The 57,671-nt window shown below is 31.4% G+C and carries 48 protein-coding genes, 1 tRNA gene and 2 pseudogenes (2 of these 51 only partly in view); 3 read left to right on the forward strand and 48 right to left on the reverse strand.

All coding sequences use genetic code 11. From position 1 onward, the window contains the following. Window positions 1-602 carry the 3' end of a UDP-N-acetylmuramoyl-tripeptide--D-alanyl-D-alanine ligase gene (locus WAO74_RS11960; protein ID WP_422162422.1) on the forward strand. Its footprint begins 658 nt before the window's first position, so the window shows 602 of its 1,260 coding nt (coding positions 659-1,260); its start codon lies off the left edge, out of view; its stop codon occupies window positions 600-602. 182 nt (window positions 603-784) lie between these two features. On the opposite strand, the gene WAO74_RS11965 is transcribed toward WAO74_RS11960, so the two are convergent. After that, window positions 785-1,636, reverse strand: coding sequence for an N-acetylglucosamine kinase (locus WAO74_RS11965; protein ID WP_422162423.1), 852 nt, complete (start codon window positions 1,634-1,636; stop codon window positions 785-787). A 1,120-nt stretch (window positions 1,637-2,756) separates the two neighbouring features. On the opposite strand from WAO74_RS11965, the gene WAO74_RS11970 reads away from it, so the two are divergent. Next, a complete protein-coding gene (locus WAO74_RS11970; protein WP_422162424.1) occupies window positions 2,757-3,497 on the forward strand; it encodes a tyrosine-protein phosphatase in 741 nt (246 codons plus the stop codon). A gap of 212 nt (window positions 3,498-3,709) precedes the next feature. Continuing rightward, a complete protein-coding gene (locus WAO74_RS11975) occupies window positions 3,710-4,822 on the forward strand; it encodes a nucleotidyltransferase domain-containing protein (protein ID WP_422162426.1) in 1,113 nt (370 codons plus the stop codon). Window positions 4,823-5,468: 646 nt separating this feature from the next. Here WAO74_RS11975 and WAO74_RS11980 read toward each other — a convergent pair. From WAO74_RS11980 to WAO74_RS12210, 47 genes and pseudogenes are all read right to left on the reverse strand, one after another. Continuing rightward, window positions 5,469-5,801: a GIY-YIG nuclease family protein gene (locus WAO74_RS11980; protein ID WP_422162428.1), complete on the reverse strand. Its 333-nt coding sequence runs from the start codon at window positions 5,799-5,801 to the stop codon at window positions 5,469-5,471. A gap of 856 nt (window positions 5,802-6,657) precedes the next feature. Beyond that, window positions 6,658-8,964 (reverse strand): GumC family protein, encoded by a 2,307-nt coding sequence (locus WAO74_RS11985; protein WP_422162430.1) that lies wholly within the window; start codon window positions 8,962-8,964, stop codon window positions 6,658-6,660. Between the two features lie 89 nt (window positions 8,965-9,053). After that, window positions 9,054-9,833 carry a polysaccharide biosynthesis/export family protein gene (locus WAO74_RS11990; protein ID WP_422162432.1) on the reverse strand — a complete coding sequence of 260 codons (780 nt, stop codon included), beginning with the start codon at window positions 9,831-9,833 and terminating at the stop codon, window positions 9,054-9,056. Window positions 9,834-9,875: 42 nt separating this feature from the next. Next, the gene (locus tag WAO74_RS11995) at window positions 9,876-11,765 is read right to left on the reverse strand and encodes a polysaccharide biosynthesis protein (protein ID WP_422162434.1); all 1,890 of its coding nucleotides are present in this window, start codon (window positions 11,763-11,765) and stop codon (window positions 9,876-9,878) included. Window positions 11,766-11,857: 92 nt separating this feature from the next. Further along, entirely contained in the window at window positions 11,858-12,808 is a 951-nt protein-coding gene (locus WAO74_RS12000; protein ID WP_422162436.1) for an MraY family glycosyltransferase, read from the reverse strand. A gap of 7 nt (window positions 12,809-12,815) precedes the next feature. Next, the gene (locus WAO74_RS12005) at window positions 12,816-13,700 is read right to left on the reverse strand and encodes an NAD-dependent epimerase/dehydratase family protein (protein ID WP_422162438.1); all 885 of its coding nucleotides are present in this window, start codon (window positions 13,698-13,700) and stop codon (window positions 12,816-12,818) included. Further along, window positions 13,697-14,443, reverse strand: coding sequence for a glycosyltransferase family 2 protein (locus WAO74_RS12010; protein ID WP_422162440.1), 747 nt, complete (start codon window positions 14,441-14,443; stop codon window positions 13,697-13,699). Before WAO74_RS12010 ends, WAO74_RS12005 begins: the two co-directional genes overlap by 4 nt. 6 nt (window positions 14,444-14,449) lie before the next feature. After that, entirely contained in the window at window positions 14,450-15,187 is a 738-nt protein-coding gene (locus WAO74_RS12015; protein ID WP_422162442.1) for a glycosyltransferase family 4 protein, read from the reverse strand. 370 nt (window positions 15,188-15,557) lie between these two features. Beyond that, a complete protein-coding gene (locus WAO74_RS12020) occupies window positions 15,558-17,087 on the reverse strand; it encodes a hypothetical protein (protein ID WP_422162444.1) in 1,530 nt (509 codons plus the stop codon). Window positions 17,088-17,108: 21 nt separating this feature from the next. Beyond that, window positions 17,109-18,146, reverse strand: a complete 1,038-nt coding sequence (locus WAO74_RS12025; RefSeq protein ID WP_422162446.1) for a Gfo/Idh/MocA family protein — start codon at window positions 18,144-18,146, stop codon at window positions 17,109-17,111. A 4-nt stretch (window positions 18,147-18,150) separates the two neighbouring features. After that, window positions 18,151-19,155: an NAD(P)-dependent oxidoreductase gene (locus tag WAO74_RS12030; protein WP_422162448.1), complete on the reverse strand. Its 1,005-nt coding sequence runs from the start codon at window positions 19,153-19,155 to the stop codon at window positions 18,151-18,153. After that, window positions 19,152-20,444, reverse strand: coding sequence for a glycoside hydrolase family 88 protein (locus WAO74_RS12035; RefSeq protein WP_422162450.1), 1,293 nt, complete (start codon window positions 20,442-20,444; stop codon window positions 19,152-19,154). The genes WAO74_RS12030 and WAO74_RS12035 overlap by 4 nt, the downstream gene beginning before the upstream one ends. 89 nt (window positions 20,445-20,533) lie before the next feature. Further along, on the reverse strand, window positions 20,534-21,433 hold the full coding sequence (locus WAO74_RS12040; protein WP_422162452.1) for a glycosyltransferase family 2 protein: 900 nt from the start codon (window positions 21,431-21,433) through the stop codon (window positions 20,534-20,536). A gap of 52 nt (window positions 21,434-21,485) precedes the next feature. Then, the gene (locus tag WAO74_RS12045) at window positions 21,486-22,697 is read right to left on the reverse strand and encodes an O-antigen polymerase (RefSeq protein ID WP_422162453.1); all 1,212 of its coding nucleotides are present in this window, start codon (window positions 22,695-22,697) and stop codon (window positions 21,486-21,488) included. Between the two features lie 19 nt (window positions 22,698-22,716). Beyond that, window positions 22,717-23,670: a glycosyltransferase family 2 protein gene (locus WAO74_RS12050; protein WP_422162455.1), complete on the reverse strand. Its 954-nt coding sequence runs from the start codon at window positions 23,668-23,670 to the stop codon at window positions 22,717-22,719. A 1-nt stretch (window position 23,671) separates the two neighbouring features. Next, the gene (locus WAO74_RS12055) at window positions 23,672-25,135 is read right to left on the reverse strand and encodes a lipopolysaccharide biosynthesis protein (RefSeq protein ID WP_422162456.1); all 1,464 of its coding nucleotides are present in this window, start codon (window positions 25,133-25,135) and stop codon (window positions 23,672-23,674) included. Window positions 25,136-25,137: 2 nt separating this feature from the next. After that, on the reverse strand, window positions 25,138-26,238 hold the full coding sequence (locus WAO74_RS12060; RefSeq protein WP_422162457.1) for a DegT/DnrJ/EryC1/StrS family aminotransferase: 1,101 nt from the start codon (window positions 26,236-26,238) through the stop codon (window positions 25,138-25,140). A 10-nt stretch (window positions 26,239-26,248) separates the two neighbouring features. Further along, window positions 26,249-26,914, reverse strand: coding sequence for a hypothetical protein (locus WAO74_RS12065; protein WP_422162459.1), 666 nt, complete (start codon window positions 26,912-26,914; stop codon window positions 26,249-26,251). Then, window positions 26,907-27,797: an HpcH/HpaI aldolase/citrate lyase family protein gene (locus WAO74_RS12070; protein WP_422162461.1), complete on the reverse strand. Its 891-nt coding sequence runs from the start codon at window positions 27,795-27,797 to the stop codon at window positions 26,907-26,909. The genes WAO74_RS12065 and WAO74_RS12070 overlap by 8 nt, the downstream gene beginning before the upstream one ends. Beyond that, window positions 27,790-28,251 (reverse strand): MaoC family dehydratase, encoded by a 462-nt coding sequence (locus tag WAO74_RS12075; RefSeq protein ID WP_422162462.1) that lies wholly within the window; start codon window positions 28,249-28,251, stop codon window positions 27,790-27,792. Before WAO74_RS12075 ends, WAO74_RS12070 begins: the two co-directional genes overlap by 8 nt. Next, window positions 28,248-29,060 (reverse strand): aldolase/citrate lyase family protein, encoded by an 813-nt coding sequence (locus WAO74_RS12080; protein WP_422162464.1) that lies wholly within the window; start codon window positions 29,058-29,060, stop codon window positions 28,248-28,250. Before WAO74_RS12080 ends, WAO74_RS12075 begins: the two co-directional genes overlap by 4 nt. Continuing rightward, a complete protein-coding gene (locus tag WAO74_RS12085; RefSeq protein WP_422162465.1) occupies window positions 29,057-29,479 on the reverse strand; it encodes a sugar 3,4-ketoisomerase in 423 nt (140 codons plus the stop codon). Before WAO74_RS12085 ends, WAO74_RS12080 begins: the two co-directional genes overlap by 4 nt. Then, a complete protein-coding gene (locus tag WAO74_RS12090) occupies window positions 29,466-29,876 on the reverse strand; it encodes a sugar 3,4-ketoisomerase (protein ID WP_422162466.1) in 411 nt (136 codons plus the stop codon). Before WAO74_RS12090 ends, WAO74_RS12085 begins: the two co-directional genes overlap by 14 nt. Beyond that, a complete protein-coding gene (rfbA, locus tag WAO74_RS12095; protein WP_422162468.1) occupies window positions 29,876-30,739 on the reverse strand; it encodes a glucose-1-phosphate thymidylyltransferase RfbA in 864 nt (287 codons plus the stop codon). Before rfbA ends, WAO74_RS12090 begins: the two co-directional genes overlap by 1 nt. Next, complete coding sequence (gene rfbB / locus WAO74_RS12100; RefSeq protein WP_422162470.1) at window positions 30,736-31,791, reverse strand: dTDP-glucose 4,6-dehydratase; 1,056 nt, start codon at window positions 31,789-31,791, stop codon at window positions 30,736-30,738. The genes rfbA and rfbB overlap by 4 nt, the downstream gene beginning before the upstream one ends. A gap of 104 nt (window positions 31,792-31,895) precedes the next feature. Further along, window positions 31,896-33,023 (reverse strand): GDP-mannose 4,6-dehydratase, encoded by a 1,128-nt coding sequence (gene gmd / locus WAO74_RS12105; protein ID WP_422162472.1) that lies wholly within the window; start codon window positions 33,021-33,023, stop codon window positions 31,896-31,898. Between the two features lie 107 nt (window positions 33,024-33,130). Continuing rightward, on the reverse strand, window positions 33,131-33,526 hold the full coding sequence (locus WAO74_RS12110) for a four helix bundle protein (protein WP_422162474.1): 396 nt from the start codon (window positions 33,524-33,526) through the stop codon (window positions 33,131-33,133). A gap of 226 nt (window positions 33,527-33,752) precedes the next feature. Next, entirely contained in the window at window positions 33,753-34,700 is a 948-nt protein-coding gene (locus tag WAO74_RS12115; protein WP_422162476.1) for a GDP-L-fucose synthase family protein, read from the reverse strand. Window positions 34,701-34,708: 8 nt separating this feature from the next. Continuing rightward, the gene (locus WAO74_RS12120; RefSeq protein WP_422162478.1) at window positions 34,709-36,031 is read right to left on the reverse strand and encodes a UDP-glucose dehydrogenase family protein; all 1,323 of its coding nucleotides are present in this window, start codon (window positions 36,029-36,031) and stop codon (window positions 34,709-34,711) included. A 2-nt stretch (window positions 36,032-36,033) separates the two neighbouring features. Beyond that, window positions 36,034-36,465: an adenylyltransferase/cytidyltransferase family protein gene (locus WAO74_RS12125; protein WP_422162480.1), complete on the reverse strand. Its 432-nt coding sequence runs from the start codon at window positions 36,463-36,465 to the stop codon at window positions 36,034-36,036. A 4-nt stretch (window positions 36,466-36,469) separates the two neighbouring features. Then, window positions 36,470-36,892: an adenylyltransferase/cytidyltransferase family protein gene (locus WAO74_RS12130; protein WP_422162482.1), complete on the reverse strand. Its 423-nt coding sequence runs from the start codon at window positions 36,890-36,892 to the stop codon at window positions 36,470-36,472. Between the two features lie 1,771 nt (window positions 36,893-38,663). Beyond that, window positions 38,664-38,807, reverse strand: a pseudogene (locus WAO74_RS12135) (GDP-mannose 4,6-dehydratase); the annotation flags it as partial. A gap of 75 nt (window positions 38,808-38,882) precedes the next feature. Further along, window positions 38,883-39,815: a Gfo/Idh/MocA family protein gene (locus tag WAO74_RS12140; protein WP_422162483.1), complete on the reverse strand. Its 933-nt coding sequence runs from the start codon at window positions 39,813-39,815 to the stop codon at window positions 38,883-38,885. Between the two features lie 1,064 nt (window positions 39,816-40,879). After that, complete coding sequence (locus WAO74_RS12145; protein ID WP_422162485.1) at window positions 40,880-42,163, reverse strand: nucleotide sugar dehydrogenase; 1,284 nt, start codon at window positions 42,161-42,163, stop codon at window positions 40,880-40,882. Window positions 42,164-43,843: 1,680 nt separating this feature from the next. Further along, window positions 43,844-44,227, reverse strand: coding sequence for an HU family DNA-binding protein (locus tag WAO74_RS12150; RefSeq protein ID WP_422162487.1), 384 nt, complete (start codon window positions 44,225-44,227; stop codon window positions 43,844-43,846). Between the two features lie 3,251 nt (window positions 44,228-47,478). Then, window positions 47,479-47,553 (reverse strand) — tRNA-Val (locus WAO74_RS12155). Between the two features lie 176 nt (window positions 47,554-47,729). Continuing rightward, window positions 47,730-48,902, reverse strand: a pseudogene (gmd, locus tag WAO74_RS12160) (GDP-mannose 4,6-dehydratase). Between the two features lie 89 nt (window positions 48,903-48,991). Further along, window positions 48,992-49,351, reverse strand: coding sequence for a four helix bundle protein (locus tag WAO74_RS12165; RefSeq protein WP_422162489.1), 360 nt, complete (start codon window positions 49,349-49,351; stop codon window positions 48,992-48,994). Between the two features lie 26 nt (window positions 49,352-49,377). Then, the gene (locus WAO74_RS12170; protein ID WP_422162491.1) at window positions 49,378-50,337 is read right to left on the reverse strand and encodes a GDP-L-fucose synthase family protein; all 960 of its coding nucleotides are present in this window, start codon (window positions 50,335-50,337) and stop codon (window positions 49,378-49,380) included. Window positions 50,338-50,339: 2 nt separating this feature from the next. Then, on the reverse strand, window positions 50,340-51,548 hold the full coding sequence (locus WAO74_RS12175) for a bifunctional folylpolyglutamate synthase/dihydrofolate synthase (RefSeq protein WP_422162493.1): 1,209 nt from the start codon (window positions 51,546-51,548) through the stop codon (window positions 50,340-50,342). Between the two features lie 8 nt (window positions 51,549-51,556). Further along, window positions 51,557-52,879, reverse strand: a complete 1,323-nt coding sequence (locus tag WAO74_RS12180; protein WP_422162495.1) for a UDP-glucose dehydrogenase family protein — start codon at window positions 52,877-52,879, stop codon at window positions 51,557-51,559. Window position 52,880: 1 nt separating this feature from the next. After that, a complete protein-coding gene (locus tag WAO74_RS12185; protein WP_422162497.1) occupies window positions 52,881-53,312 on the reverse strand; it encodes an adenylyltransferase/cytidyltransferase family protein in 432 nt (143 codons plus the stop codon). Window positions 53,313-53,361: 49 nt separating this feature from the next. Continuing rightward, a complete protein-coding gene (locus WAO74_RS12190) occupies window positions 53,362-54,189 on the reverse strand; it encodes an energy transducer TonB (RefSeq protein ID WP_422162499.1) in 828 nt (275 codons plus the stop codon). Between the two features lie 60 nt (window positions 54,190-54,249). Beyond that, the gene (locus tag WAO74_RS12195) at window positions 54,250-54,642 is read right to left on the reverse strand and encodes an ExbD/TolR family protein (protein WP_422162501.1); all 393 of its coding nucleotides are present in this window, start codon (window positions 54,640-54,642) and stop codon (window positions 54,250-54,252) included. 82 nt (window positions 54,643-54,724) lie between these two features. Then, on the reverse strand, window positions 54,725-55,414 hold the full coding sequence (locus WAO74_RS12200; protein ID WP_422162503.1) for a MotA/TolQ/ExbB proton channel family protein: 690 nt from the start codon (window positions 55,412-55,414) through the stop codon (window positions 54,725-54,727). A gap of 146 nt (window positions 55,415-55,560) precedes the next feature. Continuing rightward, on the reverse strand, window positions 55,561-56,970 hold the full coding sequence (gene nhaD, locus WAO74_RS12205) for a sodium:proton antiporter NhaD (RefSeq protein WP_422162505.1): 1,410 nt from the start codon (window positions 56,968-56,970) through the stop codon (window positions 55,561-55,563). 13 nt (window positions 56,971-56,983) lie between these two features. After that, a protein-coding gene (locus WAO74_RS12210) for a Glu/Leu/Phe/Val dehydrogenase dimerization domain-containing protein (RefSeq protein WP_422162507.1) crosses the window boundary here: on the reverse strand, window positions 56,984-57,671 show its 3' portion. It continues 539 nt past the right edge of the window; only the last 688 of its 1,227 coding nucleotides appear in the window; its start codon lies off the right edge, out of view; the stop codon is at window positions 56,984-56,986.

Below are 57,671 nucleotides of genomic sequence, written 5' to 3' on the forward strand. Positions count from 1 at the left end.
CAAATATAAAATCAATTTTATTTGATGTAGAAAAAGTATCCTTTTTGGATGTGAATCCTTTTGTGAGCATACTTTACAAAAACGAAGTAATTCAAAGTAATTTAATTGGGATTTATAATTACAATAATGCTGCTGCTGCCATCACTATTGGCGATTATTTTAAAGTTTCTGAGGCACAAATTAAAGAAGCCATAGAAAGCTACATTCCGCAAAACAATCGTTCTCAAATAATGAATACTGTAGAAAACAAAATTATTTTAGATGCCTATAATGCAAATCCATCGAGTATGATGGCTGCTCTAGAAAATTTTAGTGCTATTACTGAAAATAGTAAAGTTGTTATTTTAGGTGATATGTTTGAATTAGGAGACGAAAGTACTACTGAACATCAAGCCATTGTTGATTTGGCAACTTCTTTAGAATTTCAGGATTCGTTTTTTGTTGGCGAAAATTTCTATCAAACAAAAACCAATTTGAAAAAGTTTAAATCCTATGCAGATTTAGAGGGATATCTTATAAAAAATCCTATACGCAACCAGGCCATTTTAATAAAAGGCTCTAGAGGAATGCGTTTAGAAAGACTTTTAAACATAATTAATTAATCCTTTCTTGTATTTTTTTATAAAATCCTGTCAATTCGAGCGAATTTTACGGATGAAAGAAGTAAAATTAGTATCGAGACTACGAATTTTGTCTTTTAAAAAGTTCTCATACATTTTTTATTACCTCAAAATAACACGAACTGACACTTTTGAGCTACATCCACTTAAAATGTATGCGAAAGTTAATTGATATTTTTTTTGTGATATTCTAAAAGATTGTCAATAGGTCTTTGAATAACATCTGTGATGACCAATTTGTTTTTGTGAGCTACTTTTTCTAACAAATCTCTAAAATAAAAAGCAATAGAACCAATAAAATAAAGAGGTGTTTCTGGTCCTTTTTCAAAAGGTAAAATACGGTATTTAAAAAACTCTTGAAAACCCTTTTTAATAATGCGTTTAATGTATTTGTCTTCTTTAAATTCGAACATAAACTGCGCGAATGTTGCTAAATACATATTCGGATTTGCTTCTCTGTACAAGTTCTTTTTAATATAATCTGCATCTAAATTGAATTCTGCTTCAAATTTTTCTGCGATTCTTTTTGGCATTTTAGAATAATAATACTCTTTTAATAGTTTTTTACCAAAGTAATTTCCACTGGCTTCATCCATTATGGTATAACCCAAAGAAACCGCTTTCATGTGTAAATTTTCTCCATCAAAATAACAACTATTCGAACCTGTACCTAATATACAAACAATGGCAGGTTTTTTTCCAGAAGCAGCATAAACAGCCGCTAACATGTCCTCTGCAATATGAACCTGAGCATTTGTAAATATTTCTTGCAAAACATCCTCTAAAATTTTAATGGCAACTGGCGTTCCACAGCCTGCTCCGTAAAAATAAATTTCGGTAACATCGTCTTTTATTTTTATTAACTGAAACATATGAATAATTCTATCATTCAGTTCTTTCGCTGATATAACCTCAGGATTTAAACCCAATGTTCGTACTCTAAACTCTTCTTGTTTATTTTTGTTTATAGCAATCCAATCTGCTTTTGTAGAACCTCCGTCTGCAATTAATATCATAATATCAAGTTTTAATCAAATATATCATAACAAAAACAATTACACAATAGTAAAGAAAAGTTCAATCGTTTTCGCTTGTAATTATTTATATAATGTAAATTCTAAATATTAAAAAAACAACTATTTTTGGAAATAGTATGATTATTTATAAGTTGTTTCACATATCAATTTGATCATTTAGTTTTAAATTAATAAAGGACCATATTTAGCTACTTATTATCAAATATAAATGTTTAACGAATGACAACTTATAAGAATAACATAGTTCTCGACTGCGCTCGAACTGACAATTTTTAGAAATTTAAATACCAAAATGTTAATTGTCCACATATTTAAATCAAAAGAATTTATCTAATTGGAATAAAAGAGGTAAATACTTTCTTTAACATAGAAAAATGATTCTTCTTCTTTTGTCTTGATACCAAAGAAGCAAAAAATCAAGAGTTTCCCTATGAAATTGCTGCGCACCATTCGCTAGCCGTATTCCATGCGTAGTGCTGCGCACCGCAATTCCATGCGAACGCTCATTATTTCTTGGGATCACGAAGAGCTACATTAAAATTGGTTTTATATCCAAAATCCTGATGTACATCTATATTCCAAACCGACATACTTTTAATTTTCGTAGCAATTCAAATTGTATGGAATGGTAAGTGCCCAAAAAACGTAGTGGTCTGGGTGCGTGAATGGAAGACAATGTAGAATTCAAGTAAATTAAAATAAGTCTAGATTTTTTTGGTCGAAGCCTGTACTGAACTAGATTCAGTATTCATCAATGGAAAAAAGTAAAGAAGAAATTAGTTTCATCTTTTGTATTGACAGTTTCAGATTGTGAGTTCGGAGCGAAGCAAAAAGTAGTAGTACAAAAGAAAATGTACTTTCAATAAATTGATGTAAAACTTTGTTAGGTATTCTAAACCAAAAGATTGCTTTTTACTAAATTGGTTCTCGATACAATTCCGATGAAAAATCGAAATCACTCGAACTGACATTAAAATTTACTTTAAAAATAAGATTTTATAACAGATTTACAATACTATGATCATAGCATCTAAACGAATTGAACGTTCTCCTTTTTTATCAATAGGAAAATCGTAAATTTGTTAAAAATCAATAAAAAATGTTTTTTTTTAAAAGTAAAGAGATTTCTTTAAACGAATTTTTCCCTGAAGGATTTGTGGATATCCATTCTCATTTATTACCTGGCATTGATGATGGTGCTAAAGATTTAGATGATTCTATTGCCTTAATTGAAAAAATGGCTTCTTACGGAATTAAAAAATTCATAACCACGCCACATATTTTGGGAGATTTATATCCCAATACCCCAGGTATCATAAAAAGCAAACTTGAAGAAGTAAGAAACGAATTAAAAAAAAGAAATATCACAGGTATTTCAATTGATGCAGCTGCTGAATATATGATGGATGAGCAATTTTCTGCTATTTTAGATAAAGGAGACTTAATGACTTTAAAAGACAATCTGGTATTGGTTGAAATGTCTTATTTTAGTCCACCAATTAATTTGTATGATATTTTATTTCAACTTCAATTAAAGGGATATAAACCTGTTTTAGCGCATCCTGAACGCTATTTTACGTATCATAATAACCCAAAAGAGTTTCAAAAACTAAAAACAGCTGGTTGTTTGTTTCAATTAAATCTATTGTCATTCACAGAACACTATGGAAAGCCTGTTCAAAAAACAACGCAACTTTTATTAAAACAAGGATTGTATGATTTTGTAGGCTCTGATACCCATCACTTGAAACATTTGGAAATGCTTCAAAAAATAGGCACCAAAACGAATTTGAAATTGTTAGGTCATCTTATGGCAGAGAATGTGAGGGTATTTGGGTAAGGTTTAATTTCGTCACCCTGAACTTAGGCTGCCCCGAACCTATTTCAGGGTTTCAGGGTCTAATCCCAAATTTCCTCTTCATACTTCCCACTTCAAACTCCCAACTTCAAACCACAAACCAACAACCCACAACCGACAACCGACAACCGACAACTAACAATTAAATAAATATCCCTATTTTTGAAATACGAAAACAGTTACTCAATAAAACAATGACTTATAAAGAAACCCTCTTTTTTGTTGCACAAAGCCTAACCATCAATCACTCAGAGGTAAATAAGGCTATTATAGAAAACCAATTAAAAAACAATTTGGTAGATTGGGAAGCTGTTGTAAAATTAAGTACAGCACATTATGTGTTTCCTGCTTTGTATTGCAATTTAAAGCGAGCTGATTTTTTACACTACGTTCCAGAAGACTTGGTGGAATATATGATTCATATTACCAATTTAAATAGAGAACGTAACCAACAAATTATTGAACAAGCCAAAGAAATAAATACGCTATTATTAGCAAACAACATCACTCCCATTTTTTTAAAAGGAACAGGCAACTTACTAGAAGGACTTTATGAAGACATTGCAGAGCGTATGGTAGGGGATATTGATTTTATTTTTTCACAAGATGATTATAGAAAAGCCATAAAACTGTTGACTAATTTTGGTTATTCTAAAGTACATGATACTACTTATGATTTTCCTATGTTTAGACATTACCCTAGATTACAACAAAAGAATAAAATTGCTGCTGTTGAAATTCATAAAGAACTTTTATTGGAAAAATATGCGGATGAATTTAATTATAATATTATAAAAAAAGACACTCAAAACATTAATGACTCAAATGTGATGAGCTATGACAATCAATTATCACTATCCATCATTGCAAAACAAATTAATGATGATGGTTTTTTCTTCAAAAATATCGCTTTAAGAAATGCCTATGATGTTTTTCTACTTTCGAAAAAAACAGTTGCTAAAACTGCTTTTCATCAATTTAATACTTTAAAAAACCCTTTAACCTGTTTTTTAGCGAGTTGTCATGTAGTTTTTAATAAAATTGACTCTTTAGAATATCATAGAACCCATGAAACTAAAGCCTATCTCAAAATTTTTAATGAGGAATTAGAGGATGAAATTTTAAGAAAAAAACGTCATAAAAAAACCTCTAGAAGTCTTTTTATTAAAATGAGATTAGACATTATTTATAAAGCTATTTTTGATAAAGCTTACAGAAATTGGTTACTAAAAAGAACAACCGACAAGAACTGGCAAAGAGAAAAGTTCATACAGTTTGGTTTAAAAAAATCGAAGCCAATCGATTAACTTATGAAAAATCTAAAGATTTCTTCATTAAAGTGGCGATAACATTCTGTAACTAAAAAGTATCGTTTGTCATTTTTCCCCACAGTTTGTCATTTCTCCCCAAAATTTGTCATTTCGAAATGAGCGACGCAGGAGCGATTGGGAAATCTAATGGCGATTTGGTTTGCTTTAGAAGGTCCCTCGTCGTTCCTCACTCGGGATGACAAAGTGTGTGGGGTTCAACTCGACACTCCTACCCGCTTTGTCATTTCGAAATGAGTGACGTAGGAGCGATTGAGAAATCTAATAGCGATTTGGTTTGCTTAAGAGATCCCTCGTCGTGCCTCGCTTCCCGAATCAAGTTCGGGACAGGCTGCAATGACAGCGTAATGTGGGTTCGGTTTGTCATTTCGAAATGAGCGACGCAGGAGCGATTGAGAAATCTAATGTTAGTTTGGTTTGCTTTAGAGACCCCTCGTCGTTCCTCCTTCGGGATGACAACGTAATGGGGATGACTAGTGAATGGGGATGGCAAAGTGTGTGGGGGTTCAGTTTGTCATTCCGACGTTAGGAGGAATCTCTGTTGAAGGTGGGATCCCTCGTCGTGCCTCGCTCGGGATGACAAAGTGGGTCGGGATGACAAGTGAATGGGGAAAGAATAATATATTCAAACGTTTAGAAGAAAATGATGATCTAGAAACTCAAAGGGCTCATTTTTTGAGCGTATCAAATTTATTTTCTTTTCTCTACGCCATCCTTTTAATTCTTTCTCTCTCGCAATTGCGTTTTGTATCCAAGTAAATTTCTCATAATAAACCAAATGCTGTAATTTGTATTTGCCTACAAATGTTGCTGCACTGTTGGCAACACTTTCTTTATGTTGTTGTAATCTAATTGTCATGTTATTCGTCACTCCAATATAAAATGTGGTTCTATTTTTATTTGTAAGTATGTAAACGTAATATGTGTATATGCCTAAATTTTCGTTAAAGGGTATCATTTTAATTATTGGAATTTTTTAATTTGGATATGCAGTGCAATTTAGGGAATTTCAATATTCGGCTCATAGCTTTTTTTAATCGGTTTGCCATTACCGATTATAGTTTGTCATTCCGACGACAGGAGGAATCTCTGTTGAAGGTGAGATCCCTCGTCGTACCTCCTTTCCCGAATCAAGTTCTGGACAGGCTGCATTGACAAAATTGGCCGGCGCTGTGAGATCCTTCCTCGTTCCTCGTCAGGATGACAAATTGGGTGGGAATAACAAGTTTATGGGATCCAAAATGAACGGGGTTCGATTTGGCGTTCTTACCCGCTGTTTGTCATTTCGAAATGAGCGACGCAGGAGGGATTGTGAAATCTAAAGGTAGTTTGTTGGGGGTTCTTGTTTATGCAGAGAATTTGGTAACTCTATTGCACGTGGGATCCCTCGTCGTGCCTTCTTCGGGATGACAAAGTAATGTGGGTTCGGTTTGTTGTTTCGAAATGAGCGACGCAGGAGCGATTGAGAAATCTAAAGGGAGTTTGCTGGGGGTAAGATCCCTCGTCGTGCCTCCTTCGGGATGATAAGGGAATGGGGGCTCGGTTTGTCATTTCGAAATGAGCGACGCAGGAGCGATTGAGAAATCTAAAGGTAGTTTGTTGGGGGTAAGATCCCTCGTCGTGCCTCACTTCCCGAATCAAGTTCGGGACAGGCTGCAATGAAAAAGTGTGTTTGGATTTTGAGATCCTTCCTCGTTCCTCGTCAGGATGACAAAATGAGTGGGGATGACAAGGGAGTGGTGATGACAGAATATGTACAACAACGCTTACTCTTTAAACAAAAAAAAAGGAAGCACATTGCTTCCTTTTGTGTATTAATTTAATATACGCTTATACCACGGTTTTTTAACTACATCTATATAGTTGTTTCCATAACCATAACCATAACCATAGCCATAACCATAGCCATAACCTCTTTTCATGTCTGTATCATTTAATACAATGGCCATATTAGGTAACTTCTTTTCTTTGTATAAATTTTGAGCTACATTCAACATTCTTTTGTCTAAATAGTTTGCACGCGTCACGTATAAAAACATATCGGCATATTTAGAAACTAAAAGGGTATCTGTTACCAAATTCACAGGGGCTGTATCTACGATCACAAAATCATAGTCTTTTTTAACGGCTTCAAACAATTCTTTAATTCTGTTATTCAAAAGCAATTCTGAGGGGTTTGGCGGAATCACACCTGAAGCGATGATGTCTAAACCCTTTATCTCAGGAATGGAAAATTTAATGTCTTTTAAGGCTAATTTAGCATCTGTGATATAATTGGTGATTCCTTTTCTTTCCGGGATTCCCAAATACTCTGTTACTTTTGGCGCCCTTAAATCCATCCCCATTAAGAGTACTTTTTTATTCGATAAAGACAAGGCTGCCGCTAAATTAATGGAGATAAAAGATTTTCCTTCTCCACTTGTAGTAGAGGTTAAAAAAATCGTTTTGCCTGCAGTATCCTCCGATTTTGGCAGCATAAAATCTAAATTGGTTCTAATTAGTCGAAAGGCCTCTGCTGTACTTGTTCTTGAATCGTTGCCAATCACAATTTTGTCATCGGTTTCAGAATGCGGTACATCGCCTAGAAAAGGGATACTTGTGAAGTCTTCAATGTCTTTTCTAGAATGCACTTTGGTGTCTAATAAATTTTTGATATAGATTATTATAAAAGGGATTAGTACTCCCAACAGCAAAGCTGCTACATAAATGATGTTCTTTTTTGGTGACACAGGTATCCCATTGCTATAGGCAAAATCTATAATTTTTGCATTCGGCACGGTTACGGCTAAGGAAATGGCTGTTTCTTCTTTTTTTGTTAATAGATAGGAATACAATTCAGAATAAATTTCTTTTTGACGTTCAATGTCAATCATTCCCCTTTCTATTAAAGGGATGGTACTTATTTTAGTATTAACCTTCCTTGCCTCTTGCTCTAATTGACTCAGTTGAATCTCTAATGATTTTTTTAAGTTTGCCAAACTGGATAACAAGTTTTTATTGAGTGTAGACAATTCTCTCTGTATTTGAATCAGTTGTGGATTCAAAACACCCGCTGTTACTAGCAATTTATTTTTCAATAAAACCAACTCATTATAGCTTCCAATAGAAGTGGTAATTGAAGCATCCTGAAAACCTAAATTAGTGGGCAATACATCATTATCAGCCACTTCTTTTGTAAGTTTTTGTTGAATCCAATTCGCGAGACTCAATTGACTTCTTAGTGCTACAATTTGCTGATTGTTCTGAGATACTTCTTCTAAGGCTAACTCCCCTTCTGTGGATAAACCTGTAATCCCAAACTTTGTTTTGTAATCTTTCACATCGTCTTGTGCCAAAGCTAAAAAGCCACCCACAGTTTCCAAACGCTCTTCAATAAATAGTTTGGTTTTTTCAGACACTAAGTTTTTATCCTGTATCGCATCTAAATTGTATTGTTTGACCAATTCATCTAAAATATCTTGAGCTTTTTCCTTTACATTAGACGTTAGACTTAACCTTAAGACGCTGGAATTTTTATCCACAGGACTAATTGAGATTGCATCGATGAGGCCATCAATCAATTTATTCCGATTTTTGATCGATACAATCACGTCCAAAGGAAATTCAGGTTCCTTTTCCCAATTGTTTTGTATTTTGAAAGTCCCTAAATTCGATTTTTGAAATGTATTCAAAGCTGCTTTTAAAATCGACTCATTTTCTATACTTTTTAGTTCTGCTTGCTCCGTATTTAACACAGAAATCATAAAAGTAGTATCTTTTGAAATGTATAATGGATTTCTATCTGTGATTTCAAAAATGAATGGCTTTGGTTCATAAACTTCAGTAATCTTAATTCTTCCTTCTTGAAAATAGGAAACGACTAAATCCAAAGAATCCACCACCTGCCCAATGATCTTTCTCGATTTTAAAATTTCAATTTCATTTTCAGGATTGTTGGCAGAACCTCCTCCAATGATCCCTAAATCTTCAAAAGCCGCTAGTTCAGCAGAAATCCCTGACTTTTGATTGTCTTTGATCATAATGGAGGCCGTGGCAGTATAACTTGGTGTTGCATAGCGCAAGTATGTAAAAGCGATACTTACAGCAACCATTACAGTGACTACAAACCACTTCCAATACATAAGATACTTTTCGACTTCTTCCCTAATATTTATAGTCTCAGTTTCCATAGTCTGATGTGAAAAGTTTTTTTCGTTACTTTCTTGCATTTTTATCTAGTTAAAAGAGAGATGGCAGTTAAAAGTGATATAATAACCCCAGAAATAGAAATAATTAAACTTGTATTTGAATTGGCCGAAGCCGATTGAATTTTCGCATAATTGGGTTCTACATACACCACATCATTTTGTTGCAGATAATATACTGGGGAAGTAAAGATTTCTTTAGACAATAAATCGACTTGATACTGTACTTTTTTACCTTCCTCCTCACGATGCACCATCACATTATTGCGTTGACCAGAAAGATTCAAATCCCCTGCCAAACCAATGGCCTCTAGAATGGTAATTCTTTCATTCGGTATGGGGTAACTTCCAGGTCTAGCCACATCGCCTAAAACCGTCACCTTATAATTGGCGATACGTACATTTATATTTGGATTTAAAATATAATCCGGTTCTAACTTTTCCTTTAAAAAATCAATCAGTTCGTCTCTCGTCAAACCGCCAATTTTCAGTTTACCCAAAACTGGAAAATCAATTTCGCCATTGGTATCTACTAAATAGGTTTGTTGCTGTGCTACCCCTATTGCAGAATTGGAAGAAGTAGAATAAGTAACCGCTGCTAAATTAAAAGGTCTCACTGCCTCTACATCCAGCGCCGTAATTGTAATCTGTAAAACATCATCTGGCTTGATGATGGTTTTATAACTATTAGAAACTTTAGATTGGTCTATTTCATCATTCTGAAAGTAAATGATATCCTTTTTAGATACACAGGATGCAAAAAACAACAGGATTGTAATAATTTGAAATTTAAATATTTTTTTCATCTTAAAATTTTTGCGAAAATAATCATTTCAGGTGGGAAGAACCTAATTATTATCTAATTTTTCGAATTCAGAGTTGTTCGAAATATACTCTGGTACTATTTCTTTAATCATGCTCACAATTTCAGAATTGGAAAGTACGCTTTTCTTTACCAATAATTGGTTAATAATCGAGTTAACTAATGCCTCATTTACGGGCTGTGTTTTCGCAATCATTATTTTTTCATGGTAGGTTTTAATGGTGTTCTCTCCTTTTGCCAACAATTCTTCATACAATTTTTCTCCTGGCCGCAAACCTGTAATTTCAATATCGATATCTTCTGGATATTTTAACCCTGATAAGGAGATCATTCTTTTTGCCATATCGTAAATCCTCACAGACTTTCCCATATCAAAAATATAAATTTCACCTCCATTGCCCATCGTGCCTGCTTCTAAAACCAATCGACAGGCTTCTGGAATGGTCATAAAGTAACGCGTAATGTCTTTGTGTGTTACTGTTAAAGGGCCTCCATACTCAATTTGTCTTTTAAATAAGGGTATTACAGAACCATTAGAACCCAAAACATTTCCAAAACGAGTGGTGGTAAATTTTGTCTTTTTCTGTTTTTTACTAATGCAGCTAATGTACATTTCAGCAACTCTTTTGGTGGCGCCCATTACATTGGTAGGATTCACAGCTTTATCCGTAGAAACCATCACAAAACGCTCTACTTTGTGTTTTATTGCCAAATCCGCTATTTTTTTGGTTCCCAAAATATTTATTTTGATGGCTTCGTAAGGACTCTCTTCCATTAGAGGAACATGCTTATAGGCTGCCGCGTGAAAAACTTTATGAGGCTTGTACTTTTCAAAAATCTGCTCCATTCTTTTTTTATCGCGAACATCAGAGACCAAAGCCGAAAAATTTCTTTTCCCTTCTTGATGCAATTCCTGTTGCAAATCATAGAGCGCTGATTCTGCTTGATCAATCAACACCAAATGCCTAAGATTGTAAGTTGCTAATTGTCTTGAAATTTCGCTACCAATAGAACCCGCTGCTCCTGTAACTAAAACAACTTTATCCTCTACTTCTTTCTTTACAATAGGGTTGTTGATTAAGATTTGCCTTCTATCTAATAAATCATCGATATTTATTTGTTTGATTTGATTGGCTTGTAAATTCCCATCGATCCAAGTCACTAAAGGTGGTACGATTTTTATTTCAATGCCTAAAGACAAAATATAATCCGTTATTTCTAACAATCGTGAAGGTCTAATTTTTTGTGTAGAAATGATGACTTCGTGTACATCGTATTTCTCGATAAAATTTTGATCAATTTTAATGAGGTCATAAATTTTAATACGATCTATCTTTTTATTTATTTTATTCGGGTCATCATCAATAAAACCCAAAACATCATAATTGTACTTTTTATCTCTATTTAAAGCTCCATAGGTAATAATTCCTGCTTCTCCTGCTCCATAAATCAAAACATTTTTAATGGTATTTAATTCTGTAGAAAGCACATCATAAAACGCTTTGAAAATATACCTACTAATAATGAGTATAAAAACAGCGACAAAATAATGGATTACGATAATGGATATCGGAATTGTATAAGAACTGAGTTTGAATAATTGATTAATAATAACTAGAGTAGCAATTAATAATGTATAAATGGTGATTCCTAAAAAAACATTGAACGCATCTTTGGTTCCTGTATGTCTTACAATGCCTTTGTAAGAACCCACCATTAAAAAGCTAACTAAAGCAATGGTAATGATGAATGGAATTTGTACAAAAAATTGTTCCGTATTAAAATTGAAAGTGATGTTAAAACGAATGATATAGGCTAATAAAAATGAAAAACAGACCAAAAAAACATCAATCATTAACACCAACCATCTCGAGGCATATTTATTTAAGGTTTTTAAAAAAAAACTTCTTAGCATCTTATTTCCAATTTAGGGCTAATTTACAATAAAATATTCATATTCACCTTCTCTATTATTGATTGGTAATATACAAAAGGAAAAGAAAAAAATTACTTTTTAAGTTTTCTAAATAATAAAACATAGAGTCCTGTAAAAAAAATGCTCAAACTTAAAAAAATAATCATTTGGGTTTTAATAGGTAGATGGTACGATTTAAAAACAATAACATTTATAACTATTTGTAAAACAGCATAACTTAAAGAAACTTTTAAATGTCCTATTTTTTTTACATGTACTAATTTTTGATAAATATGAAGTCTGTGAGGCGCTAATACACTTTCTTTGGTAAATAACAATCTATAGAGAAGCGTATAAGCGGCATCTGCGCCATAAACAATTACGGTTGCTGCAATTAATGGTGATTCTAATGTGTAGGTAAAATACAATCCTATAAAAAATATGAGCATTCCAATAGCGATGCTTCCTATATCACCCGCAAACAACAATGCTTTTTTTCTAAAATTATAAAACCCAAAAACGATTAAAGAAATTAAGGCATAGACGATTAAATCTGAATCAATTAAATGCTCATTTGCATTGATCCCATAAAGGCCTAATAAAACTGAAATGGAATACAAACCTGTAATGCCATTGATGCCATCCATAAAATTGAACATGTTTATAAGACCCACACCAAAAATTAACGCAAAACCAAAGATATACATTGGTATAAATGGCAAACCAATTTGATATAAAACCAAAAAAACGGCTAACAACTGAAATGGAAATCTAATTTTTGAACTTAACGTATAGATATCATCCAAAAAACTTACCAAAGAAATTAAGATCACACCCATCGTAAAATAAGGATATTCAAAATTATTTAGTACCGAAAATAGTAACATCGCAATCGAAAAAATGATGCCACCACCCCTTACAGTAATTTTAGAATGAGAGCTTCGCTCATTGGGTTTATCAATAATTTTAAACTTAATAGCCAGTTTTAAATATATGTAGGAACTGATACTCAATAGCGTTAAAATAAGTAGATGTTTTTCCATAAATAAATTAAATATCGGTTAAACCATTTATAGGTTTAAACTTAATTTGTTGTAATATTTTCTTATTTGAAAATGTTAGTGTATTGGTTAATTTTTCAAATTTACTCGAATTAAAAGGAAAAAAAGGAATACTATCACCAACTTTTGCAATCCATTTGAGTAATGATTTAGGTAATTTTTTTATTTTTTTGTTGTATTTCTTAGCTATCACAGTATCTATTTGAGCAATCGTAGGATGTGTGCAGTCTGTATAATTATAAATACCATGTATGTTTAATAATTCTGGAATTACTTTAGCTACATCCACAGCAGAAATAATAGATCTTTTCGCCTCTCCTACTCCAATTCTAAAATAATACCCTTTTTGAATTGCATTAATCATACTTTGTAAATTACCAACAGGATTTTGTCCTGTTATCAAAGGCAATCTTAAAATAACCACTTTACAATTATTAGTTTTCCCAAACTCTACAACCAATTTTTCAGCTTGTATTTTACTCAACGCATAAGGAGTATTTCCTAACAACCCTTCATTTTCATCAATCAACTGCCCTGTTTCCTTTCCATAAACAGCCACCGTACTTATAAAAATAAATGATTTTATATTGGTAGTAGCAATTGATTGCAAAACATTTTTACTGCCCTGGGTATTTACTTTAAAAAACTCTTCTTTTTCCTTTTCAGTTTTGGGGATGCTATGCGCTTTCCCTGCAACATGAATTACCGCTTCAATATTTGCAGCAGAAAAAATATCTTTTGAAATGTCGCAAACAATGTCTGAGTCTTTAGACCTGCCTAATTTTATGATTTCATAGCCAACCGACTCTAAATAATCTTTAATATAAGCACCTAAAAAACCTGAATGACCTGTTACTAATATTTTTTTTATCATTTTTTAAATTGAAATAATTTAGGAATGATGCGAAATAAAGGATATAAGAATGGAATGACTTTTACTTCGTTTTTTTTAAAAGCTCGGATACACTCCAAATTCTGCTTGTAAATATTTTTAAAACTTTTATTCGTTTCACCACCCAATCGCATTTTTACTAAGGGCTCTTTTAAATATTGTGTACTAATTTGATATTTGTCCAAAAAGCGAAGCATAATTTCAAAATCTGCTGCCAATTTAAAACTCAAATCGAATAAACCATATTGATCATAAATACTTTTCTTAATATAAAAAGTAGGGTGGGCAGGGTGCCAACCATATTTGAATGGCCTTTGCTTACCTGTAACCCATCCTCTAACAATTTTATCAGTATCTGATTGAGAAACATAATATAAATCAGCATAGACAGAATCTAATGTGGGATTTGCCTCAAATATATTCATTACTTTTTCAATAGCTTTATTATCACAAAATAGGTCATCTGAATTTATCAACCCAATAACGTCTCCTGACGCCATGGCAATCCCTTTGTTCATGGCATCATATAAACCCTTGTCTGGTTCTGATATTAATTCAGTAATAACATCACTATATTTTTTGGCTATATTCAATGTATTATCTATTGACCCACCATCAACTAAAATATATTCAATGTCTTTATATTTTTGATTAGCTACTGACTTAAAGGTGGTTTCTATAGTAGCTTCACTATTAAAAGAAACGGTTATTATGGAGATTTTCATTAAATGTTATGCTTCTTGTATTATTTTATTGATACTATCATTAAACTTTTTGGGATTATATTTTTCCTTAGCTTCCAAATGGTTAGAAATCATAATCTTTTTTAGCTCTTCATGGTTATCTAGATAAAGTAAGGTTGCATCGATTAATTCATTCACAGATTTGGTTGTAACCAATGACCCATTTGTTTGATTAATAACATCACCTAAATAGTTATGTTTCGTTGTAATTATTAAATTTCCAAAATACATAGCTTCAACAATGGTTAAAGGAAATGCTTCTGTTTTATAAAATGTTGGCAATATAAATATAGAACTTTCTTTTAATAATTCTTCCTTTTGTTTTCCTTTAACAACTCCCATATAAAAAAAACGATTTGGATAAAGCTTTTTAAGATTATCAGATTTTAATTTAAATTCTAAAAATACCTCTTCGGTTGTCATATGACTATCAGCCATTGGTGCACCAGCAACTTTAACAATAACACCTTCCTTTAGTTTTAAAAGCTCTTCAGCAAAATCCATAAAAAATAAAATACCTTTAGAATAAATCAAGTTAGATAGATATAATATTTGTTTTTTCTTATTAGAATAATCAATTTTAACATTTTCAAAATCGCTTGTATAGCAATTTTCCACCACTTGAATTTTTGTGCTTTTAAACTCTGAAAATTGACTTTTCATAGCAGGTAACAAAACAATATTAATATTAATCTGATTATAAGACCACAAAATAATTTTTCTCAAAAAACCAGAATTCTTATAAAAATCTTTAAAATCTGCACCATGAAGATGATTTACTATTTTTTTATTAAATATTTTTGATAAAATTATAAGTTGAAAATCTTTTAAAAAGCCTAATTTACTTCGAGAACAAGTAAAATATACTTTATCAAATCTTTTAAAAATAAAAACAAGGGGTAAAAATAAAATACAATAAAATGAGTTTAAAAACTTGTTGTTTTTAAAAATAGTAGTATCAAATAAAATTTTATTACCTTTAAAATTCTTATAAACCTGTCTAAAAGATATAGATTGACCAGTAAATGGGGTTGGATATGGACCAAAAAACAATACTGTGCTTTTCTTCATTCTTTAAATTTTAATTACTGAGGTTTTAGCTAATAGTTAATACCCAATCTTTAGCAGTTGACTTTTTACTTTGGTAAATACTACACCAGCCATATTGGGTTTTAATTTTAATATTATTTTGTAACAACATTGGCTCATTATTAACTTGTAAATTAATTATAGGATTCTTTAAAGAATTTTCTAAAATTGGTAAATTTAACATAACGTTTTGTTGTTTAATATTGTTAAATTTAATTACCAAACCTTCTTCTTGAGTAGAAACTTTAAAATCTACCATTATTGGTATTATAGTAATGTAATTTTTATATTTAATATTTGGTAATAACTTATGTATAATTCTATTTTTTGTCCAGTTTTTATTAGTTTCTACTTGCAATAAGCCAAAATAGTTTCTTAGAACAACATTACCATCTGTATAATTATTACCAAAAAGACCTTGCCAAGGCCCTATAGTCCCTTTAAATATAGTACCATAATCTTTTACCCAAATTGCAGAAATAATTGGCCCTGTCTCTGCAATATATTTTTTCCGTCCGTTAAAAGTAGCTACAAAATAATTAGGCGTTTGGTAAATTGTAACACCTGTATCTCTTTCTGCACTCTTTTTAGGCTGTATTGGATTTTTATTTTTGTCTTTTATTGCTAATACTAACCAGAATAAAAAATGTGATATGTAAACAGAACTATAATGATAATCCCACCAAAGATGTTTTTCTACCCCTTTGCTATCGTTTAACATAATATTGTTATTTTCTAACATTATAGGTACTTTATCTGCAAGAAAATTAGTAGCTTCGATTAATTCGTTTTTACTATTAGAAGTAGATAATAGATATAACCACATACCCCAAGCAAAAATTTGATTGGTACCTCTGCCTTGATAATTGATGTCTCCATCTGGCGCTACGTTTTGTAGTAAAAAACCTACTTCTTTAGATAAGTTGATAGTTTCTCCTCTACAATTTAAAAATTGAAGCACTGCAACTGTAGCTAAATCGTACTGAAGGTTAAAACTTGTTCCTTTTGGTAAAACATCTTCTATACCACCATCTTTATTGGTAGCTTGTTTAATTTTCACCCTACATTCTTCACTTATTTTTAGATATTTTACATTCTGGGTCCATTCATACCTTTTTACATTTACAAACCAACGCATTGGTAACCAATTGATAGTATTATGGTTGCTGTCTACTGTATTGCAAATTTTTATTTTAATTTCTTCACATAGTTTAGTATCGATATTTTTTAAGAAATCGTAAGCTATACATAGGGCAAAATTATTAAAATCGTTATGAAACCCAAAGAGTGTTTTACTAATATTCCATCTTTTTAAAATGCTACTAAGTAATGTTTTTCCTTTATCTAATAAAACGTCGTCATTTCTTAAATCACCTAATATTATAAATGAACATGCTGCATGAGTTGCACCATAATGAGCAGAAATTTCTTGTTTATCAATAGGATCTTTTAACTTTAACATTCCATCATCATCAACCTTTACCCAACTTTCACAAGTTTTCAATGTTAGATTTATTAATTCTTCAATTTTATCCATTTGCAATTTATTACTGGTTTTTTATTTAGATATTAATTGATCTATCACAGTTAAGGTATCTAACGTTTCATTGAGAGGTACTAACTGGCTTTCCTTTTTTAAATCTTTTAAACAACGGGTTACTTCATCTACTTCAAATTCAAAACCTTGGTACACATACCTACTTGCATACTCTTCAATTTTATTCCCAAAAGCATCAAACAGGGTAATTTTGTGGGTTCTATTGAATTGCGAATCCCATTCTATTGAACCTTTTTCTCCAATAAGAGCTGCTTTACTTTGAGATGAAAAATTAGAAGAAATATTTATAAAAGCATTTACATTTTTATTTTTAGTAGAGATTTGCCAATCTGAATCTACACCTAAAGTAGAAATACGTTTAGAAAAGTTAAGAGTTTCTGGCACACCTTTTAAAAAAGTAGTCATAAAAGAGATGGCATAAATTCCGTAATCTAATAAGACACCACCTCCTTCTTTAGAATTATAGATAGTACTTTCTGGATTTTTATGCTCATTCTTATAGAAATCTGCTTTTATCAATTCTAAATTTCCAATTTTTTCTTCATTAATCCATTCAAAAGCTTTTTGAAAGGTTGGCAAACATTTCATCCACATGGCTTCCATTAAAAAACAATTATTTTGTTTAGCTATTTCTATTAAGTCATTAAATTGTTTTGAGTTGGTGGTAATTGGCTTTTCACATATCACATTTTTACCAGCCAGTAAACATGTTTTAAGAATCTCATAATGTAAAATAACAGGTGTTGCAATATAAATAATATCTAAGTGAATCTCAGAATCATGAATCATTTCTTCATAACTACCATACGTCTTACATTTTCCATGACGGTTTGCAAAAGCTGTAGCTTTTAGCAACGATCTAGAAGCTACTGCATGTACAATAGCATTTTTATTACCATCTATGGTAGATGCTAATACTTCTGCCATATTTCCTAATCCGATAATCCCCCATTTTATTGGAGATGAATTTTTCTTTATTTTTATAATACCCTTAGCTATTAATATTTTTTTTGCTTTAAATTTAATTTTTTCTAACATATTTTTATGTTTGTTTCTGTATCTCTTTAATTGATACCTCACAAAGATCTACTTTTCCTGCGATGGTATTAGTATAAGCATGCAACATATAGGCTATCATTCTGTTATTTTCATCAGATAAACTGCCAGCAATATGCGGCGTCAAAAAAATATTTTTTGTTCTTAGAAGCTTAGACCAAGGTCTTACAGGCTCTTTGTGAGTAACATCTAAAAGTGCGCATGCATATGGATTTTTTTGCATAATTTTCACCAAATCTTTCTCCACAACTTGTGCTCCTCTACCTGTATTTATAAATGTAACATTTTCTTTCATAAGAGAAAGAAGTTTGGCATTAATAATTCCTTTTGTTTCATTAATATTTGGCAGATGGTTTGTAATTACATCACTTTTTGCAAAAAGATCTGCTAAGTATGTTTTTTTTACTCCTAATTCTTTAATTCGATCATCTGAAAGATAAGGATCATAAACTAAAACATCTAAGTGATAAGGTTTTAAAAGACGAACCACTCTTGAACCAATAGCTCCACAACCAATGATTCCTATTTTAGCATTATAATTTCCTTTTTTCTGATAAGAATAACCACGCGCTTTTTTAAAACTATACCTCCAGAAAGGCTTTTTATATGTTTTCTGTGCTTGAAAATAACCTTTGTTTGCCAATAAAATTTGAGCTGTTACAAATTCTGCAACTGGAATGGCATTTGCCAAAGCTGCAGAAAAAATTTTGACTCCTTGTTTAAAAAAAGGAACTGCAAAATACTTTGTGGTTCCTGCTGCGTAAAAAACCGCTTTTAATGATGGTAAGTATTTCTTTAATTCGTTTTCCGTAAAAGTTGGCATGTACCAAGTAGAAAAAATAAAAGAGGTATCTTTAAAAAGACTAGGAGTAGCAACAATATCTTTTTTAATAAAATTTTTTACAGATATAAAATCTAAATTCATAGATTGTAATGAATTCTTTAATTTAGAACCATCTTCTGCAATTGTAGTTAAAATAATTATTTTCATTCTTCTTCTTTAAGCAAGTAATACAATTCTATAGCATACGCAGAACTGTAAACAAAAGCTGTTTTGGTATAAAAGCTATGTACAACTGCACCTTCCATACAAAATGAAAAAATGCCTCCTTTACTAATTCCTTGATTTGCGGTATGTTTTAAACACCAATTTAACGCTTTTTGGGCACTCAAAACAACTTTATCATTTTTTTGAACACCATTCCAATCTAATATATTTTTGGCAATAACTGCAATTCCTTTGCAATCTTCACCCAACAAAGGCTTTGGAAAATTATAAGACCACCCACCATTTTTTAACTGTTTGTTAATAATATTATTTACAGTTACATCAATTACTTGTTTAATTTTGTCTTTTTTTAATACTTTATATGCAGGAATTAAACCCTCTAAAGCCCAAGCTTGTCCGCGCGCAAACATACCTCCAATCTGTTGGTTTTGTTTATTTATACTTGTAGAAAAGCCTTTTTTAGTTGCATCAAAGAATAACTTAATAAACTGATTTACAAATTTTTCTAAAAATATCTTATATTTTATTTTATGGGTAATGGTATATAAATTAGCAAATAAGGTTGCTGTAAAACCTGTATCTACAATAATATGCTCTTTTACCCATATTTGATGTTTCGTATCAAAACCAGTCCAAACCAAACCATCTGGTCTTGCCGTTTCAATAATCCAATCTGCGCATCTTTTGGCTGCATCTAAATATTTTTTTTCATTGGTAACTTTATAGACTTCAATTAATGCATTATTTGCAATATATGCAGAATCATTGGGTGCTAAAGTAGGTATTGCTCCTTCTGGTTTATAGTCATTTCGAACAATCCACCCTCCACATTCTAGTTGTTGATGTAGAAGCAAATCACAAATTTGCAATGCTTTTTCTTTATTTCCTTGTTTACAATACATTCTAACAAGAGCAGCATTTGTCCAAATCCAACTAGGTAATGCCCACTCTTGGATATTGTCAGCAATATAGGCAGTATAAAATAGGCCTTCATTTTTATAGCCTTCAGGTATTTTAGAAGCATCTATAAAAGATTCCCACTTTTTTATAGCTTCAGTAACTTCTACACCAAGTTTTAAATTTGATTCTTTTTTTTTAGTATATGAATCTTTTAGGTGTAAGTTCGAATTGATTGCGACTATATTTTCAACAGGAAAAAGTTTTTTTTTATCAATATTAGTAGGTTTTTCTATAATTATATCATTAATGTAAGAACCATTAATTTCAATTTCCTGGCTTGCTGAGAAATCACCAAGATTTATATTCACCATTCGAAAATTTGGTTTCGATTTTTTTTGAAGCAAAATCTTCGCCAACCTATGAATATTACAGTAAATTTTGTAAAAATATTCTACATTCATTATTTTATAAAATTAAGTATTGTAAATATAATTTTCCTGTAAGTATTTCTAAAAGACATAGAACCGTACTCTTTAGCTTTTGAGTAATACTTGCTTGAAATTACAAATTCTTTTGTTTTTAGAGCATGTTCTGCAATAGAAATATAATGGCTATGATATATATATTTTTGCTTACTATGATCTAGTTCATTAATAATTGAATTAAATTTATGTAAAAACTGTTCTTTAATATCAATCATTTTATAAACGTTTGGAAGATTAAGGTTTTCATTATTCTTAATGACAAGAACTTCTGGTATAGCTTTTAAATCATATCTTTCAAATAATCTTACTAAAAATTCATAGTCTTGATGTCTCAAAAATTTTTCGTCAAAGCCCTTAAGTTCTTCAATAACACTTTTCCTTACAAAAATATTAGAGCCTGTTGAGAACATAAACTTACCTGCCAAAGTTTGAGTTATAAAATTACCTTGCTTAACATTCTTATGAATATGATATTTTTTTTCATTTCTTCTAAACTCACAACCTGTATAAACTCCTGCTATTTCTTTAGAAGAATTTTCCATTTTTTTAAAACACTTCTCTATTCTGTGTTTAAAATATTCATCATCACTATCTAAAAAGGAAATATACTTTCCTGTTGCTAATGCAATTCCCGTATTTCTAGCGGCTGCACCATTTTTATTTTCAGAATGTTTTATATATATTATTTTTTTGTTTTGATTATTATATTTACTTATAATTTTTTCTGTTAAGCTTCTGGCTTCTGTATTCGGATTATTATCATCTACCACAATCAACTCTATTTCTTGTAGAGTTTGATTGAGCACACTTGATATGGCTTTTTTTAAAAATATTGGATTGCCAAATGTGGGAATAATAACCGATACTTTTATCATAAACTACTATTTCTTTAATATTCAGTTTAACAATTAATTTTCATTTTTTATCTTAAATTGATTTTACTACTGACTTATAACCAAATCTTAAAATAAGCATCGTAAAAGGATAAGATTGCATATAAAAATGATTACTAAAAAACATTTCTGCAACAGCTAAGGCAAAAATTATATATGTTGCAATATCAAAAGGCGAATCAGATATTAAAAATCTGGAATACACTTTTTTAACAAAAAAACCTATTATTATTGGAGATAATACTGATAACCAATAACCAAAATCTTTATAGCCAACTGTGACAAAAGTAAACGTATTAAATGATGAATAAGGTTCTAATTCATAAGATTTTTCCAGATTAAGTTCTTTATCAAGGTTAAGATAGCCTAAAAAAGGTTTCAACACCCACAAACCATATGTACGAGTGTTCTGAGATTCCGTAACATATTGCAAATTTGCCCAAGCAGTTGTAATATACATATAAGGAAGAAAAAGGGCAGAATCGTAATTCCACTCTACACCTTGACTATAATAATAAGAAAGACCTTCTTCAGCATCATATTTCCCTCGATCTTTGTTTGCAAAGGAAAAAGAAAACACTAAAAAAACAATCCCGAGTATTGCAAATATTTTTATCCAAACACCTTGTTTCTTTGATTGCATATGAAATTTCTCAAACGAAATAAAGAAGGTAATTAAATAAAGTAGCACTTGCATCTTAGATAAATTAATTGAAGTAACAAGTAATATATAAGCCGCAACTAAAATTAACATTTTTTTCTCTTTTGTTTTAATAGAGCAAACAATTGCAGGAATAGCAAAAAGCCATAAAATTGAATTTAAAGCAGGAATTACTGACCCCATCAATGCCAAAACAAATAAAACCAATGCATTAATTTTCAAAAACAAATTTGAATTTTTTTTTTCATTAAGTATATTTTTATTTATTTTGACGCTAGATGTAAACATAAATGTTACAATAAAAGCTACCATATTTATAATAGCCAATAGATATGTATCATGTGTTAAATCTAACATATAAGAGTCTGCAACATTAAAATATACTAATAAAGATAACGGAGTTGGTGAAAATAAATAATATGGATTAAGAAATTTCTTTTCTGATTTCCCTAGTAATATTAAAGATAAAAAAATTATAAAAATAGAAATCTTGTCTATAAATATAGATTCAAATACTATAGATATAGTAACAGATACAAATAATGCAACTAGTACTTTTCTTTCTTTTGAAGATTTAATTTCCATTAATATAATTTCTTTTTAATTACCATTGTAAAGGTTTCTTATGTGGTATTCTTCTTAAAAGTGAAAAAATAAATTTTCTAAACTTAATATCTCTAAGACCTATCTTAGGATCATAACTTTTAATATAGAATTTTAAAAAATTTAAAAAAGATTTAAATGATTTTTGTTTCATCATTACTTTAGTTGCTGCATTAAACTTTGGTAATTCCCTATCATATTTATCCATCTTTATGCCAATTTGCATAAAAAAACTAAAAGCATATTTCATAGTATTATTGTATTCATCGAAAGTTTTATCGTTACTGTTAGAACTAACACCAATATTTGTATGATAAATATTCCCGACAAAAGGTAAATAGTACGTTTTCTCACTAAATATATGTAATTGAGCATCCTGAGCATTCTCTGCTATCAAAGACCTACCTTGACTTACATTAACAAATTTCTTTAAAATATTTTTATTGTAACACGTTGCTCTATTATTTATCATTCCTCTTTCATAGAGCTTTAAAGGATTTAATTTACTAAGAATTGCTTTGTTTTTAAAAACATAAGAATCGTTATTTGGATAGATACAACGAGAGTCTCCATAAATACAAAATAATTCATTTTTATAATCAATATTATTTTCGCTTATAAATTCCACCACCTTTTTAAACCATCCTGGACCCACTTCATCATCTCCAGATAAGTTATAGCATATATCACCTTTTAAAGGTAACTTCAAACGTTTTTCAACATTCTTCATGATACCTATATTTTTTTCATTTCTAATAGGTTTAATCAAATCTGGGTACTTAAGAGCATATTGTTGTATTACCTTCCAATTATTATCTGTAGAACAATCATCTAAAATAATAACCTCAAACACATAGTCTTTTTGACTAATAATAGAGTCTAGAGCTCTACCTATAAATTTCTCTTGATTATATGTAATAATTCGTACCGAAATACGTGGGATATCTTTAAGCATACTACTTTTTCTTTATAAAAATTTCTTTAATTAGAATAAATGATGAAGTATTAAGTGTAAAATGGAACAGTAAATATATAAAAGCAAAAACAAATAAATTAATTGTTAAATATAAAAAAGTATTCAATACTATATATTTAGACAGTATAAAAATAGCTATCAAAACAAAAACACTTAAAAAAAAATTTAACAACAAATCTTTAATTTGAAGCCATAGCTTATATCCTATTTTAGCATGCACGAATGTGGCTAGAATTAAAAAATTTAAAAATGAATTTAAAACAATTAAGGTAAGTAAAATTGATAAACTATAATTTAAACCAATTATTAAAAGTACAAATCCTATTAAAATTGAGATTACTTGCGCTAAGAAAAGCACCTTAGAATATCCCAAAGATTTTAACACGCTTCTATTGGCATGGATTAATGCATTCACAAAACCACCTACACATAGTATTTGAAATATTTTTACCGAGGGCAACCACCTATCAGAAAATAATAAGACAATAATTGGTTCTGCAAACAAAATAAGAAAAAATAAAATTGGAAAAATAAAAAAAGAAATTAGCAATACTGTTTTTCTCATAGTTTCAATAACTCTTTGGTTATCATTTTGAAATTTAGAAAAGAAAGGAAACATTACTTGACCTACCACTAAAGAAAGTGTATTAATTGGTATTTGTCTTAATGAATTAGCCTGGGTATAATAGCCTAAGTCTTTTACTGAATATTTTTTACCTAATAATAAAGTAACAATGTTGCTATACACAAAATCTAACAAATAGGTTAGGCTCACATACCCTCCAAAATTAAATAGTTGCCAAAAAGATTTTTTATTAAAACTAAAACTTACAGAGACTCTAATAAAATACTTATATAAAATAACTAAAAATATTTGTAGGGCAATGTTTTTTATAATAAGACTCCAAACACCATAGCCCATATAAGCAAATGAAATACCAAAACCTAAACTAAGAAATGAGGAAACCATATTTATTGTAGCTAAATCCTTAAAACGTAAATCTCTATTTAAAATAGAAAATTCAACAACATATAGTGCTCTCAATAATATTGTCAAAACCTGTACCCTAAGATAAAGATCAAAACCTTCTACACCAACAAAATCGGCAATAAAAGGTGCTGTTATAAATATGATAGTAAATAAGAGTAAAGAAAAAAAGACGTTAGTTGTAAAAACTGTTGAAATATCTTGCTTTGAGATATTCTTTTTTTGAATTAATGCACTACCTAAACCTGCGTCTACTAAAGTGTCTGCTAAACTTGAAAAAACAACTATAAGACCTATGATTCCAAAATCTTCTGGAAACAAAAGTCGGGCAAGTATAATATTTGAGATAAAACTTATTGCAATTCCTCCTATTCTTTGCACAAAACTCCACAAAGCGGCAACAATAGGAGAGGATATAGTTTTAGAAGCCATTACTCCATTTTTTTTTAATTTCAATATTACTTGAAAGAGTTAACTGCTTCTACAATTATATCTAACTCATTATTATTAATTGTAGGGCCTATTGGCAAGCTTACAACTTCATCATGTATTAACGATGCAATAGGTAAATCTAAATTAGCAAACGCTTTATAGGCATTTTGTTTATAAGGTGGAACTGGATAATGAACTAAGGTTTGAATACCTTTTTCTAACAAATATTTTTGTAACCTTTCTCTTTGTTGTGTTCTAATCACAAATAAATGCCAAACATGTTGTTCTTCATCTAAAACTTTTGGTAGAATAATATTTGGATTCTTAATATTTTTTAAATAGAAATTAGCAACATACCTTCTGCCACTAATATCATTTTTAATATATTTTAATTTTACACTTAAAAAAGCCGCTTGTATTTCATCTAATCTAGAATTTAATCCTTGATATTCGTGCTCATATTTAACGTGTGACCCGTAATTACGTAAAGCTTTAATTACTTTTATTAATTCTTTATTGTTAGAAGTTACTGCACCTGCATCACCCAATGCTCCTAAATTTTTACCTGGATAAAAACTATGACCAGTCGCATCACCAATATTACCAGAACTTTTACCGTTCCACATTGCGTTATGAGATTGTGCACCATCTTCCACTAACTTTAGATTGTGTTCTTTACAAATATCAATCATTTTTTGATCTATCGAGATTTGACCATATAAATGAACCGTAAGAACTGCTTTTGTTTTAGGAGTTATAGATTTTTCAATTAATGAACTGTCTAAGTTATAAGTTTCTAAATTTGGCTCTACAAAAACAGGTACTAACCCATTGTCTGAAATTGCCAAAACGGAAGCTATGTATGTATTAGAAGGTACAATAACTTCATCACCAATCTGCATTACTCCCATTTCTAGATATGCCTTAAAAATTAATCTCAAAGCATCTAAACCATTTGCAACCCCTAAAGCATAGGAAGCACCACAAAATTTAGCATAATTATCCTCAAATTTTTCTAACTCTTCACCTAATAAATACCACCCAGAATCGATAACTCTGCTGGCAGCTTCTTTTAATTCTTGCTCATATTGAGCATTTGTTTTTTGTAAATCTAAAAACTTTATCATAAATAAGTATTTAATCTAATCTAACTTTTTTAATATATTTAGCAGGAACTCCAACATGAATCTCCATATCTGGTATATCTTTTGTAACTAAACTACTTGCACCAGCAATTGAGTAATTACCTAAAGATACTTTCTCTAAAACTCTTGCTCCTAAGGTTACATCTGAAACCTTACCAATATTTACATACGAACTAACAATAGCACCTACAGAGAAATGACAGAGCATACCTACTTTTGTATCATGACCTATTATGGAATTTGCCATCATTAAAGTACATTGCCCAATATGAGCTTTTGGTCCAACATAACAATTAGACATAATAAAAACACCAGGTTCTAAGGTTGCATTATCCGAGATAAAAGCTGTTTCATGTACTATAGTAGCGTACCTTTCTTTAGGAATATTTATTTTTAAAAAAACCTCTTCACTTTTCACATTTCTTCCAATCATATGAATGGCATACATAAAGTAATAGTCTTCTTTTAAAAGTTTTTCAATATCATTAGTACCTCCAAGTACTGGGTAATTATTTACCCTTCCACCAATTTCAAAATCATTAATAAAACCCGCTACTTCGTATTCTAAATTGTTAAATCTTTTTCTATTATCTTCTATACAGGCAGCAATAACACCTCCGTTACCTTCACCACCGATAATAACAACTTTTTTAGACATTTTTTCTCAAAATTAAATTATTAAATTCCAATATTTTTTTGGCAAATTTAACCATTGGAGGACCAATAAATTTACCATTCATGATTGCAACACCTTGGTCATTAGCTTCAGCTAATTCAGATAATTCTAACATTTTTTTACTATCTTCAACTTGTTTTTCACTTGGAGAAAAATATTGATGTACTAACGGTATTTCTTTCGGGTTTAAAACTAACATACCTTCGAAACCTAGCATCTTTGAAATCTTTAAATTCATTTCTAAATGCTCTAAATCATGTACTTTAATGTGAACAGTATCTATTGGTACCACTTTAGCGGCTCTAGCTGCCATTGCAATCATATTTCTAGGTACTGTCAGGCTTTCTTCATCATTATCATGAATACCTCCTAAATCTGTAATATAATCTTCGCAACCAAAAGCTATACCAACTACTCTTGGTGATGCATTTGCTATTTCTTGAGCATTTAAAACGGCAGCAGCAGTTTCAATTAAGGGAATTAGTTTAAAGGTTCCTATTTCAAAACCTTTTTCGTATTCTATGGTTTCTAATAATTTATCAATAAAATAAACATCTTCTCTTTTGGCAGATTTAGGATACATAAATCCATCCACACCTTTGACTGTTAATTGTATTAAATCCTTTAATAATTCTCCACTTTCTCTATCATTTATTCTTGGAAAAACATGGAATTTACTATACGATTCACTTTCAATTTTTTCCAAAATTAAATTTCTAGCAATTTGTTTATTACTATTTGGCTGCACAGAATCTTCTATATCTAATAGCAGCACATCTGCATCTGTTGTAGATGCTTTTTCTAATAATTTAGTGTTGTGTCCTGGCACAAACATTAAACTTCTTAATAAGAATTCTTTACTCATTTTCTTTTTTTATTAAAACTTTACGTTTAAAGGATAAAACATCTACATTATTCTGATTTCTTGCAATTGTTTCTACATATACAATTCCTCTATTTTTTTTTGAAGTTTCCCACTTATCTATAATTGTTGTTTTACAGTATATGGTATCGTTAATAAAAACTGGGGCAAGATGTTTTACTTCTTCGTAACCTAAATTTGCAATGGCATGCCCACTAATGTCCGGTACTGTCATTCCAACTACTATACTTAAAACTAATGTTCCAACCACTAAAACTTTACCGTGCTGATGTACCTTCTCACAAAAATCTAAATTAGTATGTACAGGGTGATGGTTCATAGTCAATAGACTAAACAAATTATTATCACTTTCAAAAATTGTTTTAGAAAGTTCATGTTGTATCACCTCTCCAACCACAAAAAACTCATAAAAATTACCTAAATTACTTGCTTTCATCTATCATCATATCTTAATATTTCTAAAATTCTTTTTATGTGAGGTCTTTCTAAAATTCTTCCCTCAAAATTTACAGCTTCTATTTCGTCTGAAAGATTTGGATATTTTTTAATAACTTTTCTAGCAAACAAAGTCTCATCATTATTAAAAAAAGAAATCTCGTCAAGTAACTCTAACTGAGAAGGGTGTAAAATCATTTTTGCCCTATACCCCATATTAAAACCTGATAAAACCTCTTCTTTGAACTCTAAATTATTCTTAATTTCCATTGAAGCAATATCAATTGGTTTTATATGATAAGCTTTAGCTTTAATTAATAATGTTTGTCTAAAATATTTTAAATCTTCAACATTATATTTCATTCCTAGATCACTTACAAAATCATGACTTCCTAAAACTAATCCTTTTATATTTATCTTTTTAAAAGTTAATAATTTATCTACATTGTTAAAAGCTTTTGCACTTTCGATTAGCAATATAAATTCACATTTTTTTATTCCTTTTATTTCTGAGATTGCCTTTAGGTGGCTTCTATTAAAAATTTTAGGGATTATTATTTTTTTAATTCCTAAATCAATTAAATTTTTAATTAAGTTTAAATCTAAATCATTATTGGTATTAAATAGAGTTGGTCTTGCCCAAAAATTTTCAATATTTTTAATATTAGTAATATTTTTTAAAGCAACACTTAAATTGGATGATTTAATTGAATCTTCGAAGTCTAAAATAAAATTACTAGCATTTATTTCAGGTAATTTATTTATAAATCTAATTTTATCTGCAGGGATAAAGAAAAAAGTTTCTATCATTCTCCTCTGTATTTTAAAAAATCATTGTAATTTCTGATATAATCTTTCTCATTATAAACCTGTGACCCTAAAACCATAGTTATAGATCCCGATGAGAAATTAAATAACTCTCTCCATAGACCTGGCACAATATGAAGTGCCATATATGGTCTATTCAATGTTACTCTTCTTTTATTAACTGCATCATCTAAAATCACATCAAAACTTCCACTTGCTGCAATTATATATTGTTCTAATTCATAATGTGCATGCCCCCCTCTAGACTCACCTCCAGGAACATCATACAAATAATAAATTCTTTTAACATCAAAAGGTAAATTTACGTCATTCTCAACGACAGTAATGTTACCTGCTTTGTTATGAATTTTAGAAATATCAATTATTGAACAATCAAAAACTGTGTTTTTATTTATTAGCATTTTTAATTGTTTTAAAGTCTTTAAAATCTCTAATATAATCCGATGGGCTATAAGCGACAGACGAAACGATTAAAGCTAACGCATTTGTTGAAAAATTCTCTAAACTACGCCATAATAGTTTTGGTACATATAAACCGTAATAAGACCTATTAAGATTAATTCTCTTTTCAGAAACACCATTATGTAATACAACATCAAAACTACCTGATAAAGCTATTATAAATTCTTGTGACTCTTTAAAAGCATGTCCTCCTCTAACTTGTCCTCCAGGAACATCATATATCCAATAAGATCTTTTAATTTTAAAAGGAATTTGATTTTCATTTTCGAAAAAACTTAAATTACCCCTTGGATCTATAATCTTTGGAAGATTAATTAATCTTACACCTTCCATCATTATTCTGAAATTATTTTTTTAATGTATTCTCCATAGCCACTTTTTCCGTACTTTTCAGCTGCAAATAGTGCTTGTTCTTTATTAATAAAACCATGCAAATAGGCTATTTCTTCTAAACAAGCTATTTTTTTATCTGTCCTTTTTTCTAACACCCTTACAAACTCTGTTGCTGAATCCATGGAATCTACTGTCCCAGTATCTAACCAAGCCATTCCTCTGGTCATTAAGCCTACTTCTAACTGACCCTGATCTAAATACATTTGATTTAAAGTGGTAATCTCCTTTTCTCCTCTAGCTGATGGTTTCACTTTTTTTGCGAACTCCACAACTTTATTATCATAAAAATAGAGACCTGGCACTGCAAAAGAAGATTTGGGTTTTTTTGGCTTCTCTTCAATACTTACTACTTTTTTATTTTTATCAAATTCAACAACACCATATCGTTCTGGATCATTAACTGGATAAGCAAATACTGAAGCTCCTTCAATATTTGTCTTACTTCTTAACAAGGCTCCAAAACCACTTCCGTAAAAAACATTATCCCCTAAAACAAGTGCCACTTTATCTTTTCCAATAAAATCTTCTCCAATAATAAATGCTTCTGCTAACCCATTTGGTTCTGGTTGAATAGCATATTCAAAGTTACAACCTACTTGAGAACCATCTCCCAAAAGTTTTACAAATGCTTCTTGATCATGTGGAGTAGTTATAATTAAAATCTCTCTAATTCCTGCTAACATTAAAACAGATAAGGGGTAATAAATCATTGGCTTATCGTAAACAGGTAAAAGTTGCTTACTTACCGCTATTGTTAACGGATATAGTCTAGTTCCTGAACCTCCAGCTAAAATTATTCCTTTCATGACGTTAAGTTGTATTGTTTATTATAATAATTTTGATACTCTCCGTTGATGATATTGTTTAACCAAACTTGGTTCTTTAAATACCAATCAATTGTTTTTGATAATCCTTCTTCAAAAGTTACAGATGGTTTCCACCCTAATTCTTTATTTATTTTAGTAGCATCTATGGCATAACGCAAATCATGGCCTGGTCTATCCTTTACATACGTTATTAACTCTTCACTTTCCCCTTTTTCTCTTTCTAATTTTTCATCCATTTGCGAGCATAATAATTTTATCAAATCTATATTCTGCCATTCATTAAACCCTCCAATATTATAGGTCTGCTTATTCTTCCCCTTATGAAAAACCAAATCTATGGCACTTGCATGATCATTAACAAATAACCAATCACGTGTATATTTTCCATCTCCATATACTGGTAATGATTTGTTATTAATAATATTATTAATAAATAATGGTATCAATTTTTCTGGAAATTGATTCGCTCCGTAATTATTAGAGCAATTACTAATTACAAATGGCATGCCGTAGGTTTCTCCATAAGATCTTACAAAATGATCTGAACTTGCTTTTGAAGCGGAATAAGGAGAATTAGGATCATAAGAAGTCGTTTCGGTAAAAAGGCCAGTTTCCCCTAAAGTTCCATACACTTCATCTGTACTTACATGATAGAACAACTTGTTACTCCAATTGTCTTGCCATAACTTTTTAAAAGCATTTAACAAAATCATTGTCCCCAAAATATTTGTTTTAGCAAACGCTAATGGATCTGAAATAGATCTATCTACGTGAGATTCTGCTGCAAGATGAATTACAGCATCAAATTGATGTTTTTGAAAAAAGTCTTCAATAAATGACTCGTTTGTAATGTCTCCTTTTATAAAATGATAATTAGGTTTAGACTCTAAATCTGTAATGTTCTCTAAATTCCCAGCATAAGTCAAAGCATCTAAATTATAAATTTCATAATCAGAATATTTATTGACAAACAATCTTACAACATGCGACCCAATAAAACCTGCACCACCAGTAATTAATACTTTATTCATTTTTAAATTCTTTCTTTTATTGTCTTATTACTTTAAACAAATGCAATTAACCAATATTTTTTAAGCATTTCTTTTATTATTAATTTAAGATTGTAGCATAACTTTTACTCAGCCTGTTTCAAAATCTCATGACCTGCTTTTAATAAAACAACATCTTTTTTCATTAATGCCACATCACTTTTCATCATATCTTTTACTAAAGAAGCCAAATCATGTTCTGGAACCCAACCTAATTGTTCTTTTGCTTTGGTAGGGTCTCCAATTAATAAATCTACTTCTGTTGGGCGAAAATAAGAAGGATCTATAGACAACACTTCTTTGCCTATTTCTATTTGAAAATCTTTAAGATTGCATGCAGTTACGTATGCTTTTTCATCAACACCCTCTCCTTTAAATTCTAATTCAATACCCACTTCGCTAAAAGCCATACGTACAAAATCTCTTACTGTTGTAGTAACTCCAGTAGCAATTACCCAATCTTCTGGTTTTTCGGCTTGTAAAATCATCCACATCATGCGAACGTAATCTTTTGCGTGACCCCAATCTCGTTTTGCTTCTAAGTTTCCTAGAAATACTTTTTCTTGTAAACCTAAAGCGATTTTTGCTACTGCACGTGTAATTTTTCTGGTTACAAAAGTCTCACCTCTTCTTGGTGATTCGTGATTGAATAAAATACCATTACAAGCAAACATATTATACGCTTCACGATAGTTTTTAGTAATCCAAAAACCGTAAATTTTAGCAACTCCATATGGAGATCTTGGGTAAAATGGAGAGTTTTCATCATAAAAACCTCTTTCGTTTTTATTTTCTGGCAATCCTCCATATAATTCTGAAGTAGAAGCTTGATAAATTCTTGTTTTATTTTCTAATCCTAAAATTCTTACCGCTTCTAAAATTCGTAAAGTTCCTAATCCATCAACATTACCAACGTACTCTGGTGTATCAAAGGAAACCTTCACATGAGACATGGCACCCAAATTATAAATTTCATCTGGCTGACATTCTTGAATAATTCGAGTTAAATTCATAGAGTCTGTCAAATCACCATAATGTAATTTTAATCGTTGATTTGGATCATGAGGATCTTGGTATAAGTGGTCTATTCTATCTGTATTAAATAAAGATGATCTTCTTTTAATACCATGAACTTCATAGCCCTTTTCTAATAATAACTCCGCTAAGTAAGAACCATCTTGTCCTGTAATTCCTGTGATTAATGCTACTTTCATAGTTTGTTGTTCGTTTTTAAACCGTTTAAAAGTTTAATTGGTTAATTGGTTAATTGGTTATGATCTTAATAAACTTAGTAATAAACATAAACAAATAAAAAATTTACCTAATTCAATTTCTTCTTTAAGGTATTTGTATTCCTTAATTGATATTTATATAATGCATTTAGCTTACCTAAAATGGCATCTAACTTTATCCTCGTTAGCTCATACTCCTCTTTCTTTATATAGTTTAAGTCAAGCGCAGTATTCAGATGATCTATTATTTCTAAACCTGATGCATAGGAGATATTTGTGAAATGTGCTTGGTCAAAATTAGAAGACCTCCCAGAACCCTCAGCTAAATTAGCTGAAATACTTGCGGAAGCTCTATTCATCTGGCTAACTAAATCAAAACGTTCCTGCTTTGGAAATAATGAACTCATTTTCTTTATATCTATTTTAAATTTTCGTGCTAATTGATATACATCTAGTTTCTCAAATGAATATATTTTATAACTCAAATTTATTAGTATTTTATTTATTTCTATTCTATCGTTTAAATGCTTAAACAGTTTAATTGGTTATTTGTTTAAATGGTTATCAATGAACTTCTTAATTCTTATCAATCGCACACCTAAACACCTAAACCCTAACCTCTAAACCTTAAACAGTTTATATGGTTATCAATGAACTTCTTAATTGTTAACCCCCCTAAACATCTAAACCCTAAACTTATAAACACTTACACTACATTTTAACTTCCTTAATATCCTCAATATTTTCTAAAAACCAAGCGTATGTTTTCTCAATTCCTTCTTGTAATTCTGTTGTGTATTCCCAACCCATTTCTTTCATTTTGGAAACATCCATTAATTTTCTTGGTGTTCCATCTGGCTTGTTTGCATCCCAAATAATTTCTCCTTTGTGTCCAACTGCATTTTGAATGGTTTCTGCTAATTCTTTGATGGTGATATCTTTTCCTGAACCAACATTATACAAGTATTCTGGTAACCTATTTTCTAAAGCGTATACAACTGCTTCTGCCATATCATCCACAAATAAAAATTCTCTCATTGGTGTGCCACTTCCCCATAGTTTTACAGGGGCATTATTCAATTTAGCTTCGTGGAACTTGCGAATCATGGCTGGCAACACGTGCGATGTTTGTAAATCGAAATTATCAAAATAACCATATAAATTGGTCGGCATTAAACTCACATAGTCTTTATTATACTGTTTCCTAATTGCTTGACACGTTTTTACCCCTGTAATTTTTGCAATGGCATACCACTCATTTGTGGGCTCTAAACTATCTGTTAATAAATATTCTTCTTTTAAGGGTTGTGGAGCAAATTTAGGATAAATACAAGAACTTCCTAAAAAAATAAATTTTTCGATTCCTGTTTTCAAGGCTCCATCTATTAAATTATTTTGAATTTGCATATTTTCCATCAAAAATTGATAAGGAAAATCATTATTCGCTAAAATACCACCAACTCTTGCAGCTGCATCAATAATTACATCTGGATTTTCATTTTTTAAAAAACCGAATACTTCTTGTTGATTTCTTAAATCTAAGTCTTTACTTTTTTTACCAATTAAATTCGTATATCCTTTTTTTTCTAATGCTCTCCAAACAGCAGAACCTACCATTCCTCTATGACCTGCAATATATATTTTTGTTGATGTATCCATAAGTGTTTTTATTTCCCTATTTGAAAATATTCAAATCCTTTTTCTTCTAAATTAAAGGCATTGTATTGGTTTCGTCCATCGAAAACAATTGGCTGATTTAATTGAACTTTTAATTCTTCGAAATCTGGAGATCTAAACTCTTTCCATTCTGTTAATAAAATTAATGCATCTGCGTCTTTTAAAACTTCATATTTAGATTCAAAATACTCAATATTATGAATGTCTTTTAAATAAAATTCTTTTGCTTCTTCTATCGCTTTTGGATCATAAGCTTTTACCTTAGCTCCTCTTTTTACTAACTCTTTTACAACATAAATTGCTGGAGCTTCACGCATATCATCTGTACCCGGTTTAAACGCTAACCCCCACAAAGCAAACGTTTTACCTTCTAAGTTTTCTCCAAACCTTGCAATCACTTTATTAGCGATCACTAGTTTTTGTGCATCATTAACATCTTCAACAGAAGTTATTAAATTGGCTTTGTAACCATTTTCCTCAGCAATTTTCTTTAATGCCTTCACATCTTTTGGAAAACAAGAACCACCATAGCCTGCTCCTGGATAAATAAAACTATATCCAATTCTTTTGTCTGAACCTATACCTATTCTTACTTGGTTTGCATCTGCACCTACTCTTTCACAAATATTGGCTATTTCATTCATAAAAGAAATTTTAGTGGCTAACATTGCATTTGCAGCATATTTAGTCATTTCTGCAGAGCGAATATCCATCGTTATAAAACGATCATGTGTTCTAAAAAATGGAGAATATAACTGTTTCATGACATCAAAAGCGTAGTTTGAATCTGCTCCAATTACCACTCTATCTGGTTTCATAAAATCATCTATTGCGGCTCCTTCTTTTAAAAATTCAGGATTTGAAACAACGTGAAATTGAATATTTACATCTCTTTTGTCTAATTCATTTTGAATTGTTGCTTTTACTTTATCTGCAGTTCCAATTGGAACCGTAGATTTATCAACAATCACCAATTCTTTGGTCATAGATTCCCCAATTGATTTGGCAACAGCCAACACATATTGCAAATCAGCAGAACCATCATCTCCCATAGGAGTTCCAACAGCAATAAATACAATTTTTGCATTTGAAATTGCTTCTGAAAGGTTTGTGGTAAAGTCTAAAGTTTTATTTTTTACATTTTTTAAAACCATAGCCTCTAAGCCTGGTTCAAAAATTGGGATAATTCCTTTATTTAATTTTTCTATTTTTACAGGGTCTATATCAACACAAGTTACATGGTTTCCCATTTCTGCAAAACAAGTTCCAGATACTAATCCCACGTATCCTGATCCTATGACAGCGATATTCATACTTACTTATCGTTTAATTTTAAATTTTCTTTTTCTTGTACTTCTCTACGCAAGCCAGAACTAGAAAAACGATGATCTCTTTTATTGAAATGAAATTTAATTCCTATCTCTTCACAATACTGTCTACCTATAAAATTCTTATTGGCATACTCATCACCTATAATTCGCAAATCTATTTTAAAAGAACGTAGAACATCTTCTAAATCTTGTTCTGTAGCATAAGGTACAATTTCGTCTACAAACTTACAGCTATTTAATTGCACGTAACGTTCCACGACTGATTGAACTGGCCTGTTGTTTTCAGGTCTATCTATAGTAGGATCTGTTTGTAAACCGCATATTAAATAATCGCAATACAGCTTTGCTTCTTCTAACATTTTTACATGACCTTTATGAAAATGATCAAAAGAACTAAACGTAATTCCTACTTTCATAAAACTATTTTTTCAGTAACCAAGAAGATGACTGTATCTTCTCACCTAAACCATCAATAAGCTCTATACCCAATTCTTCACAAACCGGAACTTCTGGAATGGAATTGTTGTTTTGGTCTCCTCCATTGGCAAAACCAAGGTCATACTCTTTATGAAATTGTTGGTATATCTCTTTAATGGATGCGCAGACTGTTCTATCATTATCTATAGATAAAAAAGCCTTATTAACAGCTTTTATATTTTGCACAATAAATAAACGTTCGTCTTCTTTTTGAAATTCTTTAGACCCTTTTAAACCTCTCTGAACATCATTGTTAACAATTACAAAAAGTTCATCTGCTAAAGCTTTGGCATTATTGAAGTACTCTAAATGTCCTTTATGAATTGGATTAAAATAACCCGAAACAATTATTGCTTTCTTCTTCATTTTGTATTTTATTAATTTACTGCAAAGATATGCATTATTTTGAACTGCCCAAAGGATGTTTTTCCTCTTTTATGTGTCATCAATTATTTCTAATTTGATGAACAATATTAATTGGTCGCCTGTAGCCTAGTAAATCAAAACTTTAATTTCTTGAAATTTCTTACAAACCTTAAAACTAGTTTTATCGTAAAAGTTATGATTCTCGATACAATTTTCTTCCTACGATCAGAAAACCACTCGAATTGACAGCAATGATTGTTTAATGAGATCTCTCCTAAAGGTTACCTCAACAAATTCGGTGCAGGCTTAGTCAAAATTGATTGGACTTGATATAGGGTTTAGTTCTTCCCCGAGAACCCAAGAAATAAGGAGCGGTTGTATGGAAGTGCGGTGCGCAGCACTACGCATGGAATACGGCTAGCGAATGGTGCGAAGCAATTTCATAGGGTTCCTCTTGTTCTTTTGTCTCTTTTGCAACAAGGCAAAAGAGAGGTATATTTTTTAATGCTAACACTTTTTGCTTGATAAAAAAGTATTCAAAAAATCAAGACTCACTTTTATTTTGCTTAAATTCTACAAGCTATTACACTATCGTGTCCAGACCGTTGCACTCTTTGGACACTTAGCCATTACATATCTCTTGAATTTTTACACAAAATAAAATAGGTCAAAAACCTGAGTTAATTAAAAATAGTTACAAATAATGATTCAATATTACGAAATTTTACAGTTTTCCCCGAGAACACAAGTAATAATAAGCGTTCTTATGGAAGTGATGTGTGCAGCACTACGCATGGAATACAGCTAGCGAATGGTGCGCAGCAATTTCATAGGGTTTCTCTTGTTTTTTTTGCTTTCGTCCGAACTTACGTTCGAAGTGCAACAAGGCAAAAGAGAGGTCTATTTTTTTATTCTAATACTTTTTGCTTGATCAACCCTTCGTCTTTGCTCAGGATGTATTCAAAAAATCAAGACTTTCTTTTATTTTTTTACAATTCTAATTTCTATTCCACTATCGCGTCCAGACCGCAAGCTATTTGGACGCTTACCGTTACATAAAAATTGAATTCTAACAAAAAATAAAATAGGTCGATTACCTGTGTTTATTAAATATAGTTACAAATAATAAGTCCAACTTTCCTAAATCGTATAGTAATCCTATGAGAACCCAAGAAATAATAAGCGCTACCGAGAATGAAATAAAATTTCATTCGAAGGCATCTATCTGGCGAAGCCAACTGGAAGTGCGGTGCGCAGCGCTACGAATGGCATACGGTAAGTGAATGCTGCGAAGCAATTTCATAGGGTTTCTCATGTTTTTTTGTCTCTTTTGCAACAAGGCAAAAGATGAAAAATATTTTTTATCTACTACCTTTCACTTCAGTCCGAAATTAGTTTTGGAATTTATCAAGGCAAAAGATGAAACTAACTTCTTCTTTACTTTTTTCCATTGATGAATACTGAATCTAGTTCAGCACAGGCTTCGACCAAAAAAATCTAGACTTATTTTAATTTACTTGAATTCTAAAAGACATTACACTATCGCACCCAGAACGCAAGCTCTTTGGGTGCTTAGCCTTTCCATATCTTTTGAATTTCTAAGAAAATTAAAAGTATGTCAGTTTGGAATATAGATGTAGTTAAGGATTTTAGATTTAAAAATAATGGTAATGTAGTTTCTCGAAAACACAAGAAATAAGGAGCGTTCGCATGGAAGTGCGGTGCGCAGCACTACGAATGGAATACCGCAAGCGAATGGTACGAAGCTTACATCTAGCTCTTTTACATTTTCTAAGTTCCCTGCATAGGTTAAACTGTCCAAATTAAAAATCTGATATTTTGGATATTTTTTGACGAATACACGAACTACATGCTCCCCAATAAAACCAGCACCTCCTGTGATTACTATTTTCATATGTAGTATTTCTAACGCCTCAAATTTAGTATTCTATTCCAATTCTGACCAAAGCCAAAACCTACAACAAACCCCTTATAGGATGAAGGCATGCTTTTCGCCTACATTCACTTTTTCTTGATTCCGAATATCATGCACAATTTGGATGGAAGTGCTCGAATCATTCAACCCAAAACCATTTCCTTTTAAGATTTCTTGGTAACTTTTGGTATGTAAATCTGTAAATCCATCACTAAACTCCAACTCAACGTTATCAATATTTATAGACCTAAAAGTTCTTTGTCCTTTTTCTTTAATAAAATTTGGGAGCGCATTTTCATCAATGGATAAAAACCAACGAACTCTTGCCTTTTCAAATTCTAAATAGCCTGCAGCCCTGTCTTTTTCTCTTACATGAACTATATTCTCTTGTACCGCACCAAAAATCCAAGACAACATATCAAAAAAATGGATTCCAATATTTGTTGCAATTCCTCCTGATTTGCTTTCATCTCCTTTCCAAGAAATATCGTACCATTTTCCTCTTGAGGTGATGTAGGTCAAATCTACCTCATACTTTGTGTTTCTCTTTTCTGCATCCATCTTCTTTTTTAAAGCGATGATACTTGGATGCAAACGCAATTGTAAAATCGTATGAATTTTTTTCCCAGATTCTCTCTCAATATCAGCCAAAGCATCCACATTCCAGGGGTTTAAAACGAGCGGTTTTTCGCAAATGGCATCTGCACCACTTCTTAAAGCCATTCTTATATGGGCATCGTGCAAATAATTGGGTGTGCAAATACTTACATAATCGAGATGTGTTCCGTTTCTTTTTAACTTTTCTATGTGCCGATCAAAACGCTCAAACTCCACAAAAAAATTAGCGTTTGGAAAATAACTATCCATCACACCCACACTATCAAATTTATCTAACGCTGCTAAAAGAGTATTGTTTGTATCTTTTATCGCCCTTAAATGTCTTGGTGCGATATAACCTGCAGCTCCTATTAATGCGAAGTTTTTCATATTTTTTTTCGTTGTTCGTTGTTCGTTCTTCGGTGTTTCCCGAAGTAAATTCGAGACTTGCTGTTGTTCGTTTTATGGTGAACATTTTATGATAGACATTTTATGATGGACGGTAAACTATAAAAGTCAATCTTTATAGTGTCCATTTAAAAATGCAATTAATTTAAAAGAGCGAATTTACAAAAAAATGATCTTTATGAGGTGTAAGAATTTAATTATTAAAATTTGGAGTTACCATAAAAAGAACAGGTCATTTCAAAAGAGGAATAACTAAAGCAATCTTTTAATATAGAATACCCAAATTATTTTTACCGTAATCTACTGCAGGTAAGTTCTTTTTTTTATATTAATACTTTTTGCTTGATAAACCCTTCGTCTTTGCTCAGGATGTATTCAAAAAATCAAGACTTACTTTTATTTTTTTACAATTCTAATTTCTATTTCACTATCGCGTCCAGACTTATTATTTAGTTCCCCAATCAAGTTGAGGACAAGCTTTGGGCGCTTGCCGTTTCATAAAAATTGAATTCTAACAAAAAATAAAATAGGTCGGGTTTAGATGCTGATTTTTAAAGTAAATCTAGATGTCAGTTCGAGTGATTCCGATTTTTCATCGGAATTGTATCGAGAACAGTTAGAGCAAAAAGTAATCTTTTGATTTAGAATACTTAATAAATTTAGCATACCTAACAACAAGATTGCTTCGTACCTCGCAATGACGGTTACGAGGGCAGTCCGTCATTGCGAAAGAGGCAAGACTGTAGCAATCTTTGTAGTTTAGAAGACTTATAAAATGCAATGTCTTTTGAATTTAAATTGGATTCCACAATGTCAGTTCGAGTGATTTTTGATAAAAAATTGTATCTAGAACTAGTTTAGCAACTAAAAATCTTATGCTCGATACAAATCTTACTCATTCTAAAGGTTAAATTCACTTGAATTGACAAAATTTCATAAAAATGTACAACAGGTTTATAGACTTATTTTACTTTGAGGAAAATAAAGATTTTGTTTGCCTTTTTATCTTTCTCATAGTCTTATTCTACTTAATAATCAACCGCAACTTACAAAGTTTTATCTACACTATTACTAGGCAAAAAACTCTTTACATCATATACCACTGCCTCCTCTTTTTTCAAAACTTCTAGGTCCAAATTATAAAACGCATCATGTGCCACTGTTAATACAATGGCATCGAATTTTGTTATTGGCAAGACATTGGTTGCTGTTAAATTATATGCTCTAAGCACCTCTTCCTTACTGGCAAAAGGATCATAAATAGTTACACTTGTGCTGTACTCCTTCAATGCTTTTATAACATCTACCACTTTCGTATTGCGCACATCAGGGCAGTTTTCTTTAAAGGTAATTCCTAATATTAATATCTCCGCATTTTTAATTTTAATATCAGAATCAATCATTAACTTAATGACCTGCGAAGCTATATATTCACCCATACTATCATTTAAACGCCTTCCTGCTAAAATAATCCCTGGATGATACCCAAACTCTTGTGCTTTTTGTGCTAAATAATAAGGATCTACGCCAATACAATGGCCACCTACCAAACCAGGTTTAAAAGGCAGAAAGTTCCACTTTGTGCCTGCTGCTGCTAAGACATCATGTGTATTGATATTCATCAATCCAAATATTTTTGCCAATTCATTCACAAAAGCAATGTTGATATCTCTTTGTGAGTTCTCGATGACCTTTGAAGCCTCTGCTACTTTAATCGTTGGGGCTAAATGAGTGCCTGCTGTAATTACCGATTTATACAAATTGTCTACAAATTTTCCCGTGAATTCGTTAGAACCTGAAGTGACTTTTAAAATATTCTCTACCCTGTGATTTTTATCACCCGGATTGATTCTCTCAGGAGAATACCCTACAAAAAAATCTTTGTTGAATTGTAGTCCTGAAACTCGTTCTAAAATTGGAACACATTCATCTTCCGTAACTCCCGGATATACCGTAGATTCGTAGATAACAACATCTTCTTTTTTTAATACTTGCCCTATCGCCTCACTTGCTTTGATGAGCGGCGTTAAATCGGGTCTGTTATTTTTATCTATAGGCGTAGGAACGGTAATGATATAGACATTGCTATCTACTGTGTTTTTTAAATCAGAGGAACAATAAAGTCCAATTTCATCAGTATTTTCTTTTTTCAGTACTTTTTGCAAAACAGCATCTTCCACCTCTAAAGTAGTATCTTTTCCTTGGTTGATTTCAGCTATTCTCTCTGTATGTATATCAAAACCCACCACAGGATATTTGGTAGCAAAGAGGCGTGCCAATGGTAAACCTACATACCCTAATCCTAAAACAGTAATTTTTATTTGTTTCATATTCGCTTTCAATACAACTAAGATTAAGTACTAATTGCAGATGGTAAACCGCTACTAAAACCTTTCTATATTTAGTACAAAATTACAAAAAAAGGGACTTTAATCGCGAACTTTATCCTTTAACTTTTAGACCTATTACAATGCAAACTCCAAAAAGAAAGTAAAAACAAGGACAAACCTATTGTGCGTTTTGAATATATCATAGATTCCATAATGTCAGTTCGCGTAATTTTTGATAAAAAATCAGATCGAGAACTAGTTTAGATGCTAAATTTTTTACACCCAACACAAATTTCGATGATATTAACAATTAAATTTAGTTAAATTAACGGCACAACCCAGAGACTCATAACGAAGACATTTTGTACAATACAAGTGCAACGAGAAACTTTATGAATTCGTAAATTCAACGATAAGATTGCTTCGTTACTAAAACCAGTGTAGTATAAAACACTGGTATGATGCCAACTTTGGTTTTTTATTTCTTAATATAAAACTGCACATCATTGCGAAAAAAGTACGATTGAAGAAACATTTTAATAGAGCCAACTAAAAATGAGATTGCTTCTTACCTCGCAATGACTGTAAATGAGGTTGTTTATTTCTTAATCAAAGCCTACATGTCATTGCGAAAGAGGCACGATTGAAGCAATCTTTTGGTTTAGAATACCCAAATTATTTTTATAGTAATCTAGTACAGGTTGGTTCTTTATTTTAATGTTAATAATTTTTTCTTGATCAACCCTTCGTCCTTGCTCAGGATGTATTCAAAAAATCAAGACTTACTTTTATTTTTTTACAATTCTAATTTCTATTACACTATTCCGTCCAGACACCTGGCGCAGGCTGGCTCATTCGCTATAAATGTCCACAGAACATTTCCTTAACGCTCTGCCCTCTTCGAACGCTTGCCGTTTCATAAAAATTGAATTCTAACAAAAAATAAAATAGGTCGGGTTTCGATGTAAACTTAAGACTATCCATATTATAAGAAACAGTATTATGAATATAATAATATATCTTGTTGTACATTTCGAATTTAAAGTGGATTCCATAATGTCAGTTCGAGTGATTTTTGATAAAAAATCGTATCGAGAACTAGTTTAGAGGCTAAAATTCTAATGCTTAATTCCAATTTCACTCATTTCAATCGTTAAATTCAGAGGAATTCACAGAATTTTATCAAAATGTATAACAGGTTTTACTGGGAATACAATAATTTCACTTTAAAAACAAATTCTTTTAAACAGAAAAACACCTATATGGTTTCGATAAAAGGACGAAATGCTACTCCATATCTCTTAAAAAAAGTCTAAAATGAATCAATTCTAGATGTTTTTGGTTCGTTTTTTTGACAAAAAAAAGGTAGAAATACGTGTAAAAGTTCCTTAAAAAGTAGCGTATTTGACAAGAAAAAGAGCTCAAAACATTGCTTTTGTGCTATAAGAAGTCATAAAATTTAAAATAATAAGGAAGCTAAAAAAAGAAAGGAGTGCCTTTTTAAAAGTAACTGAAGTCTTGCGCAACACACTAAATACTTTTTGTAAAAAGTAACGATACTTTTGATGAAAAGTATCGTTACTTTTAAAAACTCAATAGGACGAGTTTTTAGAAAATTTGCTTAAAAAAAAAGAAAAAAATGGAGAGTCTAACCGCTGTTAAACTCTCCATTCCGATTGTTTACAATGTACTATGTGTAAACTCTACATTTTGCAACATCTTACGCAAACGCTTGTCTGGCCTAAAGTTAATATGTGATTTCTTGACCAAATTAGCGGTAACTTCTTCTGGAGTTGCTACTCCTTCCGAACGTACACCAATTTGAAAAGCTCCCAATTTGTCTAACTTTACGATTCTGCCTTGCTCTAGTTCATCGATAACATTGTGCATCAACGAGATTAACACTGCATAACAATCTGCCTCTCGAACCGTACTTTGGTGCGACACCAAATACGCCAATCTTTCTAAATCGGTTGTACCTGTTGCTATTGCTTGTGCGTAAAACTTATTATCCGCTAATCGGTCCTGCGGATTTGGACGTTCAATGGTTTTTATTTTGACCATAACATTAAAATTTAATAATTACTAAAAAATTACAACCTATATTTTAAGAGACGGTTGCAAGACACCTCTATACTCGCTTTTAAAAACTCTGTGACTAAGCACCCTAAAAATCGCGTTTTTGATTCGTAAAACACTAAGCAGCAAATACTTAATGGAGTTTGTAATCCTAAAATTAAGTCATAAGCTACCTGTTGCAGTTTGGTGGACTGCTTTATTTTTAATAAAAAAATTTTGGTAAGCTTTAAGAAGTATTGTATGTTTGAATTCTTGAAAATCAAAACAAACACTTCTTAAAGTGTTACCGTTTTAAAAAAGGTCTTAAAGCACCAACTTTAAGGCTTTTTTTTTGCGATTGAGTATTGTGCATACTTATTCGCATTGCTAATATTAGAAGTTTTCTTACAAAAAACAATACTCTCCACACCTACTAACTTCAAAGTTTTCAACAATACATGTAAAATTATTCTACCGATTTTAACTAAAAAAGATGACAATTTCAATGACATAAAAACAAGTAAATGAGACACCTAAAAAACAAAATATTTTTTCGCTTTAGCCCTTTGTTTATCTATGTTTCCCGTGAATGCTTATCTTAAGAATATTTTACATCATTAAAATGGCACTTTGATAGGCAACTGCAAAATACATCACAAAAAAATAGATACTATTGATCCCTTTTTTAATACGGATTTGAGGAAATTTGTTAATAAGTCTCTAAGTTATTTTTCACTTTTCAGCGCGTATTTTAAAAAAAAACAATGATTTTTATTCAAATTTGAGTCAAAATTTATCAAAAAAAGCCTTTTTTGATATATTTTTGATGGAATTAAATTTCATTGTTTTACCTTTTTGTTTTTTAAAAAAAGTGTATACATTTTGAATGCAGTTTTCTTTCCTACTTCAAAAAATTATTCGAACTGATAGTAATAATAGTTTAATAAGAGCTCTCCATAAGGATACTGAAACAATTTGGCACAGGCTGAGATGATATTGGGTTTGCTATAAGCTTTAGCTCTTCCCCGAGAACCCAAGAAATAATGAGCGTTACCGAGAATGAAATAAAATTTCATTCGAAGGCATCTATCTGGCGAAGCCAACTGGAAGTGCGGTGCCAAGCACTACGCATGGAATGCGATTAGCGAATGGTGTGCAGTAATTTCATAGGGTTTCTATTGATTTTTTGTTTTGGTCCGAACTTGGATTTGGAGTGCATCAAGGCAAAAGATGAAACTTATTTCCTCTTTACTTTTTTCCATTGATGAATACTGAATCAAGTTCAGCACAGGCTTCGACCAAAAAAATCTAGACTTATTTAATTTTACTTAAATTCTATAAGACATTACACTATCGTGTCCAGACACCTGGCGCAGGCTGGCTCATTCGCTATAAATGTCCACTGGACATTTCCTTAACGTTCTGCCTTCTTTGGACACTTAGCCGTTTCATATCTTTTGAATTTCTACGCAAAATAAAATAGGTTGGTTGCCTGTGTTTATTAAATATAGTTACAAATAATAAGTCCAACTTTCATACACCGTATAGTAATCCTGTGAGAACCCAAGAAATAATGAACGACAGTAAGGAATTGCGGTGCGCAGCACTACGCATGGAATACGGCTAGTGAATGGTGCGAAGCAATTTCATAGGGTTTCTCTTGTTTTTTTGCTTTGGTCCGAACTTGCGTTCGGAGTGCAACAAGGCAAAAGAGAGTTATATTTTTTAATGCTAATACTTTTTGCTTGATCAACCCTTCGTCTTTGCTCAGGATGTATTCAAAAAATCTAGACTTACTTTTATTTTTTTACAATTCTAATTTCTATTCCACTATCGCGTCTAGACCGCAAGCTTTTTGGACGCTTACCATTCCATAAAAATTGAATTCTAACAAAAAATAAAATAGGTCGGTTAACAGTGTTTATTAAATATAGTTACAAATAACGAATCCAACTTTCCTACGTTGTATAATAATCCTGTGAGAACCCAAGAAATAATGAGCGATAGTATGGAAGTGCGGTGCGCAGCACTACGCATGGAATACGGCTAGCGAATGGTGCAAAGCAATTTCATAGGGTTTCTCTTGTTTTTTTGTTGAAGCCTGTGCTGAACTAGATTCAATATTTATCAAGAAAAAAGAGAATTGAAAAACCTCTACATCTCAATTGTTTTTTTGAAGGCCTTGATGCGCTTGGGTTAAAACAAGTAGTTCTCGATACAATGTCTCGTATCTCGACATCACTCGAACTGACAGTACTGTTATTCATAAAGATATTTCGATATAAGGTTCGATGACATTCGTGAGCCCAAAAAGTATTCTTTTCATTTCGAGGATTACTGAAATTATAATGTATTTTAATTGAAAGCAGCGAGTTAAGTTATTAGCAGAATGGAGAAAGCTAAATTATGACGTCACTGCGAGGTACGAAGCAGTCTATTGATGAATTTACCCTTGAGATTACTTCATTCTTTGTAATTGAAACTAATTCTCGATACAATTTTCTTCCTAATGTCAGAAAATTACTCGAACTGACAACACCATTCATATTTATGAAAGCTCTTCATAAAGTTGAGATAATATTAAGGGTTTTAAGAATTGCAGATCCCTAATTGAAACCGCTACTACAAATGCAACCCTATGCACTGCGTGCAACTTATTTTTTTATTTCAAAAAATCGTTTTGCAAACTGCATATAGAAAATGAATGAAAAATAAGGTAAAGACTAAGGGATTATAGAAGAGAATGGTGAACAGCAATTTCATAGGGATTCTCTTGATTTTTTGTTGAAGCCTGTGCTGAACTAGATTCAGTATTTATCAACAAAAAAGAGAATTGAAAAATCTCTAAATTTAAAAAATATGTTCTCGATACAATTTTCTTCCTAATGTCAGAAAATTACTCGAACTGACAACACCATTTGTATTTATGAAAGCTCTTCATAAAGTTGAGATAATATTAAGGGTTTTAAGAATTACAGATCCCCGATTGAAACCGCTAATGCAAATGCAATCCTATGCACTGCGTGCAACGTATTTTTTTATTTCAAAAAAAACGTTTTGCAAACTGCATATAGAAAATCGATAAAAAAACTATAAAGAATGAGGGATTGCAGATCCCCGGTTGAAACCGCTACTGCAAATGCAATCCTATGCACTGCGTGCAACGTATTTTTTTATTTCAAAAAAAACGTCATGCGAGCATGCGTTTTTTTGAAATAAAAAAATCCTGTCGAAATTCGACAGGATTGTATTTGATGTGGGCAATGAGGGATTCGAACCCCCGACCCTCTCGGTGTAAACGAGATGCTCTGAACCAACTGAGCTAATTGCCCTTTATTTTTTAATTCCTAAAGGAAGAATTTTAATTTCTTTGCTTGACCCCGTACTCTACCGATTTTAATCGGTATGCTTTGAACCAACTGAGCTAATTGCCCTAAAACGGATGCAAATATAGTATAGATTTTATCATCTCCAAAAGAAAATCTGATTTTATTTTAAATTATTTCTGTTATTCGAAATAATTCATGGTAACATAACCCCCATCCTTTAAATATTGATCTTTTTTCATGAGCTTTATATCGGATTTCATCATGTCTTCAACAAGTTCTTGCAAGTTATATTTACATTCCCATCCTAATTTATTTTTTGCTTTCGAGGCATCTCCTATAAGCAAATCGACCTCTGTGGGTCTAAAATATTTGGGATCTACGGCTAGCACTTCCCTGCCTATTTCTGGTTGTTTCTGGTTGTTCGTTTTTCCTTGTCCGTTTCCACCTACCGCTGTTAAGTATTTCTCTTGGTCTATCCCTTTCACATATCCTTTTTCATCAATACCCTCTCCTTTAAACTCTAATTCTATTCCTACTTCTGCGAAACTCATTCTTACAAAATCTCGAACTGTCGTTGTTTTACCTGTGGCAATTACCCAATCTTATGCTTGATCAGCTTGTAAGATCATCCACATCATTCTGATATAATCTTTGGCATGACCCCAATCTCTTTTTGCATCTAAATTCCCGAGATAAAACCTGTCTTGGAGGCCCAATGCTATTCTAGAAGTTGCCCTCGTGATTTTTCTGGTAACAAATGTTTCTCCCCTTAAAGGCGATTCATGATTGAATAAAATACCATTGCAAGCAAACATCCCATAAGCTTCTCTATAATTTACAGTGATCCAGTAAGCGTACATTTTTGCCACTGCATAAGGTGAACGCGGATAAAATGGTGTGGTTTCTGATTGTGGCACCTCCTGAACTTTACCATATAATTCTGATGTTGATGCTTGGTATATTCTTGTTTTCTTCTCTAAACCGAGTAAACGAACCGCATCTAAAATTCTTAGTGTTCCCAATCCATCAGCGTTTCCTGTATATTCTGGAGTTTCAAAAGAAACAGCAACATGACTCATTGCAGCTAGATTGTATATTTCATCTGGCTGAATTTCTTTAATCAGGCGTGTGATATTGGTACTATCAGTCATATCACCATAATGCAATATAAAATTCCGATTATCTACATGTGGATCTTGATACAAATGATCTATTCTATCTGTATTAAAAAGTGACGACCTTCTTTTTAATCCATGAACTTGATATCCTTTTTTTAGTAAAAACTCGCTGAGATAAGCTCCATCTTGTCCTGTTACTCCTGTTATAAATGCTACTTTTGGTTTATTTTCCATCATCTTTATTTTTATTTGAAAAACTGTATTTTAATCAAAACTTGTTTATTGACTGAAACAAAGACCAAGACAAAATTGAAGTCTTAGTCTTAGTCTTTACTTAATACTTTTTTTCTTAAGGCATATATTCTTTTCTGCAAACTAGTAAGTATTTTAATACTTTTATCTAATTCAGTTTGTTGTATGTATACTCTTTTACTAGCTATTATTAACTGAGTTTCTAGTTCAAAAGCTGACCCTAATGCCATTTCTAAAAAACGTGTAAAATCTTTTTCAGATGAACGAGAAGCTCCTTCAGCAATATTTGAAGGAATAGAAACCGCTGAACGTGTTATTTGTGAACTTAATCCAAATTTTTCTTTGGTTGGAAATTTATCAACAGAAACATAAATAGCTTCAACAAGATTTAATCCATGAATCCAAATATCATATTTTCTAAAATCTCTCATGTGTCAGTCTTTGTCATTGTCAAAGTCTATGTTAACTTCACCTCTTTAATATCCTCAATATTTTTTAAAAACCAATCATAGGTTTTTTCAATGCCTTCCTCTAATTCTGTAGCGTATTCCCAACCTATAGCTGCCATTTTGGAAACATCCATTAATTTTCTTGGGGTTCCATCTGGCTTTGTTGCATCCCAAATAATTTGACCTTTATGGCCTACCGTTTTTTGAATGGTTTCTGCCAATTCTTTAATGGTGATATCTTTTCCAGAACCAACATTGTACAAATATTCTGATAATTGATTTTCAAGCGCATACATCACAGCCTCAGCCATATCATCTACGAATAAAAACTCTCTCATGGGTGTTCCACTACCCCACAATTCGACAGGCTCATTGTTATTCAGTTTTGCTTCGTGAAATTTACGAATCATGGCAGGCAACACATGCGATGTTTTTAAATCAAAATTATCAAAATAACCATACAAATTGGTAGGCATCAAACTTACATAGTCTAACCCAAATTGTTTTCTGATGGCTTGGCAAGCTTTTACGCCTGTAATCTTTGCAATCGCATACCATTCATTCGTAGGCTCTAAAACATCTGTTAATAGATACTCTTCTTTTAAAGGTTGTGGAGCTAGTTTTGGATAAATACAAGAACTCCCCAGAAATATAAATTTTTTAACATTATTTTGCACAGAACAGTCAATTAAATTATTTTGGATTTGCATGTTTTCCATTAAAAATTGGTAAGGAAAATCGTTATTGGCTAAAATGCCACCAACTCTTGCAGCTGCATCTATAACAACATCTGGTTTTTCGCTTTCAAAAAAATTGAATACAGCTGTTTGATTTTTTAAATCTAACTCTTTACTTGTTTTACCTACTAAATTGTTGTATCCTTTTTTTTCTAAAGCTCTCCAAACAGCAGAACCAACCATTCCTCTATGACCTGCAATATATATTTTTGAATTTCTATCTAATATCATTTTTATACAATTTCTGCAACCACAAAAGTGCTGCCTCCAATATAAATTAAGTCGTTATTCTTCACTTTTGATTTTGCCTTTTTAAAAGCCTTTTTAACACTGGAAAACTTTGCACCTATTAACCCAAAATCTTTTGCTTGGCTTAAAAGAATAGCTGCTGACAAACCTCTTGGAATATCTGGCTTACAAAAATAGTACGTTGCTTTTTTAGGAAACAAAGGCAATACGTCTTCTAACTTTTTGTCTGAAACAAAACCCAAAACAATATGCAAATTACAATAATTTTCTTTTTTTAATTGGTTTAAAACTATTTTTAAACCATCTACATTATGTGCTGTATCACAGATTACTTTTGGATTTTCTTGTAAAATTTGCCATCTCCCTTTTAAATTCGTGTTTTTTACAACATTTAGTAATCCTTTGGTAATATTTTCTTCTGATATTTGATACCCTTTTAAATTTTTAATTGTAGCAACTACTGTTTTCGTGTTTGATTTTTGATAATCTCCTAACAATTCGGATTGATACTCTTTATCAATATGAGATGCAAAAAAGATTGGTGAATTTGTGCTTTTCGCTTTTTCTAAAAATACAGGTTTCACTTCTTGCTGCTCTTCACCAATAATTACAGGTACCTTATTTTTTATAATTCCTGCTTTTTCGGATGCTATTTCTGGCAAAGTTTCTCCTAAAAATTGCATGTGATCATACCCAATATTGGTAATTACAGAAATTTCTGGAGTGATGATATTTGTAGAATCCAATCTTCCTCCTAAGCCCACTTCTATAATGGCAATATCTACTTTTTCATTGGCAAAATAATCGAAAGCCAAACCCACTGTCATTTCAAAAAAAGAGAGTTGCTGCTTTTCTAAAAAATCTTTGTGTTTTTTAATAAATGTAGATACTTTTCTTTTCGGAATTTCAGCTCCATTTATTCGTATTCTTTCTGTAAAACTTTTTAAATGTGGTGAAGTGTACAAACCCACTTTGTATCCAGCTTCTTGCAAAATGGATGCTAACATGTGAGAAGTAGAACCTTTTCCATTGGTGCCACCCACGTGAATTGATTTGAACTTTTTTTCAGGAAAATTAAGTTGTGCTGAAAATGCTAAAATATTGGTCAAGTCTTTTTTGAATGCTGAATTCCCATCTCTTTGATACATAGGTAATTTTGCAAACATCCATTGTGTCGTTTCTTTATAAGTCATCGAAAAAACTAAATTTTTCCTATTTGATAATATTCAAATCCTTTTTCTTTCAAGTTAAATTTATGGTATTGGTTTCTACCATCAAAAATTATGGGTGTGTTGAGCTTTGATTTGATTTCCTCAAAATCTGGAGAGCGAAATTCTTTCCACTCAGTCATTAATACTAAGGCATCAGCATTCTCTAAAACTTGATATTTTGAATCGAAATAAGTAATATTCTCTAATGCTGATAAATAAAATTTTCTTGCACTTTCTATCGCTTTTGGATCGTAAACTTTAATTTTAGCCCCTTTTTTTAATAGTTCTTTTATGACAAAGATTGCTGGAGCTTCTCGAACATCATCTGTACCTGGTTTAAAAGACAGTCCCCAAATGGCAAAAGTTTTATTTTTTAAATTTTCGCCAAACCTATGGATTACTTTTTGAGCAATAATTAATTTTTGGACATCATTTACTTCTTCTACAGCTGCAATTAGTTTTGTTTCGTACCCAAAATCGCTTGCAATTTTATGTAGGGCTTTTACATCTTTTGGAAAACAAGACCCACCATAACCTGCACCTGGATACATAAAATTATAACCAATTCTGCTATCTGAACCGATACCAACTCGTACTTGATTTACATCTGCCCCTACTTTTTCACAAATAACAGCAATTTCATTAATAAACGAAATTTTTGTAGCCAACATTGCGTTTGCGGCATATTTCGTCATTTCTGAAGAGCGAATGTCCATTCTTATAAAACGATCATGAGTTCTAAAAAATGGAGAATATAATTGTTCCATCTTTTCGAAAACGGAATCTGTGTTGGCTCCGATAACGATTCTATCTGGTTTCATAAAATCGTTAATTGCAGTGCCTTCTTTCAAAAATTCTGGATTGGAGACGACTTCGAAATGAATGCTGATATTTCTTGAATCTAATTCTTTCTGAATTATTTCTTTTACTTTATCTGCTGTGCCCACAGGAACTGTAGATTTATTTACTATGATGATGTTCTTCTCTAAATGCGCTCCGATTTCTTTCGCTACTTTAAGGAAATATTGCAAATCCACCTCTCCATTCTCTTTCATTGGTGTGCCCACTGCAATAAAAACAATTTCCGATTTTAAAAGCGCTTTTGGCAAATCATCGCTAAAAAATAATGTTTTATTTAAGTTTTTAGAAATTAAGCTACTTAAACCTGGTTCAAAAATAGGAACTTTTCCTTTATTTAATTTTTTAATTTTTGTTTTATCAACATCAATACACAATACAGTATTTCCCATTTCTGAAAAACAAGTTCCTGATGTTAAACCCACATAGCCACAACCTACTACAGCAATATTCAAACTACAAATCTTTGTTTTTTAAATTCTCTTTTTCCTGCACTTCTTTTCTTAATCCACTGCTAGAAAAGCGATGTTCTCTTTTATTAAAATATAAATCAATGCCTTTTTCTTCGCAATATTTTCTACCTGTAAATTGTTTGCTTGCGTATTCTTCTCCAATAATTCGAACATCAATCTTAAAAGAGCGTAAAACATCCTCTAAATCTTGTTCAGTAGCATAAGGCACTATTTCATCTACAAATTTGCAACCTTTTAACTGAATGTATCTTTCCACAACAGATTGCACTGGCATGTTTTTTTCTGGACGATCTAAAGTTGGGTTGGTTTGCAAACCACAAATTAAATAATCGCATTGGCGTTTTGCATCTTCTAACATGGTTATGTGACCTGCGTGCAACAAATCAAAAGCACTAAAGGTAATTCCTACTTTCATAATTATTTTTTTTCAGTTTTGTAAAAAGTAAAAGTACTAAATTTGATAATTACTTGGTTAAAGAAAATTTATAAATAATGGTTCCTATTTGTTTTGGTGGAGCATTTTCATCGATGTTCCAAGTAGTTCTTAAAGCCGCTTCTTTTGCTGGCTTTAATAAGCAAGCAGCTGTATTTGTAGATCCTTTTACTCCAGGAATTGCACTAATTACTTTTCCGTTTTTATCTACTGTAATGCTAACAACAACGGTTCCTTCTTCTTGACAGTCTGGTTGTTCTATGGGTTTAGACAATGCTTTTCTTCCTGCCAAATTATAATTTCCTCCAGAACCATTTCCAGTATTTCCATAGTATTTGTTCGAATCTGGATCACCTTTTAAATCTCCTTTAACTCCATTAATTTTATCATCTCCTTCTCCTTTTGGATTGCCATTTTCCGAGTTTCCATTTAACAAACTATTTAAGGCGTCTGTTGTTTCTTTAGACGGTTTTGGTTTTGGCTTTTCTTTGGGTTCTTCTTTTTTTACGATTTCTTTTACAGGTTCTTTTTTTACTTCTTTCACTTTTTCTACAACAGGAATTTCTTCTGAAGTATCATCTGTAATGATTTCTTCTTTCACAATTTCTTTCTGAACTTCTTTCACTTCTTCCAGCACTTGTTCCTTTTCAACAACTTTTGGAGTAGTTTCTTTTTTTGTGAATTCTACTGGTTCTCCACTACCAACATTCGAATCTCCAAAATTGATGGCCAAACCATATTCTTCTGGTGGATCTAAATATTTCATTCCGTAATTAAATATGACAAACAACAAAAGCAACAGAATAACCAAAGTTATTATTGCTGATTTTCTTTTATGTTTTGTTTCTAAAATCTTCATAATTATGGTTCTCGATACAATTCTGAAAAAAAATCGGAATCACTCGAACTGACAGCCTATTTACTTGCCTTTTACAGCTAAAATCATTTTTAATTTGTTCTTATTTGCAATGTCTATGACTTGCATCACATTTTTATAAGGTACATCTTGGTCGCCTCTAATTACAATGGTTTTCTTTTTATCTGCTCCAACAGATAGTAGAATTTCATTTTCCAAATTGCTTTCATCCACTTGAGTTTTATCAATATAAAAAAGTGACTCGTTTGTTATTGAAATCGCAACAGATTTGTTATTCTCCGTTTTTCCACCTGCTTTTGGCAATAACACATCAATAGCACTGACTGTTACCAAGGTTGAGGTAAGCATGAAAAATATCAACAGTAAAAAAACAATATCTGTCATGGATGACATATTGAATGTTGGATCTACTTTATTTCTTCCTCTTAAATTCATTTTTAATATTAAAAGATTTAAAAATTAAATAATTCAAAGACTGTTATTTTTAGTATTTCAATCTTTTAATTTTTTAATAATTTTATACTGGTTCGTTTAACAAATCTAAAAACTCAACAGATTTTGCCTCCATTTGATAAATTACCTTATTGGTTCTCACTACCAAATGGTTATATGTAATATATGCAATAATACCTACAATTAGGCCTGCAACTGTAGTTGTCATGGCCGTATACAAACCGTCTGAAAGCATTTTAATATCTATTTGACCACCAGCATTTGCAATGGCATGAATGGCAACAATCATTCCAATTACGGTTCCTAAAAATCCGATCATGGGCGCTGCTCCAGCAATGGTTGCTAAAACACTCACATTTTTCTCTAGTTGATACACCTCTAACTTCCCTGCTGTTTCGATAGCTGTATTGATATCGTCTAAAGGTTTGCCTATTCTCGATATTCCTTTGGCAATTAATCTTGCTGCTGGTGTGTCTTTACTTTTACATAGCGCATCTGCAGATTCTAACTTGCCATTAGAAACGTAGTCTTTTATCTGATTCATAAAGTTTTTATCTTCTTTTGATGCAGATTTAATCGCAAAAAACCGTTCAAAATAAATATATAAGGCAACTGCCAATAAAACAAAAAGGATGGCAATAATTATTTGTCCTCCTAAACCACCATCCATAATTAATTTATAAATGGATAATGTTTTTTCTTCTTGCAAAGCTTCTTCTAACAATTCTTTATTTTCTTGAAAAAATGATATCATTCAACTATTATTTAAATTCTATACTATTAACGACTAATCTATTTTTAAATTGTTTCCTAACCCTAAAGAAAATAATTTTTATATCACAAAAAAATACCATTTCAAAAACGAATTGAAATGGTATTCTAATACTTCTTATTTACTTCTTAAAATAATGTTCTGGTAATCATAAATGCAGCTGAACCCACTACAAAACCTATTAATGCTAACCAAGATATTTTTTTAAAATACCAAAAGAAATCAATTTTTTCCATTCCCATTGCAACAACTCCAGCTGCAGAACCAATAATTAACATACTACCACCTGTACCTGCAGAAAAGGCTATAAAATGCCAAAGCTCATTGTCTAAAGGTTCTGAAAACATTCCTAAACTTGCAGCTACTAAAGGCACATTGTCTATAACAGCAGAACCTACACCTAATAGCATTACTACTAAATCAGACACTCCTCTATGATTATCTGCCATGTGCATTTCTGTTCCCATCATTGGAACCGTTTCTTGCAATGTAGATGCAAAATTAAATAAAATACCTAAAGATTCTAAAGCAGCAACTGCCATTAAAATACCTAAGAAAAATAAAATACTTGGCATTTCTATTTTTGATAAAGAACTATGAACAGGGCTGTGAGCTGCATGTTCTCTAGATTCGTCCATCGTATTAAAATCTGTTAAAGAAAATTTTCTACGACTGTAAATTTCTGCGCATGTTGCCACGATTGCTAAAGATAACATCATACCTACATAAGGTGGTAAATGTGTAATTGTTTTAAACACAGGTACAAAAACAATCGCACCTAACCCTATTAACAACATTCTACCACTAAATTTACTTTTAGGTTTGTCATCCTCTTCTTCAGTATAATCTATTTCACCTTTAAAAGCAGGTAAAAACGAAGCAATTAAAGTTGGAACTGCCATACATAAAATAGAAGGCAACAGTAAATACTCTATTAATTTTAAAGTAGTTACTTTATTACCAATCCAAAGCATTGTTGTGGTTACATCTCCAATAGGAGACCAAGCACCACCTGCATTTGCTGCAATAATAATTAAACCTGCAAACCAAATTCTTTCATCTCTATTTTTAACAATTTTTTGTAGTATCGAAATTAAAACAATGGTTGCTGTTAAATTGTCTATAATTGCTGATAATACAAAAGCTAAAATTGAAAAAACCCAAAGAATACTTTTCTTCTTTTTCGTTTTAATGATGGTTTTAATGGTAGAAAAGCCATCAAAATAATCGATAATTTCTACAATGGTCATTGCTCCTAAAAGGAATACCAATATTTCTGCAGTTTTACCTAAATGATGTAGCAATGTTTCTTCTACCAAATGTAATTTGTCATCATGCACCATAGAAGCAAAACCATCTACTAAACCATGATTTGCAGAATCGAACCAAGTCGAAAAACTATCTACACCTAATGCAACAATTGCCCAACAAACTGCCATCATTATTAATGCTGGGATAAGTTTGTCTAACTTTATATTGTGTTCTAATGTAATGGCTAAATAACCTAATACAAATACTATAATAATTATTGATTCCATATGTAAATTTAATTTATATCAATTGTTCTAATGCTATTTCAAAAGCGGTTTCGCTTATTTTTGTTTTATAAGGACTTTTTTCAAAGGTTTTTTCTAAAGCTCTTTTAATCGTTTCTGAGGTATCGTTAAAAATGGCTTCATCTGTCATTTCTACTCTTCGCTCCATAAAGTATGCAAAAACTCTGGCCATTCCACAATTTGAAATAAAGTCTGGAATTAGGCTCACTTGCTTATCTGTATTTTCCATAATAGACCCAAAGAAGATTTCTTTGTCCGCAAAAGGCACATTCGCACCACAAGAAATTACTTCTAAACCAGAGGCTATCATTTGGTTTATTTGCTCTTGCTGCACCAGTCTAGATGCTGCACAAGGCGCAAAAATTTCGCAAGGTAAATTCCAAATTTGAGCATTTATCTCATCAAAAGGAATCATTTTTTTGGCAACTAAAGTATTTCCATCTTTATGTAAAAAGAACTGTTTTATTTCATCAAAAGAAAAACCCTCTTCGTTAATTACGCCTCCATTTCTATCAATAATTCCAACAACTTTCGCACCCATTTCTGCTAAATAATAAGCTGCTGCAGAACCCACATTTCCAAATCCTTGCACTACTGCTTTTTTACCAACCACAGAACCTCCATAAATATTGTAATAATGACGCACTGCTTCTGCCACACCAAAACCAGTAATCATGTCTGCA

Source organism: Polaribacter sp., from assembly GCF_049276715.1.
Lineage (GTDB): Bacteria > Bacteroidota > Bacteroidia > Flavobacteriales > Flavobacteriaceae > Polaribacter.

Coding starts and splice junctions, on each gene's coding strand:
- WAO74_RS12090 (WP_422162466.1), bottom strand. CDS start 29,876: ATGATGGAAGGTGTAAGATTAATTAATCTTCCAAAGATTATAGATCCA.
- WAO74_RS12170 (WP_422162491.1), bottom strand. CDS start 50,337: ATGATATTAGATAGAAATTCAAAAATATATATTGCAGGTCATAGAGGA.
- WAO74_RS12065 (WP_422162459.1), bottom strand. CDS start 26,914: ATGTCTAAAAAAGTTGTTATTATCGGTGGTGAAGGTAACGGAGGTGTT.
- WAO74_RS12175 (WP_422162493.1), bottom strand. CDS start 51,548: ATGACTTATAAAGAAACGACACAATGGATGTTTGCAAAATTACCTATG.
- WAO74_RS11995 (WP_422162434.1), bottom strand. CDS start 11,765: ATGCTAAGAAGTTTTTTTTTAAAAACCTTAAATAAATATGCCTCGAGA.
- rfbB (WP_422162470.1), bottom strand. CDS start 31,791: ATGAATAAAGTATTAATTACTGGTGGTGCAGGTTTTATTGGGTCGCAT.
- WAO74_RS12000 (WP_422162436.1), bottom strand. CDS start 12,808: ATGGAAAAACATCTACTTATTTTAACGCTATTGAGTATCAGTTCCTAC.
- gmd (WP_422162472.1), bottom strand. CDS start 33,023: ATGAAAGTAGCATTAATCACAGGAATTACAGGACAAGATGGTTCTTAC.
- WAO74_RS12050 (WP_422162455.1), bottom strand. CDS start 23,670: ATGCTTAAAGATATCCCACGTATTTCGGTACGAATTATTACATATAAT.
- WAO74_RS11990 (WP_422162432.1), bottom strand. CDS start 9,833: ATGAAAAAAATATTTAAATTTCAAATTATTACAATCCTGTTGTTTTTT.
- WAO74_RS12080 (WP_422162464.1), bottom strand. CDS start 29,060: ATGATAGAAACTTTTTTCTTTATCCCTGCAGATAAAATTAGATTTATA.
- WAO74_RS12010 (WP_422162440.1), bottom strand. CDS start 14,443: ATGAAAATCTCCATAATAACCGTTTCTTTTAATAGTGAAGCTACTATA.
- WAO74_RS11980 (WP_422162428.1), bottom strand. CDS start 5,801: ATGATACCCTTTAACGAAAATTTAGGCATATACACATATTACGTTTAC.
- WAO74_RS12150 (WP_422162487.1), bottom strand. CDS start 44,227: ATGGTCAAAATAAAAACCATTGAACGTCCAAATCCGCAGGACCGATTA.
- nhaD (WP_422162505.1), bottom strand. CDS start 56,970: ATGGAATCAATAATTATTATAGTATTTGTATTAGGTTATTTAGCCATT.
- WAO74_RS12030 (WP_422162448.1), bottom strand. CDS start 19,155: ATGAAAATAATTATTTTAACTACAATTGCAGAAGATGGTTCTAAATTA.
- WAO74_RS12190 (WP_422162499.1), bottom strand. CDS start 54,189: ATGAAGATTTTAGAAACAAAACATAAAAGAAAATCAGCAATAATAACT.
- WAO74_RS12025 (WP_422162446.1), bottom strand. CDS start 18,146: ATGTTAGAAAAAATTAAATTTAAAGCAAAAAAAATATTAATAGCTAAG.
- WAO74_RS12195 (WP_422162501.1), bottom strand. CDS start 54,642: ATGAATTTAAGAGGAAGAAATAAAGTAGATCCAACATTCAATATGTCA.
- WAO74_RS12125 (WP_422162480.1), bottom strand. CDS start 36,465: ATGAAAGTAGGAATTACGTTTAGTTCTTTTGATCATTTTCATAAAGGT.
- WAO74_RS12120 (WP_422162478.1), bottom strand. CDS start 36,031: ATGAATATCGCTGTCATAGGATCAGGATACGTGGGATTAGTATCTGGA.
- WAO74_RS12005 (WP_422162438.1), bottom strand. CDS start 13,700: ATGATAAAAAAAATATTAGTAACAGGTCATTCAGGTTTTTTAGGTGCT.
- WAO74_RS12035 (WP_422162450.1), bottom strand. CDS start 20,444: ATGGTGAATATAAATCTTGGTGATTTCTCAGCAAGCCAGGAAATTGAA.
- WAO74_RS11985 (WP_422162430.1), bottom strand. CDS start 8,964: ATGTATTGGAAGTGGTTTGTAGTCACTGTAATGGTTGCTGTAAGTATC.
- WAO74_RS12140 (WP_422162483.1), bottom strand. CDS start 39,815: ATGAAAAACTTCGCATTAATAGGAGCTGCAGGTTATATCGCACCAAGA.
- WAO74_RS12085 (WP_422162465.1), bottom strand. CDS start 29,479: ATGCTAATAAATAAAAACACAGTTTTTGATTGTTCAATAATTGATATT.
- WAO74_RS12040 (WP_422162452.1), bottom strand. CDS start 21,433: ATGATAAAAGTATCGGTTATTATTCCCACATTTGGCAATCCAATATTT.
- WAO74_RS11975 (WP_422162426.1), top strand. CDS start 3,710: ATGACTTATAAAGAAACCCTCTTTTTTGTTGCACAAAGCCTAACCATC.
- WAO74_RS12045 (WP_422162453.1), bottom strand. CDS start 22,697: ATGGAAATTAAATCTTCAAAAGAAAGAAAAGTACTAGTTGCATTATTT.
- WAO74_RS12075 (WP_422162462.1), bottom strand. CDS start 28,251: ATGAAAGCAAGTAATTTAGGTAATTTTTATGAGTTTTTTGTGGTTGGA.
- WAO74_RS12130 (WP_422162482.1), bottom strand. CDS start 36,892: ATGAAGAAGAAAGCAATAATTGTTTCGGGTTATTTTAATCCAATTCAT.
- rfbA (WP_422162468.1), bottom strand. CDS start 30,739: ATGAAAGGAATAATTTTAGCTGGAGGTTCAGGAACTAGACTATATCCG.
- WAO74_RS12020 (WP_422162444.1), bottom strand. CDS start 17,087: ATGGATAAAATTGAAGAATTAATAAATCTAACATTGAAAACTTGTGAA.
- WAO74_RS12185 (WP_422162497.1), bottom strand. CDS start 53,312: ATGAAAGTAGGAATTACCTTTAGTGCTTTTGATTTGTTGCACGCAGGT.
- WAO74_RS12200 (WP_422162503.1), bottom strand. CDS start 55,414: ATGATATCATTTTTTCAAGAAAATAAAGAATTGTTAGAAGAAGCTTTG.
- WAO74_RS12115 (WP_422162476.1), bottom strand. CDS start 34,700: ATGGATACATCAACAAAAATATATATTGCAGGTCATAGAGGAATGGTA.
- WAO74_RS11970 (WP_422162424.1), top strand. CDS start 2,757: ATGTTTTTTTTTAAAAGTAAAGAGATTTCTTTAAACGAATTTTTCCCT.
- WAO74_RS12060 (WP_422162457.1), bottom strand. CDS start 26,238: ATGATAAAGTTTTTAGATTTACAAAAAACAAATGCTCAATATGAGCAA.
- WAO74_RS11965 (WP_422162423.1), bottom strand. CDS start 1,636: ATGATATTAATTGCAGACGGAGGTTCTACAAAAGCAGATTGGATTGCT.
- WAO74_RS12070 (WP_422162461.1), bottom strand. CDS start 27,797: ATGAGTAAAGAATTCTTATTAAGAAGTTTAATGTTTGTGCCAGGACAC.
- WAO74_RS12165 (WP_422162489.1), bottom strand. CDS start 49,351: ATGAGAGATTTTAGAAAATATGATATTTGGATTCATGGATTAAATCTT.
- WAO74_RS12145 (WP_422162485.1), bottom strand. CDS start 42,163: ATGAAACAAATAAAAATTACTGTTTTAGGATTAGGGTATGTAGGTTTA.